This window comes from Aureimonas sp. Leaf427, assembly GCF_001425485.1.
GTDB lineage: Bacteria > Pseudomonadota > Alphaproteobacteria > Rhizobiales > Rhizobiaceae > Plantimonas.
The window spans coordinates 1-46,646 of the sequence record NZ_LMQW01000015.1; the positions used below are offsets into that span (position 1 = coordinate 1).

Sequence of the window (46,646 nt, forward strand, 5' to 3'; positions counted from 1 at the left end):
ATCTCCAACCGCTCGAAGGCACTGTGCTTATGGACGTCCATACGCGCAGTCTCTTACCGCGCCGGTTAGTCCGAAAGGCGGTTTAGACCGTAGGCGTACGTTTAATCCGAGCAGCTTGGCTTCCTACGCCCACGTCTCCGGTCGTACCGTCTGAAAAACGCGCAGTTCCTCGGGTTGAGATCAAGTCGTTCTCCATTGGAGCAGAGAAGGAGGCAACACGCCCGTCAGAACACCTCACGACCGGTGCATGCGCCATACCGCTGTCATCGGTCGTGTATTTGCCAACGCAAGAGGCGCCCCTGTCTGACTTGAGGCGCACCGTTCCACTGAACGGCGGCCCCTTCGTTTGTCCTGCGAAGTACTCGCCTTGGCTAGTGCGCATGGCGACCGGTAGCTCAATCGTCCGAGCGCAGGACGCTAGGGTCACCAAGGCCGAAAAGGAAAGAAGGAGCAGCTTAGGCAGCTTTGTTCTCCAAAGGCGCGGCATTGCCAGAGTTCGCTGCAATCGGATCGAGCTCCTGAACCCGGCGTCCGGCACCATCGTAGATACACGTCACCTTGCGGGCGGCGCGATCGGGACCAGAGCAAATCGGGATGGCTTGGGCAACCGACGGGACCATCAGAAGCGCTGCGACGACCATCCGAACCGGTAAGCGGCATGCTGCCGACGCGCGCAACGAACATTTCATGACGGCACAACCTCTGCTCGCTCGCCGGTCGGTTGATGGCTGACGAACGCCCTTGCGATCCTGTCCTTTAACCTGAACAGGAGAACAGGATGTCGGACGCAAAAGCGCGAATGGCTGCATACGTGGAACAAGAGGCGGCTGCTTTGGTCGAGATCGCGCGGAAGGGTAATGCCCCCATGCTGGCCTATCTCGCGGGAATGGTGGCGGCCGAAGCAGCGGAGATAATGAAGAGGGACAACCGATAGGCTAGGAGCTCCTAGCCGGCCGCCGTCCAGAAGCCGAGGGCGACGAGCGCGAAGCAGGCGACGGCGGCCCAAACAAGGGGTGAAGGAGCGGGGATCATTCGTCGACGAGAAGATCGGGTGGAACCGCGAGCGCGTCCCCGATGCGCGCCTATTCCTCTTCGGTTGGCGTGGCGCCGTGCTCGATCGCCTCGAGGCGATGCGGGGGAATGTCGGTAGCCTCGGCGAGCCCTGAAACGCTGAAGCCGGCATTCTCGCGAAATGCCTTCTCCGCAGGTTTTCCGTCTTACACGATTGCGTCGATCACAGGTTCGGGGATTTGACAGGCATCACTCATTGATCTGGCTCTTTGTCCGTTCTGGATCAGTCAGTCCGTCGGCACCGACAAGCCGTCCTTGTTCCGCCTTATGGTAATACTGGCTGGCTACCAGCCAGCCCTTCAACGGACGAAGAGGTAGGATGCAGCTGAGAAGCAGGATCGGCAGACTGACAAACAGGTGCACCCACAGCGAAACGTTGAAAGCGACTTCCAGCCACACCGCGAAGAGGACTGAGGGCACGCAGGTAAAGCAGATTACGAAGAAGGCAGGTCCGTCAGCTGGATCAGCAAACGAGTAGTCCAGGCCGCACTCCTCACATCTTGGCGCCAGCGTCAGGAAGCCGTTGAAGAGCCGACCGCGCCCGCATCGAGGGCACTTCCCTTTGATCCCGACTTCCATCGGCTTCAGCGGGGGGTAGAAGGTGTCACTCATCCCCGTAACTCCTGCGCACGTTTAGGCTAAGCCAACTGAGCGAGCGTTGATCCGCCAATCAGGATGAACGCAGCCAGGAAAATGTAGAGCTTAAGGCGACCGAACAAATTATCCCCGCCGAACATAAGCTTCCAGACCGTCATCCCGTAGTCGTCAGTCTGTTTGATGCTGTCCACGGTCCGATCCTCCTTTGTTCAGTCGTTGCGGCGTTCGGCTCGACGCATCAGCTTAAACCGACGATCGATCCAGCAGGGAAACGCTCCTTGCCGCCGAACTGATGCTTGGCCTGCGCTACAGCCTCGTCCCGCAGCCCTTCATCGAACACCCACTTCACCTTCTGCCCAGCTGCCTGTGCGGCTTCCACAGCCGCCTTCCAGCGATCGAGGTCGGGGGAAGGACCTTCAATCGTGAAGTCGCCAGTGACATCGTCTATCACCAAGAACCAACCCCGGGATTGATCGCTCATGACCGCATCCCGGCTTCGACATCCCGCGAAGGCTCCGGGAATTCCTTGCGTGCTTCCTTGTCTTCGCCCGGAGAGGTCTCGGTCTCAGCTACGACAGCCGTTACCCCGCTATCGCCGTGCACTTTAGCTGGAGGCACGACCTTCGTTTTCTCGCCCTCACTCATCTTTCTTTTCCTGCGCGGCAAAATCCTTGGCGCCGCGATCATGCCCTTGCTCATCGATGATGGCCTTGGCTTCATCGACAGAGATGTTGTGCTTGGCCGCTAACTCTTCGGCTTCCATATTGGGAACGTTGGCCTCTACGGCGGCGGCTTTGTCAGACATGTCTATCTCCCTAATGAACGGCGTTTTCAGCCTTCGCTGTCGCCCTGGATCGCCGGATTATCGCGCTGGGCTACTTGGCCTTCAGCCCAGCCCTTTAGGGCCTGAGCACTAGCTCATGAGCCGATCAAACTGGGCGATATGAAAACGCTTACTCCGCATCCTCATCTTTACTTGGCGAGTGTTGAACACCTTGCCCGCCCGGCGCCGGCTCAGTCAGATCGCGTGTCGAATACCCGACTGCCTTGCCCTTGGCGTCTTTCGCACCATCGCCGCCAGCCTGCCCCTTAGCGTCATGTGCGCCACGCTCTTCTTTCGGAATATCCATGCTAACCTCCCATTCTTTCTCTAGGTGGAAGAGACCAGAGAGGCTTACGTTCCAAACGCAGAGTGGGGAGGCATCAATGTTCTGAAAGCGCACGCCTTCCCACGGATTTTGAACGTGACTCTGGGATACAGCAGGTGAGCCTGCACATGTTTCATCATTCGGTCAGCGAAGCCATAATCGGAGGGATTTCGAGAAGCAGTTCGCTGGCTAGATAGCCGAGTGGACCAATACGTGCTGCAAGTCTGGTTCCCGCTTCGCTGTGTAGGAAGATCGCCCACTGCATGGCGAGAAGAGGCTCGGCGCCTCGTGCAAGAAGCCCAGCTGCAATGCCGGCAAGAACGTCTCCCGAGCCAGAGGTTGCCAACCCGACATTCCCGTTCGAGCAGCTCCAGAACGTCAAAGCGTTGCCATCAACCGGTTGCGTGACGTAGGTGCAGCCCCCTTTCAAAGCGACGACGCCTTGCGTCAATTCGCAGGCCTTCGTCGCGGCGGCAACGGGATCGGCCTCGACGACATCGCGCTCAATACCGAGCAGCCTGGCCATTTCGCCGGCATGAGGGGTGATGCTCACGCGCCCGGCGTGAACTGACAGGCGTTTGGCATCATCCCCGAGCGCCGTGATGGCCGCGGCGTCGAGAACGAAGCGCGGTGAGGTCGTTGCGTCGAGTAGCTGGTGGACAAGATCGCGCGTTGCCTGGTCGTCCAACATTCCAGGTCCGATCACCACGGCATCCGCCCCCTCGGCGAAGTCCTGGATCAGCTCAGAAGATGCAGGAAAGATCTCACCGTCTGCCGTCTCGTCCAGACCGGTTACCCGCGCCTCAGGAAGGGCCATGGCTAAATGCGGCGCCATGGATCGAATGGTAGCGATGTGAAGCTTACCAGCGCCAGCTCTAAGAGCAGCAATGCCAGTGAGCCAAGCTGCACCAGGCACCTCGCGACTGCCCGCTACGACTAGAACGCGTCCTCGCTCGTCCTTGCCGGCGCCCTCGGTCGGACGAGGCAAGGGATTGCGGCGGAGAAAGTCCGGTGTGATTGTGTGCATCATCTTGCCGCGACATTGACGTCAGGCTCGGCCGTGACAGGTGTGCCTTCCGCATGAAGTGGAGCAACAAAATTGTAGCGTTCCAGGCAAGGCCGCGCTGCTTGGCCAGCCTGTGCGGAAAAAACGTATTCGGTAACCGAGCAGTTGGCGACGTCGGCCTCTCGGTCAATTGCTAGAATGCCCTCCTCGTCTAGTTCCTCCAATACATAGCGCAGGCAAAGGACCACCACCTGATGGCAAACAATTAGGACCCGACGTCCTTCATAATGCAGGGCGATCGTATCCAGCATGGATCGAACCCGTAAGATGACATCGCACCAGCTCTCCCCACCCGGCGGGCGATGGTAGAACTTGCCGAGGAGATTGCGGAATTCGGCCTGCTTGGGAAAGTTCTGGCGCACACCGGCCGTCGTCAGGCGGTCCAGAATGCCGAACTCCTTCTCCCGCAGGCGTTCGTCAACGACGAAATGGGCATCATCGAGCCCGCCCGCGCCGCGCACCGCGGCCGAGGTCTGGCGAGCGCGAAGGTAAGGCGATGAGAGAATAACTTCCGGTCGCTCGCTGGGTGCGAGGTTGGTGAACCATCGACCAAGCGCCTCCGCCTGTTCGTGCCCAAGTGGGCTCAGTGGAACGTCGATATCACGGTCAGAGATATCGATCACATTGTGCCCTGCCGACATGGCGGCATCACGGGCGACGTTGCCCATGCTTTCGCCGTGTCGAACAATCCATATCCGTTCCGGCCACTCGCGCCTCATAGGCTTTGTCCTTTCATTCGGCATGTTGAAAATGACAACCGCAGAAGGATCGGAAGGTTCGCCATGGACCCTAGGTCGATAGCTTCCAGCGCAAGGATCGAGTGTCAGCGTGCAGCCCTCGGCCACGACTGCGCCAAGCCCTCCCTGTCGCTGCGGTCGATCGCCGTGTAGCGGACACTACTGGTCTGTTTGCTGCACCGAGAGCACCGTCACGTCCGCTCTTCGGTGATCTCGACGGGCCGATAGCTTCGCGGAAATTGGTATCACGGAATGTCTCAGATCTTGCTGACATGCACGCGCAACGGTTCTACCTCGATGCCCCCCTAACGACCGATGATGGAACCGCCGAAAGACACTGGCATTTTGCTGTCTTTCATTGAGGAGCTAGACATGGTCACCACGGTCGGAACCGAGACGACGTTCGAAAAGCTTGTTCAGAACCTCCTAATTCTTGAGCACGACGCTCTTGCCGCATATGAGAGCACGATCGCCAAGCTTGACGACGTCGGCCACAAGGCAAAAATCGCAGAGTTCAAAGCTGATCACGAGCGGCACGTTGTCGAGTTGACGCGTATGGCGCAGAGCCTCGGCGTAGAAGCGCCGATCGAGGGCGACCTGAAGGAGTATCTAACCACCGGCAAGGTCGCCTTAGCAGCCATCGTCGGGGACCGGACCATTCTCAAGGCGATGTCGACGAACGAGATCGAGACAAAGATGGCCTACGATCACGCCTCGAAGAACTCAGTTGCAACCCACGAGGCAAAAGCCTTCTTCGCAAAGGCTTACGCTGACGAAACCCGGCACAAGGATTACATGGACGCTGCCGCGGCGTCTTGAACCAAGTACCGACCTACATGTCAGGACGAGGACGACTTCGCGGCCTGCCTAGCCTAAATGCGCTCCCCGAAGCCGCAGTGGGGGCAGGCAGGCCGCGAGCCGAGCACGGTAGACCTCTTCGCTGTCCATCATGCGTCACTGTCTTTCCGCTCGCCTTTGGCAACGATCTTTAGCGCGTCGTCCGGCAGCAGTCGTTGCAGCCCCTTCGCCTCTTCCCACGGCGCGCCCATCCAAACGTCCATCTCCTCGGCCGTCGTCAGGATGACCGGCATCGCCTTGGGGTGGATTTGGGCAACGATGGCGTTCGGCTCAGTTGTCAGGAAGCCGTAGAGGTCCGCGTTGACCTCGCCTTCTTTTACCTTTCGAACGCTCGTCCAGTTCGTCCAGATGCCGGCGAAGACCATGAGCGGGCGATCGTCGCTGGCGGCGAACCAGGCCGGCACCTTCTTGCCGTCGACCGTGTCGTACTCGCTGAAGGAGGTGAGGGGCACGAGGCAGCGATGCTCCAGCCCGAGCCATCGGCGCCAGTGCGGACTCTTCGTATTGCGGATGTTCGTCACCCCGCCGTCGACCTTCTTGCCTTCTAGAGCGAACTGCGGCGATGGCATGCCCCAGCGCATCATCGTCAGCTCGCGCCCGGCCTCGACGTTGCGCACGACCGGCGCAGCTGTGTCTGGGAAGATGCCGGGGAGCGGCGGCAGATTGCCCGTCCGGTCGATCGCGGCGCGGGTGAACTCCAGGATGGCGGCCTGGCCCTTGGTGAGGCTGTAGAGGTTGCACATGCGGGAAAGGGAGCATGCCCGGGGACCCGCGTCCAGACACCCGGCTACCGACCAAGGGGCTGGACGACTCAGGTCGATATGTTCTTCATCCGTTCGCATGGGCCAGAGCAGGTATCGAGCCGGAATCACGCTATCGGAGTCGCATGACAACGGCTCGGTGGTGACGATCGCCTGCTACTATTGCCGCACCAAGCGGCACTATCTGCCGCTCGATCTGCGGACCATCCTCGGTGACATCGACCCCCGCCACGTTGCGAGGAATCGATCCTGTGAGAGCTGTGGCCGCAACGACTATCTTGTCGTGAAGGTCTGGTCGCCGATCCACGAGGAGCGCGTCGGGCTCGTCGTCCGCCGGCTTGAGCGGCTGGTCACGGTTCGCCGGGCGATCTGGCGAAACGAGACGCTGGAGTGACGCAATGCCAAAATCTACTTTACCAAAGTAAGTTGGGATCGTTTTTCTCCGACCTTCGGCAACTCAGATTGCTGCAATTTGTCGGCCTCGTCAGACGCCAGTTCATACAATTCGATAATACCGTAGCAGCCTGCTAATTCAAACGCAGCCAAAGGTTCAAGCTGACCTCGCTCGTAAGCGGCAAGTATCTCACTATAGCTCACTGATTACTCCAGTCCCATGTTCGATCGGGTTGCCCCAAGTCGATGAGTGCTCAGAAGCTAAATGCGAATTTGCAAAAGTGCAATACTTCTAATGTTATCAATTGTTTGTTAGGTACGTATGGCGTCCAAAATCGCTCGGATGCGCGTGTTTAGCTGGTAGCCTAGTTGGCGTTCCGAGTTCGAAACCTAACTAATGAAGATCGCTTCTTTTGCTGAGGTGCTAACATGTCTGAGCGTAAGGTACTCGCTATGTCCCATGCCTCCAAGGCTGGTCCCGAGGCTGATCTCGTTCCGCTACTCCTGTCCATCGCGAAGAGCACTAGAGCCCTTATGGGCGTGAAGCTCGCTGAGCACGACTTTCATAACGGGCAGGATGAGCTTCTCGTGGCTCTTGAGAAAAACACTCTCGTTAGCGTCTCCGACATTGCCGAGCAGCTGTCAGTCCGCCCTTCGACCGTCTCGAAGATGCTGGACCGGGTAATTGCTAAAGGCTTGGCTGAGAGGATTGGCAACACAACAGACGCCCGTAAGACAATGGTTCAGATCACTCCCGCGGGGCTCGAAGCGCGATCTATGCTGCTGAAACTCCGGGAAAGGATAGAAGCTGATCTGAGGGGATCGTTGACGATTGATGATGAGGTCGCTCTGCAATCCTTGGAAAGCCTTGCTGCCCTTCTGAAACAGCGACTTTCTCGGCTCCGTTAACGGCTCGGTCGTAACGACCGCCTGCTTTTAGTACGGGACCAAAAGGCATTATCTGCCATTAGATCTGCGCAGCATCGTCGGCGACATTGATCCACGACATGTCGCTCAAGGTCGGCGGTGCGAGAATTGCAGCCGCAATGATTATCTCGTTGTGAAGGTCTGGTCGCCCATCCGGGAAGAGCGAGTCGGCCTCATCGTTCGCCGCCTTGAACGGCTCGTTACCGTCCGCCGAGCGGTGTGGCGGGACGAGCGGCTCGAGTAGATTGGCCCCTCCAAGCATCAGACTTCGGTTTTATGGGACTTCACCAGTTCACCAAAAACAAAAATAGTAACGAGTGTGTAATCTTACAAAATTTGCAGCGCGGTCGATTAAAGCTTATTCAGCCTGCATGGGTACGATCGTTGTACGAACCGTTGGAGACGGCAATTCTCGCTTCACGGCCCAGATCTTCTTGAAAAAGAAGGGCCGCGCGAACTTCCGCGAGTCAAAAACTTTTGGCTCTCGGAAGGAGGCAGTAGACTGGATCAAAAGCCGGGAGAGGGTGCTTCGAAAGCCTGGCGGTATTGAAGCGGCGTCGCGTACAATACCAACCCTCAGAAACGCGATCGAGCGCTATCTCGTCGAGCTTGTCAGCCCCGTCGGGCGCTCCAAGGCGCAGGCGCTTCGCACGACCCTCGACGATCCGATATCAGACATGAAGTGCCTCGAGATCCGCGCGTCACACATCGTCGCGTTCGCCCGGCGTCGGCTCGAAGCCAAAAATCGGCCGACCACAGTGGCTGGGTATCTCTCCCACCTTAGTACTATTTTCACTATCGCACGCCCCGCCTGGGACTACCCGCTAGACCTCAACGAAATGCGCGATGCCAAGATCGCGCTAAAGCGATTGGGCGGCATCGGCGCCAGCGCCTCCCGCAGCCGTCGACCAACGCTTGATGAGCTCGACAGGCTGCTGAAGCACTTCAGCGATCGGAGTGCGACATCACCCAGCTCGGCGCCTATGGTGCCCATCATCCTCTTTGCGCTTTTCAGTACACGACGGCAGGAAGAGATCGTCCGCATCACATGGGCAGACCTCGATGAGGCTCACAGCCGCGTTCTTGTGCGGGACATGAAGCACCCTGGCCAGAAGGCTGGCAACGATACGTGGTGCGACCTTCCTGAGCCCGCCATGCGGGTGCTGAAGGCGATGCCGCAGACGAGCGAGCCGCATCTTCCCTTACACGACGGACGCCGTCAGCGCGGCGTTTACGCGGGCGTGCAGGGTGTTGGGGGTTGAAGACCTACGCTTTCATGACCTTCGGCATGAGGGCGTATCGAGGCTCTTCGAAATTGGGCTGAACATCCCTCAGGTGTCCGTCGTGTCAGGCCATCGCTCTTGGATCAGTCTCAAGCGCTACAGCCACATTCAAACGGCTGGCGACAAGTACGAAGGCTGGAAATGGGCTGAGTGGGCGGTGGGGTAGGGGACTTCGTCTCCTGCTGCACTCATAGGCAAACGTCGTTGGGAAGGCGATTTATCAGTAGCGGGGGAGGGGCTGGTAAGGCGGCAGTTTAAGCTTACGGATAGTGGTGGAATGCAGCCAAATAGCCGCAAGCTGCCATAATCGTTCCGAGGAGAAAGCCCCATACAGTCGGTGGCGGTGGCGGGATCGCAGGCGGCATCACTGATCGTCCTAGCGAGAGCTATATCAAAGCCCACGATGGCCTAAACAACGGACGATGCTGTTGAACCGGCTGTTCAAACTTTAACGATCAGCCCAGTCCGTCGCACACACAACAGCACAGGGCAGCCATTTATGTTGCGGCGCAAGATCAGCGGAAGTTAAAATCTTAACGACATGTTGAACTCGGCGGACATTACCTAGCTCCTAGAAACTCCCATATGTGTCTTCGGGAGTAGCGCTATGAGTGACATCAAGAGAGTTGCCAAGGCCGAAGTTAGTCCCCTCGCTCCAGCGACTGGTTTGATAAACGGTATCATCCTGGGAGTGGGCGCGTGGTCCGTAATCGGGTGCACGATTCTACTACTTCGCTAGAGATCGCGCGGTGGATCGGGTGAAATTATAAGGGCATCCCTTCAATTAGAAGGAACAGGCCCCATCCTGACGCGCCAATAAACGATCCGATCAGGAAGCCCCAGGCTATGGGCGGCGGCGGCGGAATGCGGATCATGCGCTGATCTCCCCCTGTTGCCAGGGGTGGGTAGCGCAGCATTGAGTCACGCAATAGCTGGCGGGTTCACTTCGGCTCTGGCTGTTGCAGCTAGGCACCGCAACGGTTTCGGGGCGGCGCCGGCTCTGAGGAATCGGGGGTGAAGGGCTGGGGCTTCGGTCCCGGCTGCTTCCGGTGGAGAGCCGACAGGCAGGTTCCGAGCGCATCAGGTCGGAAGCGGACCATTCCTCAAGACTTCGGCCGATGAATGCGGCTAACCCAGTCGGTGTGGTCAGCTTCAGTAGTGCAACGCCTCGACGAAAAGGTCGAAGACCGGCGATCTCGGACAAGAGGAGGGTGCCAACCACATCCTCGTCCGCGGCGACAGTCGCCGAACTCGCCGCCGCTTGGGGTGAAACTGCGCCCGTTTGGACGGCGAGGAACGCTCCGAAGTTACTCAAGCGTACCGCCATTCATAGACCAGACTTATAGCCGTATTCCGATTACCTGGTCTAATCCCCAGTCGGTGCTTCTCCTACGTTTCCAATAGTCCCTCGTGGTCACCGTGACGGCATGTCCAGTAGTCGTTCCTCGAGGGCCGGTTGGCCGGACAACGTCACTCCCTGGCAAAGCCGGAGAACCGACTGCTCTGGAAAGGAACAAGCCCGTGAAACTGCTTTCCGCCACCCTCATGTGCATCGCGCTCAGTGCCCCCGCTATCGCGCAAGGAGCGGCCGACATGCCCGCTCCCTTGCAAGGGGCCTCGGCCCTGTCTCACGCCGACATCCAGTCCGTCTCGCCCGCGCTCGCCAGATTTGGCCAGGAAGACATCGTTGAAGCCCTCTGGCAGCGTCCGCAGCTTTCGCGCCGCGACCGGGCACTCGTCACCGTGGCGATCCTCGTAGCCCGCAACCAGACAATGGATCTCGACCACTACCTGAACGTCGCCCTCGACGGTGGCGTGACACCACGCGAACTGTCCGAGGCTGTCACGCATCTGGCCTTCTACGCCGGCTGGTCGAACGCCACGGCTGCCGTCGCCGTCGCCAAGGACGTCTTCGCCTCGCGCGGGATCGGTGCCGACCAGTTGCCGGCGGCGTCCCCCGAGCTCCGCCCCGTGAACGAGCAGGCGGAGGCAAGCCGACAGGCGAGTGTGGAGGGACTGCTCGGCGCCGCAACGCCTGGCCTCGACCAGTTCACCACCGATCCGCTCTTCCGGGATGTCTGGCTGAGGCCCGACCTGTCTCTGCGTGACCGGAGCCTCGTTACTATCACGTCACTCATGGCGAACGGTCAGGTAGCTCAGCTTTCCGCCCACCTGAACCGGGCCTTGGACAACGGCCTCAAGAAGGAAGAGGCCGGCGAGGTCGTCTCGCAGATCGCGTTCTACGCAGGTTGGCCGAACGCCTTCTCCGCAGGGCCCGTCGTCGCGGAGGTCTTCAAGAGCCGACCCGACTGACGGGCCTTACGCCTACCTGAACTTCGAGATTGACCCTGCTCCCAACACGAAGGACCCATCATGAAGAAGACCCTAATGGCCGCTACGTTTGCTCTCGCGGGCGCCGCCTCTGCCGACGCGCAGGAAATCCAAGTGTTCCCGAGTGGTGCGTCGCCTTCGGTGACCGCCGATCCCAAGAACTTCTCCGGCCAAGTGATCATCGACCTCCCCGTGCCGTCCTCGGTCGAGGCGCCCGCTTCGCTCGGGCTGGTGAACTTCGCCCCCGGCGCCCGCACCGCGTGGCACACCCACCCTGTCGGGCAGACGTTGATCGTTACTGCGGGCAAGGGATGGGTGCAGCGGGATGGCCAGCCGCGCCAGGACATCAAGCCCGGCGACGTCGTGTGGATCCCAGCGGGGATCAAGCATTGGCATGGCGGGACTGACACGAACGCCATGAGCCACATCGCGGTCACGTACGTCCGGGACGGCCAGAACGTCGACTGGATGGAGCTCGTGACCGACGAGCAGTACGCCGACCGCTGAGACAAGTCGCCGGAAGGTTGATGGCCGTTCGGGCATTCACCTCGCGATGACGCTCCGGCGAGCCGGGGCGAAAGATGCAGGCTTCCTCGTCTTCTGCGCCTCGTGCATCCCGCTGATGGCCAGTACCGTGCGGGTCCTGCGCACGGTGATCGGATCAGGTTTCTCCCTCAGGCCGCGGGTCCGCGTCCTGCCTCAACGGGACAACGTTTGGAAAAGCCAAGCGATCACCGGAGACGGCGTCAGCTTCGATGGCGGAGTGCGTCCAGGACAAGCGAGAATGCGGCCGACGGCTGGCGGCGGCTGGGATAGTAGAGGAAGTACCCGGGAAACGGATCGCACCAGTCCTGGAGGACGCTGACCAGATCCCCCGAGCTCACGAAAGGCTCGACGTACTCCTCAGGAAGATAGGCTAGGCCCACCCCCTCCAACGCTCCCAGGCGGGCCAGTGTGTTGGAGTTGACCAGAAGCTGGCCTTCCACGCGCACGTTCAAGGCACGTCCCGCCTTCTCGAACTCCCAGACGGCCCATCCGCTGTCTGCCGTGTAGCGGAGGTTGATGCAGTTGTGTTCGGCCAGGTCGTGCGGGGTGATGGGCGGCTTGCGGGACTGGAAGTAGCCAGGCGATCCAACGATGGCCATCCGGGTGTCAGGGCCGATCCGCGCCGCCACCATGTCCTGCGCGACCGTCTCGCCCAGTCGGACGCCGGCGTCGAAGCGCTCGGCGACGATGTCGACGAACCCCGCGTTGACGCTGATCTCCACCCTAAGATCCGGGTAGTCCGGAAGAAGCTTGGCGACCGCCGGAAGGATGATGCCTTCGGCGGGCGTGTCGCCAACGGTGATACGCACCGTACCCGCGGGCTTGTCTCGGACGTCCGTCAGGGCGGAAAGACCTGTCTCGATCCCGTCGAAATGAGGCGAGATGGCCCGGAGAAGGCGTTCTCCCGCCTCGGTCGTCGAAACGCTGCGCGTGGTCCTGTTCAACAGACGCACGCCGAGCCTCGACTCCAGCTCCCGCATCGTATGGCTCAGGGCCGGCTGCGAGACGCCAAGTTGCTTGGCCGCGCGGGTGAAGCTGCCGGCCCGGGCGACGGCCAGGAAGGCAACGAGATCGCCTACGTTCTCGCGCAAGACTGATAATCCCTGTTTATAGCTCTATGCCAGATCTAGCGGCTAATTCCATAGGCGTACAGACGCTAGGTTTCTGATCGAAGGCCAATTCGCAGGTTGGTCGACATCGTTTTCATCATGAACTCGTCAGGAACCTTTCCATGCACGCCACGATCCTGTCCCTCTCCATGCTTCTCGCATCCGCCTCTGTCGTCATGTTGCCGGATCGGCAGGCCTTCGCGCAGGACATGTCCAACGGTGCGGACAACTTCTACAAGAGCGACGCCGTAGACATGCAGAAGGTCTCCTTCCGCAACAAGCTCGGCATGAACGTCGTGGGCAACCTCTTCGTGCCGAAAGGCCAGGACCGCAGCACCCAAGCCCCGGCGATCATCGTCGGCCATCCGATGGGCGCGGTGAAGGAGCAGAGCTCCAACCTCTACGCGCAGAAGCTAGCCGAGCAGGGCTTCGTGACGCTATCGTTTGACCTGCCGTTCTGGGGCGAGAGCGAAGGTCAGCCACGCAACACTGTGGCGCCCGAGCTCTATGCCGACAGCTTCAGCGCTGCCGTGGACTTCCTTTCGACGCAGGCCTTCGTGAATGCCGGAAACATCGGCGTCCTCGGTATCTGCGGCAGCGGAAGCTTCGCTCTGAGCGCAGCCCAGATCGATCCGCGGATGAAGGCGATCGCCACGGTCAGCATGTACGACATGGGCGCCGCGAACCGCGACGGCCTGCGCAATGGCGTCACGCTCGACCAGCGCAAGGCGGCGCTAGCGGCGGCAGCCGAACAGCGTCTGGCCGAGTTCAAGGGGACGCCCGTCGCCTACAGGGGCGGCACGCTCACGGAACTCACGGCGGATGCCAACCCGATCCAGCGCGAGTTCTATGACTTCTACCGCACCCCGCGTGGCGAGTTCACGCCGCCCGGTCAGCCGGAGGTGCCGACTACGCAGCCGACGCTGTCGAGCAACGCGGCCTTCATGAACTTCTACCCCTTCGCCTCGATCGAGACGATCTCGCCGCGCCCGGTTCTCTTCATTGCCGGGAGCGAGGCGCATTCGATCGAGTTCAGCGAGGACGCCTACAAGCTCGCCGCAGAGCCGAAGGAGCTCGTAATCATCCCGGGGGCTGGCCATGTCGACCTCTACGACCGGACAACCCTCATCCCCTTCGACAAGCTGACCGAGTTCTTCCGCGGCAACCTGAGCTGAGATCCACCCTGCGGACGGACCAATTCCGGATCCGCCGCTTTGCGATGCACCGAAACGGAAGACGGCACATCGCACCAACCCACGATCCCAAAGGATACAACATGTCCAACCGCTTCGCAGGCAAGGTCGCCCTCGTAACGGGCGCGGCCAACGGCATCGGCCGCGCCACCGCCCTAGCGTTCGCAGTCGAGGGGGCGCGGGTCGCCATCCTCGATCGCAGCGAGGATTCGCTTCGCAGCACCGCCGACGCCATCCGGAACGCGGGCGGGGAAGTCCTCGTCCTCGCCTGCGATGTCTCCCATCCGCAAGAGGTCGAGGTGGCGGTCGCACGGGTCGTCGAGAGGTTCGGACGGCTCGACTGTGCCTTCAACAATGCCGGCGTCGAGAACGAGGCCGCCCCGCTCCACGAGATCGAGCTCGAGGAGTGGGACCGCATCCTCGGCATCAACCTGCGTGGTACCTTCGTGTGCATGAAGCACGAGATCGCGCAGATGCTGCGTCAGGGCGGTGGGGTGGTGGTGAACACCTCGTCGGGCGCGGGCGTCCGCGGCGTCGCCGGCGGCGCGTCCTACTCGGCGTCCAAGCACGCCATGATCGGCATGACCAAGTCCGCCGCGCTCGACTACGCCAAGAGGAACATCCGGGTGAACTGCGTCCTGCCCGGCAATATCGACACGGAGATGATGGACCGCTTCACCGACGGCGACATCCAGAAGGCCATCGACCTCGAGCCAGTCGGTCGCCTTGGAAAGCCCGAGGAGATCGCGGAGGCAGTCCTGTGGATGTGCTCGGACCTCGGCGCCTTCGTGACCGGCGCCTCGATCGCCGTCGACGGTGGATGGTCGCTCTGACTGTCGCGGCCTGGAGGTCGCGAGAGGACATCGGGAAAGGTACCCATCATGCGCAGACGTCACATCGCCACCGCCATCCTCACTTTATTCATCACGGAACCCGCCATGGCCCAGCAGAGCATCCAGATCACGTCCCAATGGGGTGACGTGACAGCAGAGCTTGCCGACAACGACGCCGCCCGCACGCTCGCGGAAAGGCTGCCGCTTACGATCCGGATGAGCGATCATCTTCGCCAGGAGAAGACGGGCGACCTGCCGTCGCCGCTGCCGGAAGGCTCCCGCCAGCGCGACTTCTCCCCGGGAACGCTCGGGCTCTGGGGATCGGGCGACTTCGTGATCTACTATCGGGGTGGACGCGTTCCCCTGCCGGGCATCGTGATCCTCGGCAAGGTCACTGGAGACGTCTCGATCTTTGATCGCCCAGGCGAGATCACCATCCAACTGAAGCCGCTGGCACCGTAACGGGCGTCCCGCCACTGAAGACGGTCGGCATACGTGAAATGGCCTCTGGCAGTCGACGGACAGCAGTTCGCAAAATGCCAGCTCCGCCAAGCCGAAGCCGTTCAACTGCTCGTCGCCAAGAGCGAGGATCAAGTTTTGTCTGCGAACAAGCCGGGGCGAAACGACGAGGAAGCCGCAGTGGTCGGTGACCCCAGACGCGACCGTCAGGTCAATACAGTTGCGTTCGCCCTGAGCCGGGCAGAGCGCAACGGTTTCAGGATCGCCGTCATCGGTCGGACGATCGCCATCATGGCGATCGCTCTGGCCTCCCTGTTCGCATTCTACTTTCCGATCAACGTCGCCGTGGCATTGTCTACGGCAATGATCGCGGTCGGTGGGCTCGCCTCGCTCCTGGCAGTCGGCACCCGCTACGAAATGGCGACGAGGTTTGCGCTCTTCGCGTTCGATGCGGGCGCGGTAACGTGTCTCCTGGCGTTCGTCCCGCTGAGCAGCGGAGACGACATCCCCCAGAACCTGGTATTTCTGACCAGTTCCGCCCAGCACTACTATCTGGTCATCGCCGCATCCGCCCTGACGCTGTCACCGACCCTCGTCCTGTGGACGGGAGCCTGGGCCGTCTGCGGTCTCCTCTTCGCGACTGGATGGATCGTGCATGGCATGGAGCAGGTTCTGACCTACAGCGACCTGCCGATCGCACCAACGCGCGACGTCTACTTTCAAATCGTGCTCAGCCCGAACTTCATCGGCATTCCATCGAGGTTGCAGGAAGCCTTGATCATCGCGATGGTGACCGCAACGGCTGCCCTTGCCGTCCATCGCGCCAGGCAGGTCGTGAAAGATCATGCGAATGCCGATGCGAGCCATCGCCATGTTCGCAATCTCTTCCGACGCTACGTGCCCGCGCCCGTACTGCGGGAACTGCTCGACGAAGGCCATCTCGTTCCGCAGACGAGGGAAACGACCCTGCTGTTCGCGGACATAGAGGGCTTCACGCGCCTGTCGGAGACGATGGCTCCCGTCCAGATCGTATCTATCCTGAACGAGCTGTTCACCGCGATCACGGGCATCGTCGATCAACACGACGGCATCGTCATCAACTACGTGGGCGACGCCGTCATCGCGTCCTTCAACGCTCCGCTTCCAACCGAAAACCACCCCGACAAGGCAATCGAGGCGTCGAGGCAGATTCTAGCGATGGTGGAAGAGCATCGGTTCGGTGGCGTGGCGATCCTCCTCAGGATTGGCATCGCCACCGGCAGCGTGGCGGCCGGAACGGTCGGTGCCGATGAACGGCAGGTCTACACACTCTACGGAGATGCGGTGAATTTGTCCCAAAGGCTTCAAGAGTTGAACAAGGTGCAGGGCACCAGATGCCTCATCGCGGGAAGTACCGTCGGCATGACCCTCAAAGACCATCGCTTACAAAGTCTGGGCATGGTCCAGATACGCAATCTCTCCGCGCCGACGGAGATATTTGGGTACGCTGATTGAATGTGGGGCGGCGGGCGCTTGGACCCCTGGTCCGGCGCGCCCGCCTTCGCTCAGGCGACGTCCGGAAGGTCCTCGATCAGCTTGTCCAGCGTGATCGGATAGGAACGGACACGGATGCCCGTCGCGTTGTGGACCGCGTTGGCGACGGCCGAGCTGACGCCGCATAGTCCAAGCTCGCCGATGCCCTTGGCCTTCATCGGCGACGAGCGTGGATCGGTCTCGTCGAGGAAGATCACCTCCTGGTGCGGGATGTCCGCGTGGACGGGCACCTCGTAGCCCGCGAGGTCTTGGTTAAACCTACAATCTTTCGCCTCACTCCTCTGGCAGGCGGCGTGTGCGCCTCACGATCATGGGACCCGGACTCGACAGCGGCTTACCAGTACCGAGCCCCCTCGCGCCGCGAAGTCGCGTGACGCCCACCGAAAGCCCGGAATGTTTCACCTGAACTTCTCAATCCCGTGCCTCTACGTGCTGGCGCGCTTCCTCCTGCCACTGCCGTGGCATCGCCGATCGAAGATCGCGGTGGGTGCCCTGCTTCTTTTTGGGTCGCAATACCACCTCTGGGGCCGCCTCTCGTCGGGTTCGGTCTTCTCGCCAGAGTTTCCACAAGGCGTGGTGCTTGCCTTCAACTGGGCCTTTGGCGCAATCCTCTTCCTCGCAATCTTCCAGATCGCGCTCGATCTCGTCGGGCTCGCCAAGCTGGCGTTCCGGCGGCCGGCGGCGATCGTGTCGACCCATGCGCGTTACGGGGCAGCCATCAGCGCGATGGTCCTCGCCGCCGTCGCTGTCCATCAGGCGACGCGGCTTCCCGAGCCTAAGGACGTGGAGGTCTCTATCCGAGGACTGCCGGCCGAGTTCGATGGATACCAGCTCCTCCAACTCAGCGACCTGCACCTCAGCCGCCTCTTCCAGGAGGATTGGGCGCGCGTCGTCGTGGAGCGCGCGAACGCTCTCGGTGCGGACCTGATGGTGGTGACGGGCGACCTGATCGACGGCTCTGTAGAGGCGCGAAGGGCCGACGTCGAGCCGCTCCGCGACCTTCGCGCCCCGGACGGCATCTGGATGATCCCTGGCAACCACGAATACTATTTCGGATACGACGAGTGGATGCGCCGGTTTGGTGAGCTCGGGCTTCGCGGCCTCACCAACAGCCACACTGTCCTGCGCCGCGGCGATGCGGGGATCGTCCTCGCGGGCTTGGCTGATCTGAGAGCCCCGGCAAATGGGCATGAGGGCCCAGATCTCGACGCGGCGCTGGCGGGCGCTCCGGCTGACGCGCCCGTGATCCTCCTCGAGCATCAGCCGCGCAACGCCCCTGAGCGGGCCGGGCGTGCGGATTTGCAACTGTCCGGCCACACTCACGGCGGCATGATCATCGGGTTGGACCGCCTTTTCGCCCTTGCCAACAACGGCTTCGTGGCGGGCGCCTACAGGATCGGTGAGATGACGATGTACGTGAGCAATGGCACGGGTCTCTGGCCGGGCTTCGGCCTGCGCCTTGGAAAGCCGCCCGAACTTACGCGCATCACCTTACGTCCCGCTGCGTAGCACCCCCGCAGAGAACCCCCGACAGCATGATGTTCGCTAACCAGCGGTGGCGCAGCGCCTCGACCATAAGCGTGAAGGTGGGCGACACGACGGCGTCCTGCGACGTCTGCTCTGTCAACATGCCGCCCGTGAGCGGACTGGTATCGATCCACCCCAAGCGATCGTCCGGACCGACCCGTGCTAAACAAGATCTGAAAGGCCGAGTCCTTCGCCAACGGTCAGCCGTTGTACGGGCTCGCCGACGAACACACTGGATCGACCGGAAGGAATCGAGATGCCGCATGTCATCGTGAAGCTCACAGCGGGACGGTCCGAAGAGATGAAGCAGGCGCTAGCCCAGAAATTGGCGGAAGCACTCACCACGACGATCGGCTGCGGCGCAGAGGTTGTATCGGTCGCCATAGAGGACGTGCCGATAGCTGACTGGACCGAGGCAGTCTACATCCCTGAGATCGAGCCACAGTTCGACCGACTTTACATCAAGCCCGGCTACGGACGGGCCTAACCAGCATTTCAACGCCACGGCGCACGCGGAAGGCCGCGCGCGCCGATTGTTCCTTAGGCCACGTCCGGGAGGTTCTCGATCAGCTTGTCCAGCGTGATTGGATAGGATCGGACGCGGATACCCGTTGCATTGTAGACCGCATTGGCGACGGCCGCGCCGACGCCGCAGAGTCCAAGCTCGCCGATGCCCTTGGCCTTCATCGGCGACGAGCGTGGATCGGTCTCGTCGAGGAAGATCACCTCTTGGTGCGGGATGTCCGCGTGGACGGGCACCTCGTAGCCCGCGAGGTCGTGGTTGACGAAGAAGCCGTATCGCGTGTCGACCGCAAGCTCTTCCATCAGCGCGCCGCCGACACCCATGGTCATCGCGCCGATCACCTGGCTGCGAGCGGTCATCGGGTTGAGGATCCGCCCGGCAGCGCAGACCGAGAGCATGCGGCGCACGCGCACCTCCGCCGTCGCCACGTCGACGCCGACCTCCACGAAATGCGCGCCAAAGGTCGACTGCTGCTCGGCGTCGGAAAAGGTTTGGTCGAACTCGATCTTGTCCTCCGCGACGATCTCGCCATCGGATGCCGCGTCAGCGAGCTGAACCGACCGATTGCCGGCCCGGACCTCGCCGTCGGCGAAAGTGAGGTCGTCGGCCGAGTTGAAGCCGAGTTTAGCGGCGATTGCCTCGCGCAGCTTCACGCAGGCGGCATAGACGCCAGCGGTGGCCGAATTCGCGCCGAACTGCCCGCCGGACCCCGCCGAGACGGGGAAGCTGGAGTCGCCGAGGTTCACTGCGACGCGCGACAGCGGCAGGCCCATCATCTCCGCCGCCGTCTGCGCGATGATCGTGTACGAGCCCGTCCCGATGTCGGTCATGTCGGTCTCGACGGTGACGACGCCATCTTGCCCCAGCCGGACGCGAGCCCCGGAGGGAAGAGTCAGGTTGTTGCGGAACGCGCTGGCGACGCCGATGCCGACCAACCACTGTCCGTCGCGCACTTGGCCTGGTCGAGGATTGCGGGCGTTCCAGCCGAAGCGTTCCGCGCCTTGGCGCAGGCATTCCACCAACTGACGCTGCGAGAAGGGTCGCTCCGGCTTCATCGGATCGACCTGCGTGTCGTTGATGGCCCGGAACTCGATGGGGTCCAGCTCGAGCTTCTCGGCCATCTCGTCCATGGCGATCTCAAGCGCCATCAGGCCGGGGGCTTCGCCCGGGGCGCGCATGGCGTTGCCCTCCGGCAGATCCATCTCGGCCATCCGCAGGGAAGCAAGGCGATGGGCGCCGGCATAGAGGAGCTTCGTCTGCGCCACCGCCGTTTCCGGATCGCCGCCCTTGAGGTTGCCCGACGTGCTTTCATGCGCGATCGCTGCGATGCGACCGTCTCGGCCTGCACCGATGCGGACGCGCTGGATGGTGGCGGGGCGATGGGTCGTGTTGTTGGCAATCAGTGGGCGCGTCAGCGTCACCTTGACCGGGCGTCCCGCAGCCTTCGCGCCGAGCGCGGCGAGCACCGCGTCAGTCCGCAGAAACAGCTTGCCGCCGAAACCGCCTCCGATGAAGGGCGAGATCAGACGCACCTTCTCCTTCGGCACGTTCAGCGTCGCCGCGAGATCGGTCAAACCCCAGTCGATCATCTGGTTCGACGTCCAGACGGTCAGCTCGTCGCCGTCCCAGCGTGCGGTCGACGCATGGGGCTCCATCGCCGAATGGCTCTGGTCCGGCGTCGTGTACTGCTCGTCGAGCTTGACCTCCGCTTCGGTGAAGGCCTGCTCGAAATTGCCAATCCGTTCCTCGCCGGGCGTGGCGCTTCCCTCGTCGCTATTGCCCGGGACAAGCGGCGCATCCTTGGCGAGCGCCTCCAGAGCGAAGCGCCCGTCTTCGCTGATGTAGTCGATGCGCATGAGGCTGGCGGCATCCCGCGCTTCCTCGAAGCTCCGCGCAACGACCAGCGCGATGGCCTGGTGGTAGTGGTCGACGGCCGGGCCGCCGAGGAGCTTAGCGACGTTGAACTTGCCCTTGCCGAGTTCACCGGCGCTCTCGGCCGTGACGATCGCGATTACACCCGGCGCACGTTTCGCGTCATCGAGATGAAGAGCAGCGATGCGGCCTTTGGCGATGGCGCTCCCCACGACATATCCATAGGCGGCGTCGGGCACGACATCGTGGCGCTCATAGGCATAAGGCGCGGTGCCCGTCACCTTGTGGCGCCCGTCGATGCGCTCGTGCGGCTTGCCGACGACCTTCATCTGGTCGATCGGATTGGTTGTGGCGGCTGTATCGAACTTCATGAGATCAAATCCTCGCCTGCGCCATCACCGCGCCGAGCGTGCGCTCGACCAGCGGGATCTTGAACGCGTTGTGCTCGGTGGGTCTGGCGTCGGCGAGAAGCCGCCCGGCGGCGGCCTTCGCGCCGTTGGAGAACGCGGCGTCCGCTTCCTCCAAACGCCATGGCTTGTGCGCGATGCCACCGACAGCGAAGCGGCCTGTGCCGTCCGGCTGCACGACGGCTGCGACGGAGACGACCGCAAAGGCGTAGGACGCGCGGTCGCGGACCTTGCGGTAGATCTGCGTGCCGCCGAGGGGCTTGGGCAGCGTCACCGCCGTGATCAGTTCCCCGGGCTCCAGTGCCGTCTCAATGTGCGGCGTGTCGCCGGGCAGGCGGTGGAAGTCGGCCATCGCGATCGCACGCGTCTGCCCATCCGGCTTCACGGTCTCGACGGTTGCGTCGAGCACCCGGAGCGCCACGTTCATGTCCGAGGGGTTCGTCGCGATGCAGGCCTCGCTGACGCCGACAACGGCGAGCTGGCGCGAATAGCCTTCGAGCGCCGAGCAGCCGGAGCCGGGCCGGCGTTTGTTGCAGGGCATGTTGGTGTCGTAGAAATACGGGCAGCGCGTGCGCTGAAGGAGGTTGCCTGCGGTCGTCGCGCGGTTGCGAAGCTGGCCCGACGCGCCGGCAACGATCGCCCGCGTCAACACGCCATAGTCGCGCTTCACGCGCTCGTCGTTGGCAAGGTCCGTGTTGCGCACAAGGGCGCCGACGCGTAGGCCGCCGTCCTCGGTCGCGTTGATCGTGTCGAGCTTCAGGCCGTTCACGTCGATGAGGTGCTGCGGGGTCTCGATCTGGAGCTTCATCAGGTCGAGAAGGTTCGTGCCGCCCGCGATGAACTTCGCGCCGGGCTTGGCACTTGCGGCCTGCGCGGCTTCCGCAGGGGATGTCGCGCGCTCGTAAGTGAAGGACTTCATGCGGGCCTCCCGGCGACTTCGGTCATCGCTTCGGCAATGTTGGAATAGGCCCCGCATCGGCAGATGTTGCCGCTCATGCGCTCGCGCAGCTCGGCGTTCGACGCTTCCGGCGCCGCCGCCAGATCAGCCGTGACGTGGCTCGGAATGCCCGCCTTCACCTCGGCGAGGACAGCGACGGCCGAGACGATCTGGCCCGGCGTGCAGTAGCCGCACTGGTAGCCATCGTGCTTCACGAAGGCATCCTGCATCGGGTGGAGCTTGTCGGGCGTGCCAAGTCCCTCGATCGTCGTCACCTCATCGCCCTCGTGCATCACGGCAAGCGACAGGCAGGAGACCATGCGGCGGCCGTTCACCATCACCGTGCAGGCCCCGCACTGGCCGTGGTCGCAGCCCTTCTTCGAGCCTGTCAGGTGCAGGTGCTCGCGCAGCGCGTCGAGGAGCGTCGTCCGCAGGTCAAGGTCCAGCTCGCGCCGCTCGCCGTTGACCGTGAAGGACACATTCGAGAGGACCGCGGTCCCGGTGTCCGAAGCTTCCTGTGCCATGGCGGTTCCCGTCAGCGCCGTGGAGGCCACGCAAGCGGACGCGCTCACCATCAGCTCCCGGCGATTGAGTTCAAGGTCGGTGGACTTCATCGCTGTCTCCGTCGTTGAGCGCTCTCGGCGCCGTTCAGTTCCGAGTGGCCGCACGCCGGATGCGTGGCGGGCGCGGGGACCATCGGGGTCAGAGATTCCCAAGATCAGTCTGTAACTGGTCTAAACTGGGTGCTCGATTACCCCTCAAACGCTGATTGCTGTCATAGACGTGGGTTATGAATGGGGTTTGGAACGAGCGACGCCTCGGCGCGCCCACGCGGGTCATGAGACATCCGTCATGCGACCGCCCGGTCTCGGATACGAGAAATGTCGCGCTGCCCTCAGGACGCCGTAACGGCGTATCGCAGGTGCAGAAGCTCGTGATCGAGCTGCTCGAAGCCAATGAGCGAAAGCTAGACTCTACCCTTCAGGCCTTCGTCCCCGTAGGCGACGAACCCCTGCTCGTTGATGCGGCCGACTAGCGTGGGAGCGACGATCAAGCTCAGCTCGTCCACGAGGCCAGCCGCGAAGAACGAGCCGTTGATCCCGCCGCCGCCCTCGAGCAGCAGGCGCTCGATCCCGAACTCCGCGCGAAGCGTTTTCAAGGACTCGAACAGATCGATCTGCCGATCGCCGGCGACGACGTATGAGATCCCGTCCGAGGCCAGTTCCGCCAGATGCGCATCGAGGACCTCGCTACCCAGGAGCACGATCACCGCGTCGCCATTGATGTCCGCCTTCCTGAAGTGGAGCTTGGCGGACGGGTCGACGGCGATCGCGTAGCGTTCGGCTCCGCGGTTCGCGATGTGGATCGGCCGCTCGATGCTGGCGTGGTCCGACGGCGGGTGCGGCTCGCCCTTGGCCATCTCCGCCATGGTCACGCGACCGACGAGCCAGGCATCGCCGCCCAAAGTCTCGTGAACCGCCTCATAGGCGGCGTCCCACTCCTTCTTCGCTCCGACGGGGCTTTCAGTGTAGTGGCTAGGATGCAGCCCCCCGTCGAGGGACGACATCATGTGGCAGATCACTCGGGGACGTTCGCTCATGGCATGCTCCTTCTCGCGTCGATGGCGAGACAGCAGCGGCAGCTCGCCCGTTCATCTGTCTCGCTAACTGTCAGGCAGCCTTCGCGGCTCCAGCCTTCCGGGCCATGACCGCCATTCCCGCGGAACCGCTGAGGAGAACGGCGGCAAGGAGGAAGGTGCTCCTGTAGCCGCTGTAATCGAAGAGCATGCCGCCTGCCGTGGCACCGAGGGTGATGGCGAGCTGTATGACAGCGACCATGAGGCCGCCTCCCGCATCCGCGTCCTCCGGTACCGTCCGGGAGAGCCAGGTGCCCCAGCCTACGGGGGCCGGCACGCTGATGAGCCCCCACAGGCCGAGAAGGATTGCCGTCGCAATGGTCGAGGCGCCGAGGAGGACCAGCGCGACGGCGATCGCCGCCATTCCCAACGGGATGAGGATAAGGACGGAGAAAAGGCGCGAGTTCAGGATTCCCCCGATCACCGAGGTACCCGCGAGACCCGCGACACCGATGACGAGAAGCAGGAGCGACAGGACCGAGATGTCGACCCGGGTAACGGTTTCGAGGAAGGGCCGCAGGTAGGTGAAGAGGGCGAACTGGCCCATGAAGAGCAGGAAGATGGCGGCCATGCCATACGCAACCGCGGGATTCCGGAGCAGACGGAAGACCTTGCCCGCTGGCTTTGCCTCCGGCTCCGGCGGAATGGAGGGCATCGAGAGGAGCTGCCAGACCAACGCGATAACGGCGAGCGGGACCACCGCGAAGAAGGCTCCACGCCAACCGATGATGCTGCCGAGGAAGCTTCCCAGCGGCGCGGCGACCGTAGCCGCAAGCGCGTTTCCCCCGTTCAGCATCGCCAGCGCCTTCGGCACCGCGTCGCTCGGCACCAGGCGCATGACGGTCGCGGTGCTCATGGACCAGAAGCCGCCTATGGCGACGCCGAGCAGCGCACGCCCGGCCATCATCACCATATAGGTCGGCGCGAGCGCCACGATCGCCCCGGACACGATCAGGAGCGACGTGAAGAAGAGGGTTACGGTCCGTCGGTCGAAGCGAGTGACGAGGGACGAGCTGAAAAGGCTGGTCAAAACGGCGAAGACGCCCGAGATCGAGATCGCCTGCCCAGCCTGTCCTTCTGTGATCCTCAGCGTCTCGGCGATGGGGGTCAGCAGGCTGACGGGCAGGAACTCGGATGCGATGAGGACGACGACGCCGAGTGACATCGACAGGACAGCGCCCCAGGCGGCGGGCCCGGCAGCAGATGCCGGCACCTCGGTTTGGATGGCTATGGACATGATGGTCTTTCAATTTGACGGCGGTCGCATGCGCGGGAGGCACGCAGCCGCCTCTCGTTCGTCACGCGCTTCTCCGGCTTTACCGCCGAAGTGTCTGTGTTGGAGATAAGCCCCGAGGGGGAGCGGCACTATCCTAGAAGATCGACATGCTGTCATAAATGCAGGTTATCAATCGTCGCGTACGCTTGACCGCAGTCGCGTCATAGCTGGGCGACCGTACCCATAGGTCGGAGGACGTTACGTCCCTATCGCGAACTGCCTGAGCCAGTTCGCTTCTGACGCTCCGTGAGGGAGGTCACGTAGAACGCAGCGATCGCCGGCAAGGCGAGGACGCCGACCCAATGCCCGAAGAAGGGAGCAACCGCGGCCGTGAAGTCCCAGAAGTCGAGGCTGTACGTGAACGTGAGCTTGCTCCACACACCCAGTACGAACCAACTCCAAAGGCCGAAGGCGCCCAGCATCGCAGCGAGAAGCCGAAGCGTCCAGGTGCGTGTGGCGTTCCCAGGAGCCAGTCCGAGCGTCTTGCGGACCAGCGCCATCACGCGCGTCCAGTGCAGGCCGACGTGGATCCCGACGACGATCATTACCCAGTAAGCCGAGAACCAGTGGACCTCTCGCAGGTAGATGCTGTCCGGTATCGGCAGAGGGGCGAACACCGACTTCGAGATCACCACGCTCGTCACGAGGAGCACCGCCATGTTGATCACCAACAGCAGGTGCAGCACCAGCTTCGCGACACGTCGACCGTCGTAGCGTCCGTGCGCCAGGTTCGCAAACCAACGGCGGTTCGTCACCACGTGCCAGACAAGCAGGGCGAAGAGGGCTGTGCCGAACAGTTCGTGGGCGATGTTCCCGAGCCACCAGTAAGCCAGCGAAAGCAAGAGCATGGCCGTCATGGCTACCGGGAGCCCCAGGCGCTTGGCAAGTACGGCGGAGACCTGCTCACGTCCGAGGTGGTTACCGAAGGCCCTCACTCGAACTCCACGGCGTCGGAGTAGGTGAACATGAACTGGCGGTCCTGCCGGCTGCGCTGGTGACAGGAGTAGCACCGCTCCACGTTCTCGTCGGCCTTGATCGACCCGTCGGGGCGGAACCATTGGTACTGCCAGTCGTCGATGCCGTCCCCCGTCTTCTGGGCAACGAGGTATCGCTCGAGGACATCGCTCTGATAGTCTACGAGAACAACGTGCGTCCCAATCGGCACCGACTGCCCGGCCTTGATTGAGTCGAGTGCCGTACGGTTGGTGAGCATGTGCTCGCGAGTCACGCCCCGGCGAACCGTTGTGTAATGCTCAAGCTGCTCCAGCGGCGGAAACGTCACGGCGTTTTCCTCCGCATGTGCCGGGGGCGCGCTTGCTCCACCCGGCAGCATGAACGATGCCACGGCAATCGTGGCGAGAGCGATGCCCACCGTCCATGCCGCTCGCGGGCCCTTGCTTCTCATGTGCTCGTCCGTCCGTTGGTTGATCGAGACCATCTCGGTGCCAACGTACGCGGGCGCGTCAGTTCGAATTAGAGGGCCAAAGCGGCATAGACCGATAACCAGAGCTTATTAGTGAGAGGCCTGTCGAACCCTCGTTTTGGAAGGTGCCGAAAGCTGAGAACGGCTCACGCTAATGTCTGCTTCCGGCGTGGCAAAAGAGATTTCCAAACGACTGAGAAGGGTCGAAAGCGGTCTGATCTGTTCCGCGAGCGCTTTCCTCTGGATCAGAAAAGTTTTCGGTCCCCTCGCGGGCAGCCGTCGCGACAGCGACTGCGGCAGGACATATCCTGTATCCCGCCTGGGCCTGTTGCTGGGCAACAAGCATGAGCGGAGGCTGCGATACGATTTCTCGACCGTTTCTTCCGCCCCCCGCAGGCAGCATTGGTGCCGCTGATTTCCACGTCCGAAGGCCCCGCGCCGACGGAGGTTCCGCTCCTTCCCGATGGCATGAATCCGATCCTGCGCCATGCGGACGATTGGCGCCTACCCCGTAAGGAAACGCGCATCGATGTCGTGGCGCGCTGCGGCGTTCAGCCAGATCCAATCTACGAATGGCCGGCGCTCGTCCTTGCCGACGCCGAACCCCTACCACGTGCACTGGCGCCCTGGACGGCTAGCGCCTTCGAGCGCATCCCACCCCAGTTCCCGATCACCCGCTTCACCGCCCTTGCGTGGTTCGAGGACGACGCGCACGCCAACCTTAAGCGCGTCGCCGACAGTCTGACGGCATCGCTAGGGCCCACGTCGATCGGTCGGCGGTGGAACACCGTCGTCGCCGCGTGGCGGTCGGGGCTGGCTGAGGTCTCGCTGACGGCTTGGCCGCCAAGCTGGCAGTCGCACGGTCTGCAAAATCCGTCGGAAGATCGCGAGCCGCGCTTGAAAACGGCTTGCCACGTGACACTGACAACGGGCTTCCGCCTTGCTCTCGGCGAGAAAGAACGAGATTGGGTGCGAGGGTTCCAGCCTCTTGCGATCGACGGGGATGTCGGGACGGCGCGCATGGCCAGGGCCGGCCGCCTTGCTCCGGGTGAGACGGAACTCGAATACGTGCGCGACCCGGAAGATCTCGTCGAGGACAGGCAACGGATGCTCGGGCTGTCTGCGGGCGGCGAGGCACTGATCGTGGTGTCCGATCAGCTCTTCGTCATCCCCCGCACCGAGATCCTGCATCTTCGAGTGGTTCGCATGACGCCGGCCAAGAGCGGCGGCGGTTCATCGCTTCACGCTCATTGCCGCACCCGTGCGCCCGGCGCTGACGATCAGTCGGTCTTCCTGGCGCAGCATGGCGATCCCGATGGAATGACGTCGCTTGGGCAATATCTCGGGGAGCTGCTCGGTTGTCCGGCCGAGGTCAGCCCTTACTATTCGGACTGCTGACATCGTGCGGACGACAGTTCGGCCCAGCGGCGATATGCTCGCGGCAGTTCATCAATCGAGATGAGTTTGGTCCCAGCAGGAGGCAAGATGGGTAACTGGCGCATCGCAGCCGGAACCATGCGCGAACAGGCAGTGCTCGCTCGGTTGCGACAAGTGGGAACGTCCGCAGCTCTCGTGCTCCTGCTCAACGTCTTGGTTGCAGCGGCACCGAACGCGCCTGGCTATGCGAGCGAAAAGATCGACTCCCCGGCACGGATAAGTCGGGCAAGCGTGCATCTTGCTCTTCCACCCGACGAGCTGCCGCGTCGCGGGATGCTGGTCGCGACCGGCAACCTCCTGTCGCCGTTGGCTCGGTGGATCGTCATCGATCTCGACCTCATGACCATCCGACAAGCAACGACCCGTCTGGCCGATGGGGGAGGGGCGGTCGAGATCGAAAGCGAGCGCAACAACGCCATCTCGGATGATGAGCGGCGCAACGTGATCGCGTCCGGGAACGAGATCTGGAGCATGCTGGATCCCGGTTCGCCAGCGTTCGATCAGCCATCAGACCGCCTGTGCAGCGTCGCGCTTTTCGATGGCGACGAAGTCCTGCACGAGGTCGGCTCCGATTGCCCGAGACCAGGCTTCGTTGCGGTGCTGGAAGCGTTGGCGGCGTCCGGCGAGGCGCGTGCCGGATCGCGGGGGCAGGTGCTGGCTCCTCCTTCCGCGGAGGCGCCGATCGGCTCGGCGCATCTCGAGCCCGACGGCACGCTGCTCCTGCGGCTCAGAGCCGAAAACGAAGACGGGTCCACTGTCGGACATGGCGAGTTGCGATACCCGCCGAGCAACCCGGACTACGACCGTGTCATGCGCCATTTGGGACCGATCCCGCCAGGCGGTGAGGTTCTCGTGCCGCCATTCCCGCAACGCTGGCCGGACGAACCTACGCCGCCTCAGCGACCGAGGTCGTAGGTCGCCGTCCCAATCACCTGAGCGCGATCGCGTCGTGCACCCGGTGCGTCGGCACGGCTGAGGACCAGCGCCAGCTTCGGTTCCTTGCGCAGTCGGAAGGAGGTCGAGACCATGCCCTTGCGGCGCTCCTCTCCGATGGGCTCCCAACGCTCGACGAAGTCTGGTGAGGCGACTACGGCTTCGGCCGCCGGCCGGAAGTCGACCCCGCCGCCGCCCGTGATGTGGCACATCGGAATGTCGCGTGAGACCACCAGTGCGTAACCCTCGCTGGGTCCGGCATTGATCCGCCAGTAGCGGTTGCCACGCCGGAAGGGCTCGGGCGGGAGGAGCGGTTCGGGCAGGCTCTCGGTCTCGAACACCGCGCCGCCAAGATCGATCGCCGCAAGGAAGCGCGCCGGATCGTCCAGCCAGCTTGACGGGTCGAGGACCCAGATCTCGCATCCGCGCAGCGCGCCTTCCAGGCCAACGCGCAGCGGGTCGGCGACAGGCCTATCCTGTGCCGATGCGGATCCGGTGACGGCGAGCAGCATCGTCGATGCGAGCAGCAGGTGGGAAAGGCGCTCCATGTCGATGCAGAACCGGGAACGCAGTCTCATCGGTTCTCCAGCCCCCGTGAGGCGCGCTCTGCCTGGATCGTCTCCGCCTCGCGACCGATCTGGTCGCGAAGGCTCGTGAGTCCTGTCCGCATCCGCTGGTGTATGGCCGGGGCGAGTGAGGAGTCGGGAAAGCGCTCGTCCCAGAGGAGCACGGTGTCGATCGTCCGTTGGAGTTTGGGTATGTCGCCGAAGGCCCAACCATTGATGGAAGGCCCAAGCGTCTCGAACAGAGAGGAGAACAGAGCGGATTCGCCGGTCGGGTCCTGATCCGGGTTGGCGTTCAGGCGTGAGCGCCAGCGAAGTTGTCCGGCATAGAACCAGAACGTCGCTTCGTCTTCCTTGCCTTCCTGCATCAGGGGTGCCGCACGCAGCATGAGTTCGCTGGGCAGAGCGTTCCCCGCCGTCTCGGCACTTGGCGGAAACGCCTGCTCCTCTGCGATGGCAGGGGGCTGAGCAAGGAGGAAAAGGGCCGCCGCTACAGGGCATAGGAAGGGGCTGCGATAGAACATGTGGCGCGGCGGCTCCCTGCTGCGGCAGGGACCGCAATCGCTCGAAAGTCATGTTGTCTCGAGACCAGATCGGTCAAGGCGTCATGCGTCGCACACTCAGATCCCGTCGAGTGTCACCTGCCCAGCACGGTGAGCAGAAGCGGTTGGTATTGCTTCTGCCGATACACATGGCGCAGGCAACGGATGTACGAAGTGAACGGCAGCTTTGCGGGAGTGGACCAGCACTATCGGAACGGTGTGGAAGGGTCGCAGGAAGACTAGCTGGTGCTGGACAGCGAGGCGCCTTCCTCGATCACGCGGGCCAGCTCTTCACGAGCGGCATCCAACGCGATCACGCGTGTGCGGGCATGGTGGATGCTGTCCACGTTGGCAGGTTGACGGTTGGAAGCTTCATGCTTGCGTTCCTCGTCCGTGGCGAGCGCCAGAACGGCATTTCGGTATTCAGCCCGTGCGGTGTCGAGCGCTGTGTCCATCGCGTTCATCAGGTTCTTTGCCGTAGTCATCTTCTGCCCTCCAATAAGCGTCCACGGCCATGACACGACCCGACGCCGCAGCTTGAACACATCAGCGACGCCGCGGTTGCCAACCATCCAAGGCGACTCCTCCGAGGCGATGACGCCTTCGGAGAGCCCTGGGCCTTGCGAGGTCGTCGACGTCAGCCGCGGGTAGGTCCGTACAGCCGACTGGGCCGTCGCCGTAGAACGTGTCCTTGTCGGGCGTGTTGAACGGCAGGCCCCGTCGCAGGCGCTCCGCAAGATCCGGGGTGGCGATGAGTCAGGCAGCAGCGGAACGATGACGTGCGCAGGCCCTTCTCCCTCGAATCCTTGGAGGAAGCACAATGTCCGACCCAACCGGCAGCCACACGACGCCAGACATGCAGAAGATCGGCGACGATCACGGCACGCCCGGCCATCAGGAACGTCCGATGACAGAGGACGAGAAGCTAGAGAAGTCTCTGGAGGACAGTTTCCCGACGTCGGATCCGATCCAGCCAAGCCGGATCGACGGTCCCAACAACTGAGGAGAGCCATGGGGATGGATCGGGTGTCGCGCCAGCAGCAGCAAAATGCGCTGACTCATGGAGCGAAACGTAATGAGGCTTCGCTCCGGGTGAACGTGGGCCACCTGCATATCGAAGGCCAAGTGTCGGTTTCGACACCCGGCCTCCTCGCCATCGGGGGCCTGGTGTCGAGCATCCTGTTGTCGGTTGCCGTCATCGTGCTGGCGTCGACGCGCAAGCTTCCGGACGGACGCTACCGAAGGATATGCATCGGACCTGACCCGCACGATGGTGCCGACTTGAACCAAAACGGATCGGCAGGCTCGACCCCTGGTTAACGGATCCAAACTCTCAGAGTTCAACGAGATTTGCGGGTCGGCGCGTGGAAGTCGGGAGCTTTGTTGGCGATCCAACGCAGGAAGCAGGCGACCTCCGGGTTGGTGTCCAAAGGGATCGACGCTTCCGCATGCCGTTCCAAATCCAGGTTCGCGAAGCACGCATGGATCGTCCGGTGGCAAATCGGGTGAACTGGAACCGTGTTTCGTCCGCCCCGGCTCTTCGGAAGCGGATGATGCCATTCGGTTCGCTGGCCGAGAGTCCGGGCGCAAAGCCAGCAGGGCGTGCGTCCGTCGACGGGCGCTGGCGGCTCCACCCATTGTCCTGGTTTTCGATGTTTGCGCGCCATGGTCTCGATCTCGCCTAGTCGATCGTGACGAGATGAACGTCGGTCAAAGCGACTTCAACCCGACCCCCAGATGTAGTGTGAGGTCCACGACGCACGACGCCAAAATTCAGAGTCTGCCTCAAAGGGAAGTCGTAAACGTCCCAAGGGAGCAAACCCGTCCTTGGGAGGTTTCCCAAACTCTACTTCAGGAACAGGACGCCCCATGACCGAAGACCCACGCACCAGCCAGCCCACCGCCTTCCCCGGCGAAACCCAGCAGGCAAGCCCCGGCTTTGAGACGGAGATGCGCACCAAGCCCGATCACGGCGAGGAGTCGTATGTCGGCAAGGGCCTGCTCGAAGGCCGCGTCGCGCTGATCACCGGCGGCGACTCCGGTATCGGCAAGGCGGTCGCGATCGCCTACGCCCGCGAGGGAGCCGACGTCGCGATCTCCTATCTGCCGGAAGAGCAGGCCGATGCCGACGAGACGAAGGCTTGGGTTGAGAAGGCCGGCCGGCAATGCCTCCAGTTGCCGGGCGACATCCGCGACCGCGACCACTGCGTCTCGCTGGTCGAGCGGACCGTCGCCGAGCTCGGCGGCATCGACGTGCTCGTCAACAACGCCGCCGCGCAGACGACCAACGAGGACCTCGGCGACATCGATGACGACGAGATGCAGGGCGCCTTCGAGGCCAACATCTACGCCATGATCCGTCTGGCGAAAGCTGCCGTGCCGCACATGAAGCCCGGCTCCTCCATCGTGAACTCGACGAGCGTCCAGGCGAAGGTCGCGACCGAGAACATGATCGTCTACGCGACGACCAAGGGCGCGATCTCGAGCCTGACGATCGGGTTGTCGAACCTGCTCGCGCCGAAGGGCATCCGAGTCAATGCCGTCGCCCCCGGCCCGGTCTGGACGCCGATCCAGCCGATCGCCAAGTCTTCGGATGAGTTGGAGAAGCTCGGCCACAACACGCCGCTCGGCCGGGCAGGGCAGCCAGCGGAACTCGCGCCCGCCTACGTGCTGCTGGCGTCCCGCGAGGGCAGCTACATGTCGGGCGCGGTCATCCCGGTGACGGGCGGGATGCCGATGTACTGAGGCAACGCCATGCCCGAAGCACCGTCGCATCGACTCGATCGAGCGATGGTGCTTCGGTGGCGAAACCCGGAAAGATCCACGAGGAGACAGAGCGTTGGCAGACAACAAGAAGAAGACCGACGGGCGCGACAGGGCGAAGGTATCAGCCAGCGAGCCCTACGAGGTGACCTACTTCGCCAAGAAGCATGGCTTGGCGGCCGAGCAGGCCCGCGAAATCATAGAGAAGCACGGGCCGAGCCGCGAAGCCTGCGACGCGGCCGCCGAGCGCAAGCGGTAGCCGAAGTTCTCGAACCAGCGAGGCGGCGATGACGACAAGACATGGAGGATGCAACTGCGGATCGGTCCGCCTTGAGATCAACGGCGAGCCGACCCGGGTCGGCCTCTGCCACTGCATCGTCTGCCGGAAGGAGACGGGCGGACCCTACCTCGCGTTCGCCGTCTTTCCTGAAGCGGCCGTCACGGTCACGGGCGAGACCCAGAGTTGGGCGGACGACTTCGTCCTCCGCCATTTCTGCCCGACCTGCGGCTCGAGGCTTTTCAGCGTCGAGGGCAACGGGGAGGTCGAGATCCGCCTCGGGTGCCTCGACGCCGCGCCGACGGATCTGGCGCCGACATACGAGAACTGGATCGTCCATCGGGAGAGATGGCTTCCGGAAGTGCCTGGTGCCGGTCAGAACGAGCGGGTACGAGACTAGCGGCGCGCGTCGACCATATCGCCGGCGTATGCAGCCCTTGGAGAGAGGACGCTCATCAGTCTGTTCTCGCCAGACAACCTTGTTTGAGGCAAACGGCTACTCTCACGCGGTTCGCTGCGCGAAGTAACTCCGGTGCGGTGACATCGATCAGGAAGATTGGGCGGACCGACTAACTGTTGAGAAGCTGGGACAGCCGCACAATGAACTCGCGACCGGGATTGGTGCCCAGTTCGTACCGCTCCTGGTAGACCTCGAAGGCCAGATCCTGTCGCCTGCGCGAACGCGCGAGATCGGCCGACGCCAACGCGTCGGGCAGTTCCGCGAGGGTCACCTCGGTGCAGTAGCAGGGGGCGCCGCACTGTTGCCGCCATGAGTCCGCGATCGAGCCCGCATCATGGGCGTCGAACCCCGACGCCTCGACCAGTGCCATCGCCACCTCGCGGTCCCGGTCACGATCGGCCGCGACGGGCGCGGCGATGCGCTCCGGGTGAGGCGAGAATGCAGGCTGAGGCATCCGACACCGACATGAACAGGTATCGCGATCTTTCGCGGACAGACCCGCTGACGCAGCTTCCGAACCGTCGCCACTTCAACGAGCGGCTGGGGCAATGGCTCGCTGCTTCCGAACCCTTAGCGCTGCTGATGGTCGATGTCGACCACTTCAAGGGTTACAACGACACACTCGGACATCCGGCCGGCGATCGATGTCTGCGTCACGTCGCCCTGGCATTGGCCGCGTTCGAGCGGGATGACGGCGTCTTCTGCGCACGGTACGGTGGCGAGGAGTTCGCCCTTTTGCTCCTAGGGTGTGCCGAGCCGGACATTGCCGGACTTGCCGACGCGGTCGTGCACGCCGTGAGGGGCTTGGGCATCCCGCATCCCGGTCGTCCCGACGATCTGGATGTCGTGACCGTCAGTGTCGGAGCCTTCTTTTATGCCGAAGGCGCTCTCCATTCAGAACGTCTGATCGATGGAGCCGACAGCGCGCTCTACCTCGCGAAGCGGCGAGGGCGGGATCGCGCCGTAATCCATTGCGGCGCATCGAGATCCGCTGCCGCGTGATCGAATTGCCACGGGTTTCAGTCGCGGTCGAACCGGTGGGCCTCCAGATCCGGCAGAATGCTGTCGAAGGCCTCGATTGTCGCCCTGTCTCCCGCCATTTCTCCGTTTCGCCGCCCGACCCTTGCCTCAGGCACGGCGTTTCAGCCGTGCTGTTCCCTCAGGTACTTCGCCGCCGCGGCGACCCTACCGTCGTTCAGGGCACCACGCATTGTCATCCATGCTCACTGGAAGGTCGCCCTTGTCCGCGGGGTTCGGCCGACATCACCTGATCGAGGAACCTGGCAGATGACGCAGGGGCCGGTTTTTGTCATCGTGGATCTGTAATGCTTTAGCATGATTCGCCGCAGCGTTCGGAGGGGACGGATGCGGAACAGACTCGGCCTCTTCTACCTCGTCATGGAACACGATCCGAACCTCGTGTTCGTCAAGGACCCCGACGGCCTCATCATCTACGCGAACCGGGCGTTTCTAGAACTCTATCCGCCGAGCACGCGGAACTCGATCGTCGGCACGACGACGGTCAACGCGTTCACTCCGGAAGAAGCGGCCGTTTGGATGGCCGAAGACCACCGGGCGATGACCGCAGGTGTCTCCGAAATCGTCGAGGAAATCTTCGACTACACGGGCAGGCGTCGCTTTCTCCTGACCCGCAAGATCGCTTTCTCCAGCGCGGAAGGCGAGCCGAGGTTGCTCGGCATCAGTACGGATATCTCCGAGCTGGCGGAGCGCGAACGTTCCCTAGTCGATGCCAACGACCGCCTCGCGAAGTTCGCGGCCTTCGCCGCGCACGATCTGCGTTCACCTCTCGCCAGCATCGCCAGCGCGGTCAATGTGGTGCGGCAGGATCGAGAGACAGTGCTCGGCCCGAGGGCGGAGCATGTGATGGAGCTCGTGTCGGAGTGCGCAAGGGGCCTCGCTCAGCAGGTGACGACATTGCTGGTGTCGACTCACGCCGAGCACCGGAACGAGTTGAACAGGCGACTGACAGACCTGAACCTCCTCGTGGAAGAGGTGCGCTTCAACCTCTCCTGCATGATCGAGAGACACGGTGCAAGCTTCCACGCCATGCGGCTGCCGAGCCTGGTCGTCGAGCCGGATCTTTTCCGGCAACTGCTTCAGAACCTCGTCGAGAACGCGATCCGCCACCGCTCGGACGATCGGCCACCCGTCATCGTGTTTCGCCACGAGGTCGGGGGCAACCAAGACGTCATCTCCGTCGAGGACAACGGCGTCGGCATATCGCCCGCCGAGGCGGACCGGGTGTTCGGCGCTTTCGAGCAGGGTGCGAACGCGCTCGGGGGGACGGGCATCGGGCTTGCGTTGTGCCGTCGGGTGATCGGACTGCATGGGGGGTCCATGAGCATCGACACCAGTTACACCGAGGGATGCTGGGTCGTTCTCAACGTGCCCCGGGGAGCGGATGGCGTCGGGCGTGACGGGATCCGAGCGGCTTGAGCCGCTCACCTGACCTTTGGAGGTTGGCGCTCGCCGACGCGGCGTCCCGCAACGGTCCTGCGTTTTCTTGCCCTGTTCAGGCCGCGATCGTCTCCATGGAGCCTTGCCGGTCGGCTCGTTGCCATGCCGCAAAGTCGACCGCCTCCATCGGCTTGGCGAAGTGATATCCCTGCGCTTCCTCGCAGCCCATCTCTTCCAGCAGGTCGGCGGCAGTCGACGTTTCGACGCCCTCGCCGACGACGCGGTAGCCCATCCCCTGCGACATCGTAATCATCGAGCGGACGAGCGCCTGCTCGCGCTCGCCCTTCTCGATGTCGAACACAAAGCTCCGGTCGATCTTGACGACGTGTGCGGGAAGCCTCTGGAGATAGGCGAGGCTGCTGTAGCCCATGCCGAAGTCGTCGATCGCCAGCCGGAGGCCCGCCGCGGACAGCGCGCTGAGCCTCTCCAAGGCGGTCGTCGCGTCCTTCATCACAGCGCTTTCGGTAACCTCCAGTTCCAGGCTCTCAGTAATCAGTATAAAACGACGCATTTCGGACTGATCATTCGCGAATATTTCCGATGTCGAAAAATAGTGTCTCGCCCGAAGAGTCGTCAACACCGTCATTATCTGTGACGACATGGCCGATGCTGTCGGCGCCAATCGCGAAGCCCTCGACCTTGTCGACGACATAGCCGCCCGTACGCTTGAGATTGGGAATGAGATCCCGAACGGTTTCCTTCGCCACCACCGGCAGGGGACCGCCGAGGGGCGCGGGATTCAGTTCGGACAGCGCGACGCGGGTGATCGCCTTCAGCCTTGCCGCTTGTCCGATGCGGTTGTCGCGCTCGATCAGGTAGACGTGGTCGCCATATGCGGTGATCTCGGAAAGGCCTACCCAGCCATCCTCGCCCTCGGCCGTCTCCAGCGGGTAGAGCACGGCGCTCCAGGCCTTGGTAGCGGGATCGTAGGAAACAAGCTTGGTCTCGTTCTTCGGATCGGTCTTCCAGGGGCGCTGGATCGCGATCCAAAGCTTGCCGTCGACCATCGTGATGCCCTCCGAACCCGAGCGCGTCTCACCCTTCAGCAGTTCGGCATCGAACGGCACTTCTTCCAGGATTGCGCCCTTGGCGTCGACATGGACCAGCTGGTGCGGAACGTCCTTCTTGGTGTCGCCCTCACTCGCCAGCCAGAACCCGCCCGCGCCGTCATGGGCGATGCCTTCGAGATCGAGCTTCTCGGCTGGCTTGCCGTTGCGGGTGACAATTGTCGAGCTGGTGATGCGGGCGGGCGTCTTAGAGGCGTCGATCGCGTAGATCGTCGGCGCCGCGGCATAGGCGCTGTCGCTAACAGCGCGCAAGCTCGTCGCGACCTTCGGATCGGCGACGATGCCGGAGAGCGCGCCCCAGGCGATCGGGCGACCGTCCTTTTCGTCCGAGACGAGCTCGGGATAGGCGGCGGTGCCCTCGGCGCGCTCGTAGATCATGACATGCGAGCGCGCGGCGCCGTCTTCCCCTAAATCGGCTTCGTTCGCGGTGACGAGGAGATTGCGGCCGGGAAGGGCGACGGCGCCCTCGGGCGAGATGCCGGAAGGAAGAAGTTGAAGGAAGGCAGGCTCTGCGCCCGTGTCGCGATAGACGCCGACGACCGAGCCACGCTCGGCCAGGATGAAGATCAGCGTCTCGTCGCCGAACCGCGCGACCTCAAGGCCCTCCGGCTCGACGCCCTTGGCATCCGAGCGTTTGTCGGGATAGTGGCCGGCCTTCGCCGCTTCCATTTCGAGCGCAAGGCCGGACTCGTAGGCCACGGTGCCGTCGCGCTTGAAAATTGTGAAGCCGCGCGTGCCGCCCTTCCAATCGCCCTCGTTGGCGACGACGAGACGGTCCGTTCCCAGCCACTTCACGGCATCGGGCTCGCGCGGGCGCGCCTCGATCGTGTCAGTGAAGGCGATCTTCTTGTCGTCCTTGGCGTCGACGCCTTCGAGAGCGACGGTGCCCGCCGAGAAATTCGCCGTGACCTTGCCGGTCTTGGCATCGACGATGGCGATGTGGTTGTTTTCCTGAAGCGTGACGGCGATCTCGCCGGCGCCGTTGAAGGCGACGAACTCCGGCTCCGGATCCTCCGGCGCGACCTCTGCAAGGCCGGTGAGGTCGACGCGCTTCAGGCTCGCGCAGTCCGGCGCGCCGTCCTTGACGGAGAGGATGACGAGATCGCCCGCTGGCAACTGCGGCAGCGCGCCCTCGGCAACGTCCTCGTCGCGCTCGTTCTCGATGGCGACCGCTATCAGCGTCTTGTCCGGCGAGACAGCGACGGAATCGGGCTGCCCGCCGAGATCGCAGGAAGCGCCTTCCGCCTTGGAGGCGAGGTCGACCGTGGCGAGGCGACCGGAGGGATTGGCGCGGTTCTCCGACGTGTTGACGGCGACAATCGCCGTGCCGCCGATGACGGCGACCGAGGTCGGCTCGCCCTTCATGTCGACGAAGCCGACGGCCTTTGGCGATCTGGCGTCGGAGATGTCGATGAGGCCGATGCCGCCGAGTGGGCTGTCGGAATAGATGAGCGTCAGCCCGTCCTCGCTCGCCGCCACGATCTCGGCGGAACTCGTTGAGGTCGGCTTTTTGTCCGCGGGCAGATTATCCGTCACCGCGAAGGATGCGATGCGGTTGAACACCGGTTCGGCCGTTGCACCGAGCGCGGAGCCCGTGAGAAAGAGGGCAGCGAGCGGCAGCGTGGAACGGGCGATCACAGGCGATTTTCCTTCGGGAAGTTGAATAGGTTGCTTTCAATCAGGCGTATGTAACAACTCGATGACATCCCCAACGCTCCGCCCCGCTGCCCTCTACTGGCCTCGGCACTGTTGCTTGTGCTGCGTCAACCCTCGACGCTCTTCTCTCCGTAGGCAGCGCCCGTCGCAGCACAGCCCGCCAGTTCCATGACTCGCTCGGCGGCAAAACCTATCATTACGCGAAGAAGGTCGGTGTGTCCGGAGGGCTTTGCCAGTCGTCATGAAGGCCGTCTATGAACGCGTCGGGCGCCGCCAAGAGATCGATAACTGAAAAGTCGTCCAACGAGGCCAAGTGAACGGAAACGAAGGCTCGCCGCCCATCTGCTCGATCCGGCCATGGTCACGAGCCGGACGTACTCGGCTCGACCTAGCGAGCCAACTTGCCGTGCCACCGGTAGCGATCAGACAGGCGAGAAACACGCTGGCAAAAGGGCAGGGCAACCGCTCGTCGACTTTCCGGCCTGACAACGGCCTCGCTGTTGATATGGGCTAGAGCCAATACAGACTGGGGATTACGCTCTCGGAAGCGCATGACCACGGCTCCGGCAATACCGTCGGATGTCACTACTGCTGCACTAAACGCCACTATCTGCCGCAGGATCTGAAGGCGATCTTAGGCCATATAGACCCTCGGCATGTCGCAAGGGGCAGGGCTTGCGAGAAGTGGAAGCATCGCGACTATCTCGTCGTCTGCGTCCGACATGCGCTGCGAGCAGAACGCATTGGGGTCGTGATCCGCCGGCTCGATCGCCTCTTCATGGTGCGTCGGGTCGTTTGGCGGGAGGAGACATGGGGCTAATGTTGCAGCTCTTCTTGTCCCGCCGCAATTTTGAACACAGCTGCTAAAAGTATCTACAGTTCAACGGCTTGAAGCATCACGCGCCGTATGTTTCAATTTCGCGACAGACGTTCTCCCGCGACTGTCTCAGAGAGCCTCGGCGTTGCCCATCCCGCCGAGGCTCTCGCCTGTTGCCGTCCTCTGCCTTCAGGCCACGCTGACTGTCTCTCGACAGAAACAGGTCATCTGTCACAATTCGTCATAATTCAGAGTGCGGTTGTTTGTGACCGCTCCCTCCGACAAAGGCACTTCTGAAGGTCCGTGTGGACCAACAGGGGCAGATGCAAAGCATGTGCCCTTCATCACGGGGGTGCATCATGTCTCTCAGATCCGTTATCCTCTCGGCAACAGCTTTGCTGGCTGTCATCACCAGCGCCCGCGCCGCCGACACGTCCGTTGTCATGGTAGAGCCCGAGCCGGCGGAATACGTCCGGGTTTGCGATGTTTATGGTAAGGGCTACTTCTATGAACTCCAGCGGGATTGGGCACGGGAAGCGACCATTCCGGGTTTCATGGATGTCTTCAAGAGCTTCGACGGCTTTAACCCCGAGAAGGCTGCGGCATCGCACGCGGCTTGACCACGATCGGGGCCAAGCAAGTGTGACGGGGCGGCCAACGCGACGGCCGCCCGGCAAGGCTTGGCTCGGTGGGGTTCGCAATTGCCTGCGTTCCTCGCGGGGCGACACGGCAGCGCGTTCGCCGACGCTAGTGCGCGCCGGGTTCCTGGGTTAGCTCGCAACATCATCGATCGAAGCCCCGGGGTCGTCCGTGCTCCGATGGCTCCCCTTCAGCAGAATCGCGCGCCGACCGCGTCGGAACACCGCCCGCAGAGCGTCGGCGTCTCCCACAACAACCACCGCGGCCTCAGCTCCCCTGGTCCTCCAACGGTCTGCTTTCCCCCCGTCGCGGGTGACCACGAGGATCTGTTCTTCTGCTGCAAGGAGGCTGCCGACGACAGCCGATCCGACATGTCCAGTGGACCCGAGAACGATGATCATGGTCGGAGCTCCTCGTCAGCCAAAAGCGGCCCTACGGACAGCCAAGCAGGATAGGACCGGAAGTCTGACTTGCTGAGAACGGCCAGGGTGTCTCTGTCCTGTTGTTCGACGACTGCAAGGGCCGTCGTGGACAAGATGGCATAGGCGTCGTCGAGATAGTCGCCAATGGCCTCGAAGCCGAACGTCCAGCCCACTTGTGGTTCCTCGGCATCACGGCGCAGAGTCACGTGCGTGAGTTCGACAGAGCAGATCCGTATCGGCGCCGACGACGGATCGGCATTCGACACTGGCGACGCACCACTTGGGACTTGGCCTTCCCAGTTCGGCACGTAGCGGCGCAGCTGACGCACCTTTCTGACGAAGGCAGTTGGACCGCTGCGAAGGAACTCCGCCGTGAAGTGGTTCTTGCGATCACCGAGATCGGGCTTCATCGACCACTTCGACCAACCCCTCGCCAGGACGGAACCGATACTCGGAAGGTGAATGCTTCGGCCCATGTCGACCGGGCCCTTCGCCTCGAGCATCTCGTCCCGAATCTTGATGCCGACCTCATGCCAGGCCGGGTCAGGTGTGAGGTAACCATCATCGCGTGGTTCCTCGATACGGACCAACGCTTGGTCGACGTCGAAGAATGCGTCCAATCCCGTTGGCGGCTGGTCCCTCCCGAACCACCGGATCTCGGCGCTGACCGTGATCACGTCGGTGCTTCCAGGTGCGCTTGCTTGTCGGCAGCCCGCCACGTTTGTGAGGTGTGCTTCGCTTTCCGGCTCCCGGCGGCATCGAGATAGCTCTCCATCCGTCGCCGGAACGCGGCAGGCTTCTCGGCGAACAGGCGCGCGCAGGCCTCCAAGGCGGATCGCCGAAGCTCGTCCTGGTAGGTGTCGATCAGCGCGGTGACGGCTTCTCGATCCTCATGGGATGCATGGGCGGCTGGGTCCGCGGCGATCTCGGCGCGCATCACGGCGTAGTCATGATCTCGGCCGAGGTCGTCAGCGACGCCATCCGCCACCTTGCGTGCAGGCTCCAGCACCTCCGGCCAAGCTGGCGAGAGGAGCCGCAAGTGCATGGCGTGGTACTTCACCCGCTTGCGTAGCTCGTGGAACGCCTCGGCGTCGCCATGCCGCTTCAAACCCTCCAGCCCCGCGCGGGCACGACGGTAGTTCTCCTTAAGGCCATCCAGCAGGGCGGCACGCGCCGAAGCCTTTTCGTGCGACGAACCCCATCCCTTCCACTCCTTCTGTGCCTTCTTCAACGTGTCTACGACGTCTGCCACCTTCTTCGACAGCGATCCCTGTTCATCGACGGCAGCCTGCCGCCTGCGGTCCAGCGCTTCCCTGAGGTTGGACATCGGCCCCACCGCGGCATCCTCGCCGAAACGCTCCTTCAAGGCATCGAGGGACTCGATCAGCGCCGTCCGGTCGCGGACGGCCGACAGGCTCTTGGCCGTGTCCCGGAAGCGGACGTTCTCTGAACGGTAGAGGTCGGGATCGCTCCTCCGAATGAGGCGCAAGAGACCGCGCAACCTCTTCAACCGCTTGCGCACGTCGTGGATTGCTTCCCCGCGATCTCCCGAGGCATTGTCGAGGTCCTCGACGGCTGCTCCGAGCTCCTCGAGCGCGACGCGTCCTATCTCCTTCGAGAGGGATCGCTCGGGATGCAGTTTGTAGGCCATGAGCAGTATCTCTGTTTTGCGGAAATGTTTTCCGATCCAGCATCAAGAGTCTTGCTTGATCAAAGGTGATGGACAGAAGACGCTTAAACAGCCCGCGCGGTTGCCCTTCAGTTGCGTTCATCGCCGTGTCACGCAGGCGGCGCCTTATCCGCGAAAGTGGTCGGGAGCGTTGTCGATGGACTGGATGTCACTGGCGATGGGCGCGATCGGCGGCCTCGTCCTCTTCCTCTACGGCGTGCACGAGCTCAGCCAGGCGCTGAAGGCAGTCGCGGGCGAGCGGATGAAGCGGTTGATCGGTCAGGCGACGGGCGATCGCTTTCGCGGTCTCGGCGCCGGGACGGTCGCGACCGTTCTCCTCGACTCCTCCTCACTGACGATCATCCTCCTCATCACCTTCGTCGACGCGGGCCTCGCAACGTTCGTGCAGGCGCTGCCCGTCGTTCTCGGCGCCAACATCGGCACGACGTTCTCGAGCCAGGTCTTCGCGGTCGGCATCGACGCGTACGCCCCCGTCCTGATGCTCGCCGGGTTCCTCCTCCGGATGACGATGAAGAAGCACCATGCCAAGGATTGGGGCTCCGCCATCTTCGGCATCGGCCTCGTCCTCTTCGGCCTCCACACGATCGGCGAGGCAGCCGAGCCCTTAAAGGACCAGCCGGCGGTGACGGACTGGCTTAAGACCATGGCGACGCCCGTCTACGGCATCATCGCCGGCGCGGCCATCACGGTCGCCATCCAGTCCTCGTCCGCCATGCTCGGGATCATCATCACGCTGGCGGGGCAAGGGATCATTCCGCTGGAGGCAGGCATCGCGATGATGCTGGGCGCCGAGATCGGCACCTGCGCCGACACGCTCGTCGCCACGATCGGGCGCTCGCGCGACGCGCTGCGGGTCGGGCTGTTCCACCTCTTCTTCAACATCATCACCGTCCTCATCGGTGCGGTGCTGGTGGAGCAGATCGTCGCCTTCGCGACCTGGACCAGCGACGACGTCGCCCAGCAGATCGCCAATGCCCATGTCGCGTTCAACGTCGGCGGCGCGCTGCTCTTCCTTGGCTTCGTGCGCATCGTCGGGCGGCTGATCGAGCGTGCGGTGCCGGAGCGGATGGAAGCCGTCCCCGCCGAGTGAGGCTGAGGGGTGAACATCATCACCCGCGAAAGGGAGCTGCCTCATGATGAGGACCACGAAGCTGGGCACGGCAGGCGAGCGCTTTCGGCGCATAGCCGAGGAGCAAGGGCGTGAAGCTGCTTCCACGGTGCTGCCGAAGGTTCGCGAGCGATGCCTGGAGGCTGAGCGTTCCTTCCTTGTCATGGCCGAGAGGGCGGAGGCGGTAGAAGTCGACCGTCAAAGACGAGCGGCTGCGGTTGTACCGAAGCCTGCTGCCCGACGCCCCCGGCGTTTCGGCTACGCTTGAAGCACTTCAGATTTTACCCTGCGCTTCGCCTTCGGCTTTTTCGCCCGTGATGTATCCCCGGCATCCTTCTCGTCCGAGGTGCGTTCGGCGATCGCCAAGTCCTGTATGCGCTTTGCCTTCTCGGGATCGGCGTCGAGGCCACCCGTCAGAGCGTAAAACGCGGCCTGAACCACGTCCTTCTTGGACACGCCGGGATGACGTTCGCGCACCGCCGCAATGATCTCCTTGGCCTTGGTGCCAGGGGTGGCAAGCTCTTGAACGGTCGCGGCGAGATCGTCGAGCTTCGACATGGGCAGATTCTTTGTCAACGAAATGTCATGAGCCCTTCCGCGAGGTCGCTGTCACAGTCAACGGGTGCGCCTGTCGGCATCGTCGCGGGAACGTCATCGTGTGGGCTTAGGCTAGCGGACAACCTATGGAGGACACGCCATGCCGTACCGCCTCGTGAAGGGTCGCTACCGGGTCGTCGCCTACTCGCCGGACGGCGACACGATCCGCTTCGAGCCCGACGACCGCGAGGCCTTCGGCGACCTGCTCGACGACGCCCAGTTCAACGTCCGGGGTCACGTGCCGTTGCGCTTGGAGGGCATCGACGCGCTGGAAAGCCATTATTCACCACCGTCGGGCGGCGGGGCGCTCAGCCAGCCGATGCCGCTCGCCCGGGCTGCCACCGACTTCCTTCTCGACTTTGTCGGGATCCGGGACGTCGTCTGGACGGCCGAGCGGCGCTCTATCGCTTCGGCGGTCGATGGGGTGCCCGGCCACATCCTGACCCGTTCGGTCGACAAGTACGGCCGCGTCATCGCGTTCGCCTTTACCGGAAATGCGGACGAGGAGGACGGTGACGACGTCTACCTCGACGCCGATGGGCTGGCGGCGAGCTACAACCTTGTGGCCCTCTCGGCCGGACTCGTCTACCCGACCTTCTACTGGGGTCTCTTTGCCGATCTCCGGACCGCCATGGCCGACGCCACGCGGGCGGCACGCGCGGAGCGCAGGGGCGTCTTCGCTAAGGACGCGACACAGACGGGCGTGACAGTGACGTCGCTCGCCTCGATCACCGATGACGCGGTCATCCTGCCGAAGCTTTTCCGTCGCCTCTCGGACTTCCTTGTGGCGACCGGATCGGTCGAGGACTTCGACGCCGCGGTGGAGGCCAACCGCGAACCCGTTCTGGACCTCACCACCAGCAACTTCACCCACTTCGACACCTTCATCGAGCAGGACGGCGATACGGTCCGCCTGACGCGCCTGCCCGAGGACATCGTCTTCGACCCGATGCCCAACCGCGAGACGGCGAGCCTCGGCGCCATGCTCGAGATGGCGATGGTCGATGGCGACATCACCGCCGAAACCGTCACGACCAACGGAGATCCCGCATGAGCAATGTCCCAGGCATCAGCCCGATCACGACCGACATCGAGGACGTCCGGCACTCGGACGAGGACGGCTTCTTCGGCGACGAAGGTGACGGCAACGTCCCTGACGATGAGACGGACGAGGACGACGACGAGGCACGCAAAGTGATCGAGGAAGGGAAGGGCCGCACCATCAATCCTTGAAGGGTTGGTCGGATCCGCCGCGACGCGTTTTGACATCGCCACGTCATCGGCGGCCGCTATCGGAGAGGCTCAGAACCACGACGGTCGATGCCATGCACACGTCTCATCCGGTCTTCGGGGACCTCGTCACGTCGAACAGGCTGGTGCGCGGCGGACGTTGGACGTTCCGGGGCACCCTCGTCCTCTTGGACGACGTCTTCGCCGAGCTCGCGCGGGGAATGACCCTGCAAGCCGTCTGGGAAAAGCATGGCGCGCTCGATCGCCGGGACCTCGAGGCGGTGGTGAGCCAAGCGCTGGGCGAGCATGCCCACGCGCTCCGCGAGCCGACGGGCGACCTCGCATTCGGCGACGCTCGCCGCGGGGCGGAAACCCGATCGACACGCCGCGCCGCAGCCTGATGGGGCCGATCGTACCCACCATCCGCCGGGGGCGAATGGGATGGATGGAAACCAGGCGGCCGGTCGCGGCAGATCTCGACGAGCGCATGGGCGCAAGGACGGAGTCTTCGATGTCCCCAAAGCGGCCGCCATCCGACGCCATGACGCTCCGGGAACTTGGCGTCGCCGATCTGGACTGCGCTTTCGACGCTGAGGGGTTCCTGGACGGTCCGCCCGCCGACGGGGCCGATCGGGCAAGTGCGCCGACCAGCGCGGACGGCAAGGACCCGGTCGAGGTCGACGACCTGCCGCGGCAACTGTCCACCTCGTAGCCGACGAGTCGGCGCGCGGCCCCGCTCTCGCGTCCGGTTTTGATGACGATCCCATGAAATTCCCCATGCCGGGGAACGGCGACCGTCGCGCCGACGCTACCAAAAGCGACCAACCGGGCCGATGCCCACCTCAATGACGGACGGAGTTCCCCATGTCGAAGGTCAGCATGCCCATCCTCCTCGCTGCCTTTCTCCTCTCCGGGGCTGCGGACCAGGCGCAATCGACCGCCGGCGACGAGGTGCAGGACTCGGGCGTCGGCAAGGTCGACACCGGAGCCTGGGTCGGCAAGCCCGTCGTCAGCGCCGACGGCAAGGCGATCGGCAAGGTTCGCGACGTCAGCATGGCCACGGCAAATAGCGACGGCGGGGTCGTCGTCGTCGAGAGCGAGGGCGGCGAGGAGCTGAAAGTCCCGATGCAGGGCGCCAGCTTCGACGGCACGTCGGTGACGGTCTCGATGCCGGAGGAGAACGCGGACAAGCCCGCGGCGGCGAACTGACGGCATGTCGGCAGCGTCACCGCGACCCGGAAGATGAAGGGCAAGTCCGTCCATGTCGTCCTGAACGCCGGGGCGGGAGCGGCGTCGAAGCTCGGCGTTACGAGGCAGTCCCTGATGGATGCCCTGGGCCGGGCCGGAGCGCGTTCCGTCGACATCGATGCGGATGCGTCGACGCCGCTTGCGGACCGTGTCCGGGACTGTCAGGAGTTCTGTGCGGGAGGTCATGATGATGGAAAGGAAAGGACCATCGCATGGCTATCGACAAAGAGCTTTTGGACCAGCTTCTGGCGGGACGCGACCCTCAGGACGTTT

Annotated in this window: 56 protein-coding genes and 3 pseudogenes; 30 read left to right on the forward strand and 29 right to left on the reverse strand. The window is 63.2% G+C overall.

Annotated elements, in window-relative coordinates:
- Positions 1 to 1,260 precede the first annotated feature (1,260 nt).
- The 7 genes from ASG62_RS11920 to ASG62_RS11935 form a co-directional block, all read right to left on the reverse strand.
- On the reverse strand, positions 1,261 to 1,683 hold the full coding sequence (locus tag ASG62_RS11920; protein WP_056695897.1) for a DUF983 domain-containing protein: 423 nt from the start codon (positions 1,681 to 1,683) through the stop codon (positions 1,261 to 1,263).
- 26 nt (positions 1,684 to 1,709) lie between these two features.
- Positions 1,710 to 1,859 (reverse strand): hypothetical protein, encoded by a 150-nt coding sequence (locus tag ASG62_RS26410; RefSeq protein WP_156382089.1) that lies wholly within the window; start codon positions 1,857 to 1,859, stop codon positions 1,710 to 1,712.
- 47 nt (positions 1,860 to 1,906) lie between these two features.
- Positions 1,907 to 2,149 carry a hypothetical protein gene (locus ASG62_RS11925; RefSeq protein ID WP_056695896.1) on the reverse strand — a complete coding sequence of 81 codons (243 nt, stop codon included), beginning with the start codon at positions 2,147 to 2,149 and terminating at the stop codon, positions 1,907 to 1,909.
- A gap of 156 nt (positions 2,150 to 2,305) precedes the next feature.
- Positions 2,306 to 2,473, reverse strand: a complete 168-nt coding sequence (locus ASG62_RS26415; protein ID WP_156382090.1) for a hypothetical protein — start codon at positions 2,471 to 2,473, stop codon at positions 2,306 to 2,308.
- Positions 2,474 to 2,621: 148 nt separating this feature from the next.
- Positions 2,622 to 2,798: a hypothetical protein gene (locus ASG62_RS26420; RefSeq protein WP_156382091.1), complete on the reverse strand. Its 177-nt coding sequence runs from the start codon at positions 2,796 to 2,798 to the stop codon at positions 2,622 to 2,624.
- 154 nt (positions 2,799 to 2,952) lie between these two features.
- On the reverse strand, positions 2,953 to 3,846 hold the full coding sequence (locus ASG62_RS11930; protein WP_056695893.1) for an NAD(P)H-hydrate dehydratase: 894 nt from the start codon (positions 3,844 to 3,846) through the stop codon (positions 2,953 to 2,955).
- Positions 3,843 to 4,601 carry a histidine phosphatase family protein gene (locus ASG62_RS11935; protein ID WP_056695890.1) on the reverse strand — a complete coding sequence of 253 codons (759 nt, stop codon included), beginning with the start codon at positions 4,599 to 4,601 and terminating at the stop codon, positions 3,843 to 3,845. Before ASG62_RS11935 ends, ASG62_RS11930 begins: the two co-directional genes overlap by 4 nt.
- A gap of 390 nt (positions 4,602 to 4,991) precedes the next feature.
- On the opposite strand from ASG62_RS11935, the gene ASG62_RS11940 reads away from it, so the two are divergent.
- Positions 4,992 to 5,438, forward strand: coding sequence for a DUF2383 domain-containing protein (locus ASG62_RS11940; RefSeq protein ID WP_056695917.1), 447 nt, complete (start codon positions 4,992 to 4,994; stop codon positions 5,436 to 5,438).
- Positions 5,439 to 5,566: 128 nt separating this feature from the next.
- Here ASG62_RS11940 and ASG62_RS11945 read toward each other — a convergent pair whose 3' ends face one another.
- Positions 5,567 to 6,220, reverse strand: a complete 654-nt coding sequence (locus tag ASG62_RS11945) for an SOS response-associated peptidase (protein WP_056695888.1) — start codon at positions 6,218 to 6,220, stop codon at positions 5,567 to 5,569.
- A 160-nt stretch (positions 6,221 to 6,380) separates the two neighbouring features.
- Here ASG62_RS11945 and ASG62_RS11950 point away from each other — a divergent pair, with 160 nt between their 5' ends.
- Together ASG62_RS11950 and ASG62_RS11955 are read left to right on the forward strand one after the other, a co-directional pair.
- Positions 6,381 to 6,632, forward strand: coding sequence for a hypothetical protein (locus ASG62_RS11950; protein WP_156382092.1), 252 nt, complete (start codon positions 6,381 to 6,383; stop codon positions 6,630 to 6,632).
- Between the two features lie 428 nt (positions 6,633 to 7,060).
- The gene (locus tag ASG62_RS11955) at positions 7,061 to 7,540 is read left to right on the forward strand and encodes a MarR family winged helix-turn-helix transcriptional regulator (protein ID WP_244487612.1); all 480 of its coding nucleotides are present in this window, start codon (positions 7,061 to 7,063) and stop codon (positions 7,538 to 7,540) included.
- Positions 7,541 to 7,598: 58 nt separating this feature from the next.
- Here the strand turns inward: ASG62_RS11955 and ASG62_RS11960 are convergent, their stop codons facing one another.
- A complete protein-coding gene (locus ASG62_RS11960; RefSeq protein WP_056695882.1) occupies positions 7,599 to 7,820 on the reverse strand; it encodes a hypothetical protein in 222 nt (73 codons plus the stop codon).
- Between the two features lie 109 nt (positions 7,821 to 7,929).
- Here ASG62_RS11960 and ASG62_RS11965 point away from each other — a divergent pair, with 109 nt between their 5' ends.
- The 4 genes from ASG62_RS11965 to ASG62_RS11975 all read left to right on the forward strand — a co-directional run bounded on the left by ASG62_RS11965 (position 7,930) and on the right by ASG62_RS11975 (position 11,679).
- Complete coding sequence (locus tag ASG62_RS11965) at positions 7,930 to 8,820, forward strand: site-specific integrase (RefSeq protein ID WP_320409373.1); 891 nt, start codon at positions 7,930 to 7,932, stop codon at positions 8,818 to 8,820.
- Positions 8,807 to 9,007 (forward strand): tyrosine-type recombinase/integrase, encoded by a 201-nt coding sequence (locus ASG62_RS27925; RefSeq protein WP_320409374.1) that lies wholly within the window; start codon positions 8,807 to 8,809, stop codon positions 9,005 to 9,007. Before ASG62_RS11965 ends, ASG62_RS27925 begins: the two co-directional genes overlap by 14 nt.
- 1,379 nt (positions 9,008 to 10,386) lie before the next feature.
- Positions 10,387 to 11,154 (forward strand): carboxymuconolactone decarboxylase family protein, encoded by a 768-nt coding sequence (locus ASG62_RS11970; protein ID WP_056695912.1) that lies wholly within the window; start codon positions 10,387 to 10,389, stop codon positions 11,152 to 11,154.
- 60 nt (positions 11,155 to 11,214) lie between these two features.
- Entirely contained in the window at positions 11,215 to 11,679 is a 465-nt protein-coding gene (locus ASG62_RS11975; RefSeq protein ID WP_056695879.1) for a cupin domain-containing protein, read from the forward strand.
- Positions 11,680 to 11,918: 239 nt separating this feature from the next.
- Here the strand turns inward: ASG62_RS11975 and ASG62_RS11980 are convergent, their stop codons facing one another.
- On the reverse strand, positions 11,919 to 12,809 hold the full coding sequence (locus ASG62_RS11980; RefSeq protein ID WP_056695876.1) for a LysR family transcriptional regulator: 891 nt from the start codon (positions 12,807 to 12,809) through the stop codon (positions 11,919 to 11,921).
- A gap of 140 nt (positions 12,810 to 12,949) precedes the next feature.
- Here ASG62_RS11980 and ASG62_RS11985 point away from each other — a divergent pair, with 140 nt between their 5' ends.
- The 4 genes from ASG62_RS11985 (at position 12,950) to ASG62_RS12000 (ending at position 16,806) form a co-directional block, all read left to right on the forward strand.
- Positions 12,950 to 14,002, forward strand: a complete 1,053-nt coding sequence (locus tag ASG62_RS11985) for an alpha/beta hydrolase (protein ID WP_056695873.1) — start codon at positions 12,950 to 12,952, stop codon at positions 14,000 to 14,002.
- A 101-nt stretch (positions 14,003 to 14,103) separates the two neighbouring features.
- Entirely contained in the window at positions 14,104 to 14,853 is a 750-nt protein-coding gene (locus ASG62_RS11990; protein WP_056695870.1) for a glucose 1-dehydrogenase, read from the forward strand.
- A 48-nt stretch (positions 14,854 to 14,901) separates the two neighbouring features.
- Positions 14,902 to 15,315: a cyclophilin-like fold protein gene (locus ASG62_RS11995; protein WP_056695867.1), complete on the forward strand. Its 414-nt coding sequence runs from the start codon at positions 14,902 to 14,904 to the stop codon at positions 15,313 to 15,315.
- Positions 15,316 to 15,348: 33 nt separating this feature from the next.
- Positions 15,349 to 16,806 (forward strand): adenylate/guanylate cyclase domain-containing protein, encoded by a 1,458-nt coding sequence (locus tag ASG62_RS12000; protein ID WP_244487610.1) that lies wholly within the window; start codon positions 15,349 to 15,351, stop codon positions 16,804 to 16,806.
- A gap of 50 nt (positions 16,807 to 16,856) precedes the next feature.
- On the opposite strand, the pseudogene ASG62_RS12005 reads toward ASG62_RS12000, so the two are convergent.
- Positions 16,857 to 17,099: pseudogene (locus tag ASG62_RS12005) on the reverse strand (xanthine dehydrogenase family protein molybdopterin-binding subunit); the annotation flags it as partial.
- A 139-nt stretch (positions 17,100 to 17,238) separates the two neighbouring features.
- On the opposite strand from ASG62_RS12005, the gene ASG62_RS12010 reads away from it, so the two are divergent.
- Together ASG62_RS12010 and ASG62_RS12020 are read left to right on the forward strand one after the other, a co-directional pair.
- On the forward strand, positions 17,239 to 18,354 hold the full coding sequence (locus ASG62_RS12010) for a metallophosphoesterase (protein ID WP_056695865.1): 1,116 nt from the start codon (positions 17,239 to 17,241) through the stop codon (positions 18,352 to 18,354).
- A gap of 274 nt (positions 18,355 to 18,628) precedes the next feature.
- The gene (locus ASG62_RS12020; RefSeq protein ID WP_056695856.1) at positions 18,629 to 18,859 is read left to right on the forward strand and encodes a tautomerase family protein; all 231 of its coding nucleotides are present in this window, start codon (positions 18,629 to 18,631) and stop codon (positions 18,857 to 18,859) included.
- A 53-nt stretch (positions 18,860 to 18,912) separates the two neighbouring features.
- Here the strand turns inward: ASG62_RS12020 and paoC are convergent, their stop codons facing one another.
- From paoC to ASG62_RS12055, 7 genes are all read right to left on the reverse strand, one after another.
- A complete protein-coding gene (paoC, locus tag ASG62_RS12025; RefSeq protein ID WP_057180406.1) occupies positions 18,913 to 21,138 on the reverse strand; it encodes an aldehyde oxidoreductase molybdenum-binding subunit PaoC in 2,226 nt (741 codons plus the stop codon).
- Positions 21,139 to 21,142: 4 nt separating this feature from the next.
- A complete protein-coding gene (locus tag ASG62_RS12030; protein ID WP_056695854.1) occupies positions 21,143 to 22,093 on the reverse strand; it encodes an FAD binding domain-containing protein in 951 nt (316 codons plus the stop codon).
- On the reverse strand, positions 22,090 to 22,725 hold the full coding sequence (paoA, locus tag ASG62_RS12035) for an aldehyde dehydrogenase iron-sulfur subunit PaoA (protein WP_056695851.1): 636 nt from the start codon (positions 22,723 to 22,725) through the stop codon (positions 22,090 to 22,092). Before paoA ends, ASG62_RS12030 begins: the two co-directional genes overlap by 4 nt.
- Positions 22,726 to 23,078: 353 nt before the next feature.
- Positions 23,079 to 23,693 (reverse strand): RibD family protein, encoded by a 615-nt coding sequence (locus ASG62_RS12040; RefSeq protein ID WP_320409375.1) that lies wholly within the window; start codon positions 23,691 to 23,693, stop codon positions 23,079 to 23,081.
- Positions 23,694 to 23,781: 88 nt separating this feature from the next.
- Complete coding sequence (locus ASG62_RS12045; RefSeq protein ID WP_056695848.1) at positions 23,782 to 24,984, reverse strand: MFS transporter; 1,203 nt, start codon at positions 24,982 to 24,984, stop codon at positions 23,782 to 23,784.
- Positions 24,985 to 25,229: 245 nt separating this feature from the next.
- Positions 25,230 to 25,880, reverse strand: a complete 651-nt coding sequence (locus ASG62_RS12050) for a DUF4405 domain-containing protein (RefSeq protein WP_082537294.1) — start codon at positions 25,878 to 25,880, stop codon at positions 25,230 to 25,232.
- Positions 25,881 to 25,954: 74 nt separating this feature from the next.
- Positions 25,955 to 26,428, reverse strand: coding sequence for a cytochrome P460 family protein (locus tag ASG62_RS12055; protein WP_056695907.1), 474 nt, complete (start codon positions 26,426 to 26,428; stop codon positions 25,955 to 25,957).
- A gap of 423 nt (positions 26,429 to 26,851) precedes the next feature.
- Here ASG62_RS12055 and ASG62_RS12060 point away from each other — a divergent pair, with 423 nt between their 5' ends.
- Positions 26,852 to 27,844: a hypothetical protein gene (locus ASG62_RS12060; RefSeq protein ID WP_156382093.1), complete on the forward strand. Its 993-nt coding sequence runs from the start codon at positions 26,852 to 26,854 to the stop codon at positions 27,842 to 27,844.
- 87 nt (positions 27,845 to 27,931) lie between these two features.
- The gene (locus ASG62_RS27200) at positions 27,932 to 28,798 is read left to right on the forward strand and encodes a hypothetical protein (protein ID WP_200944720.1); all 867 of its coding nucleotides are present in this window, start codon (positions 27,932 to 27,934) and stop codon (positions 28,796 to 28,798) included.
- Here the strand turns inward: ASG62_RS27200 and ASG62_RS12070 are convergent.
- The 3 genes from ASG62_RS12070 to ASG62_RS12080 form a co-directional block, all read right to left on the reverse strand.
- A complete protein-coding gene (locus ASG62_RS12070) occupies positions 28,780 to 29,394 on the reverse strand; it encodes a hypothetical protein (protein WP_056695836.1) in 615 nt (204 codons plus the stop codon). The genes ASG62_RS27200 and ASG62_RS12070 overlap by 19 nt on opposite strands.
- A complete protein-coding gene (locus ASG62_RS12075) occupies positions 29,391 to 29,903 on the reverse strand; it encodes a hypothetical protein (protein ID WP_056695834.1) in 513 nt (170 codons plus the stop codon). The genes ASG62_RS12070 and ASG62_RS12075 overlap by 4 nt, the downstream gene beginning before the upstream one ends.
- A 257-nt stretch (positions 29,904 to 30,160) precedes the next feature.
- Positions 30,161 to 30,493: a hypothetical protein gene (locus tag ASG62_RS12080; RefSeq protein ID WP_200944719.1), complete on the reverse strand. Its 333-nt coding sequence runs from the start codon at positions 30,491 to 30,493 to the stop codon at positions 30,161 to 30,163.
- A 248-nt stretch (positions 30,494 to 30,741) separates the two neighbouring features.
- On the opposite strand from ASG62_RS12080, the gene ASG62_RS26425 reads away from it, so the two are divergent.
- The 5 genes from ASG62_RS26425 (at position 30,742) to ASG62_RS12100 (ending at position 33,361) form a co-directional block, all read left to right on the forward strand.
- Complete coding sequence (locus ASG62_RS26425; protein ID WP_156382094.1) at positions 30,742 to 30,924, forward strand: hypothetical protein; 183 nt, start codon at positions 30,742 to 30,744, stop codon at positions 30,922 to 30,924.
- 14 nt (positions 30,925 to 30,938) lie between these two features.
- The gene (locus tag ASG62_RS12085; protein ID WP_162247008.1) at positions 30,939 to 31,241 is read left to right on the forward strand and encodes a hypothetical protein; all 303 of its coding nucleotides are present in this window, start codon (positions 30,939 to 30,941) and stop codon (positions 31,239 to 31,241) included.
- A 549-nt stretch (positions 31,242 to 31,790) separates the two neighbouring features.
- Positions 31,791 to 32,666: an SDR family oxidoreductase gene (locus ASG62_RS12090; protein WP_056695826.1), complete on the forward strand. Its 876-nt coding sequence runs from the start codon at positions 31,791 to 31,793 to the stop codon at positions 32,664 to 32,666.
- Positions 32,667 to 32,760: 94 nt separating this feature from the next.
- On the forward strand, positions 32,761 to 32,943 hold the full coding sequence (locus ASG62_RS12095; protein ID WP_056695823.1) for a DUF3606 domain-containing protein: 183 nt from the start codon (positions 32,761 to 32,763) through the stop codon (positions 32,941 to 32,943).
- A gap of 28 nt (positions 32,944 to 32,971) precedes the next feature.
- The gene (locus ASG62_RS12100; protein ID WP_056695821.1) at positions 32,972 to 33,361 is read left to right on the forward strand and encodes a GFA family protein; all 390 of its coding nucleotides are present in this window, start codon (positions 32,972 to 32,974) and stop codon (positions 33,359 to 33,361) included.
- A 169-nt stretch (positions 33,362 to 33,530) separates the two neighbouring features.
- Here ASG62_RS12100 and ASG62_RS12105 read toward each other — a convergent pair whose 3' ends face one another.
- Positions 33,531 to 33,791, reverse strand: coding sequence for an NADP oxidoreductase (locus ASG62_RS12105; RefSeq protein WP_244487608.1), 261 nt, complete (start codon positions 33,789 to 33,791; stop codon positions 33,531 to 33,533).
- 68 nt (positions 33,792 to 33,859) lie between these two features.
- On the opposite strand from ASG62_RS12105, the gene ASG62_RS12110 reads away from it, so the two are divergent.
- Both ASG62_RS12110 and ASG62_RS12115 read left to right on the forward strand, forming a co-directional pair.
- Positions 33,860 to 34,423: a GGDEF domain-containing protein gene (locus tag ASG62_RS12110; RefSeq protein WP_082537291.1), complete on the forward strand. Its 564-nt coding sequence runs from the start codon at positions 33,860 to 33,862 to the stop codon at positions 34,421 to 34,423.
- A gap of 363 nt (positions 34,424 to 34,786) precedes the next feature.
- Entirely contained in the window at positions 34,787 to 35,878 is a 1,092-nt protein-coding gene (locus ASG62_RS12115; RefSeq protein ID WP_056695815.1) for an ATP-binding protein, read from the forward strand.
- Between the two features lie 76 nt (positions 35,879 to 35,954).
- On the opposite strand, the gene ASG62_RS12120 is transcribed toward ASG62_RS12115, so the two are convergent.
- The 3 genes and pseudogenes from ASG62_RS12120 to ASG62_RS26430 all read right to left on the reverse strand — a co-directional run.
- The gene (locus ASG62_RS12120) at positions 35,955 to 36,479 is read right to left on the reverse strand and encodes an EAL domain-containing protein (protein ID WP_244487607.1); all 525 of its coding nucleotides are present in this window, start codon (positions 36,477 to 36,479) and stop codon (positions 35,955 to 35,957) included.
- The gene (locus ASG62_RS12125; RefSeq protein ID WP_162246025.1) at positions 36,421 to 38,604 is read right to left on the reverse strand and encodes an esterase-like activity of phytase family protein; all 2,184 of its coding nucleotides are present in this window, start codon (positions 38,602 to 38,604) and stop codon (positions 36,421 to 36,423) included. The genes ASG62_RS12120 and ASG62_RS12125 overlap by 59 nt, the downstream gene beginning before the upstream one ends.
- Before the next feature lie 131 nt (positions 38,605 to 38,735).
- A pseudogene (locus ASG62_RS26430) lies at positions 38,736 to 38,858 on the reverse strand (IS256 family transposase); the annotation flags it as partial.
- A 940-nt stretch (positions 38,859 to 39,798) separates the two neighbouring features.
- On the opposite strand from ASG62_RS26430, the pseudogene ASG62_RS28025 reads away from it, so the two are divergent.
- A pseudogene (locus ASG62_RS28025) lies at positions 39,799 to 39,948 on the forward strand (porin); the annotation flags it as partial.
- Between the two features lie 261 nt (positions 39,949 to 40,209).
- Here the strand turns inward: ASG62_RS28025 and ASG62_RS12135 are convergent.
- Genes ASG62_RS12135 through ASG62_RS12145 form a run of 3 tightly spaced genes read right to left on the reverse strand, consistent with a single transcriptional unit; the run spans position 40,210 to position 42,151 of the window.
- Positions 40,210 to 40,479: an NAD-dependent epimerase/dehydratase family protein gene (locus ASG62_RS12135; RefSeq protein WP_056695804.1), complete on the reverse strand. Its 270-nt coding sequence runs from the start codon at positions 40,477 to 40,479 to the stop codon at positions 40,210 to 40,212.
- A complete protein-coding gene (locus ASG62_RS12140) occupies positions 40,476 to 41,177 on the reverse strand; it encodes a hypothetical protein (protein WP_056695801.1) in 702 nt (233 codons plus the stop codon). The genes ASG62_RS12135 and ASG62_RS12140 overlap by 4 nt, the downstream gene beginning before the upstream one ends.
- A complete protein-coding gene (locus tag ASG62_RS12145) occupies positions 41,174 to 42,151 on the reverse strand; it encodes a CHAD domain-containing protein (RefSeq protein ID WP_056695799.1) in 978 nt (325 codons plus the stop codon). Before ASG62_RS12145 ends, ASG62_RS12140 begins: the two co-directional genes overlap by 4 nt.
- 184 nt (positions 42,152 to 42,335) lie before the next feature.
- Here ASG62_RS12145 and ASG62_RS12150 point away from each other — a divergent pair, with 184 nt between their 5' ends.
- Positions 42,336 to 43,280, forward strand: a complete 945-nt coding sequence (locus tag ASG62_RS12150; protein WP_162246024.1) for a Na/Pi cotransporter family protein — start codon at positions 42,336 to 42,338, stop codon at positions 43,278 to 43,280.
- Between the two features lie 276 nt (positions 43,281 to 43,556).
- On the opposite strand, the gene ASG62_RS12155 is transcribed toward ASG62_RS12150, so the two are convergent.
- A complete protein-coding gene (locus ASG62_RS12155; RefSeq protein ID WP_056695793.1) occupies positions 43,557 to 43,856 on the reverse strand; it encodes a hypothetical protein in 300 nt (99 codons plus the stop codon).
- 139 nt (positions 43,857 to 43,995) lie between these two features.
- Here ASG62_RS12155 and ASG62_RS12160 point away from each other — a divergent pair, with 139 nt between their 5' ends.
- The 6 genes from ASG62_RS12160 to ASG62_RS27380 form a co-directional block, all read left to right on the forward strand.
- On the forward strand, positions 43,996 to 44,949 hold the full coding sequence (locus ASG62_RS12160) for a hypothetical protein (RefSeq protein ID WP_056695790.1): 954 nt from the start codon (positions 43,996 to 43,998) through the stop codon (positions 44,947 to 44,949).
- On the forward strand, positions 44,946 to 45,128 hold the full coding sequence (locus tag ASG62_RS12165; protein WP_056695787.1) for a hypothetical protein: 183 nt from the start codon (positions 44,946 to 44,948) through the stop codon (positions 45,126 to 45,128). Before ASG62_RS12160 ends, ASG62_RS12165 begins: the two co-directional genes overlap by 4 nt.
- Positions 45,129 to 45,220: 92 nt before the next feature.
- Positions 45,221 to 45,526: a DUF433 domain-containing protein gene (locus tag ASG62_RS12170; RefSeq protein ID WP_056695783.1), complete on the forward strand. Its 306-nt coding sequence runs from the start codon at positions 45,221 to 45,223 to the stop codon at positions 45,524 to 45,526.
- Between the two features lie 110 nt (positions 45,527 to 45,636).
- Positions 45,637 to 45,837: a hypothetical protein gene (locus ASG62_RS26435; RefSeq protein WP_156382097.1), complete on the forward strand. Its 201-nt coding sequence runs from the start codon at positions 45,637 to 45,639 to the stop codon at positions 45,835 to 45,837.
- Between the two features lie 152 nt (positions 45,838 to 45,989).
- The gene (locus ASG62_RS12180) at positions 45,990 to 46,334 is read left to right on the forward strand and encodes a PRC-barrel domain-containing protein (RefSeq protein WP_056695776.1); all 345 of its coding nucleotides are present in this window, start codon (positions 45,990 to 45,992) and stop codon (positions 46,332 to 46,334) included.
- A gap of 33 nt (positions 46,335 to 46,367) precedes the next feature.
- Positions 46,368 to 46,646 (forward strand): hypothetical protein (locus ASG62_RS27380; RefSeq protein ID WP_210168393.1); only part of this gene is annotated, 279 nt, incomplete at its 3' end.

What these genes read in the sequence shown, in the direction of transcription:
- ASG62_RS11960 (WP_056695882.1), bottom strand. Translation starts at nt 7,820, where the DNA reads ATGCTTGGAGGGGCCAATCTACTCGAGCCGCTCGTCCCGCCACACCGC.
- ASG62_RS12055 (WP_056695907.1), bottom strand. Translation starts at nt 26,428, where the DNA reads ATGAGAAGCAAGGGCCCGCGAGCGGCATGGACGGTGGGCATCGCTCTC.
- ASG62_RS26425 (WP_156382094.1), top strand. Translation starts at nt 30,742, where the DNA reads ATGTCCGACCCAACCGGCAGCCACACGACGCCAGACATGCAGAAGATC.
- ASG62_RS11955 (WP_244487612.1), top strand. Translation starts at nt 7,061, where the DNA reads ATGTCTGAGCGTAAGGTACTCGCTATGTCCCATGCCTCCAAGGCTGGT.
- ASG62_RS11940 (WP_056695917.1), top strand. Translation starts at nt 4,992, where the DNA reads ATGGTCACCACGGTCGGAACCGAGACGACGTTCGAAAAGCTTGTTCAG.
- ASG62_RS12105 (WP_244487608.1), bottom strand. Translation starts at nt 33,791, where the DNA reads ATGGCACTGGTCGAGGCGTCGGGGTTCGACGCCCATGATGCGGGCTCG.
- ASG62_RS11920 (WP_056695897.1), bottom strand. Translation starts at nt 1,683, where the DNA reads ATGAGTGACACCTTCTACCCCCCGCTGAAGCCGATGGAAGTCGGGATC.
- ASG62_RS12070 (WP_056695836.1), bottom strand. Translation starts at nt 29,394, where the DNA reads ATGAGACTGCGTTCCCGGTTCTGCATCGACATGGAGCGCCTTTCCCAC.
- ASG62_RS11990 (WP_056695870.1), top strand. Translation starts at nt 14,104, where the DNA reads ATGTCCAACCGCTTCGCAGGCAAGGTCGCCCTCGTAACGGGCGCGGCC.
- ASG62_RS12020 (WP_056695856.1), top strand. Translation starts at nt 18,629, where the DNA reads ATGCCGCATGTCATCGTGAAGCTCACAGCGGGACGGTCCGAAGAGATG.
- ASG62_RS12010 (WP_056695865.1), top strand. Translation starts at nt 17,239, where the DNA reads ATGTTTCACCTGAACTTCTCAATCCCGTGCCTCTACGTGCTGGCGCGC.
- ASG62_RS12145 (WP_056695799.1), bottom strand. Translation starts at nt 42,151, where the DNA reads ATGGCCTACAAACTGCATCCCGAGCGATCCCTCTCGAAGGAGATAGGA.
- ASG62_RS12050 (WP_082537294.1), bottom strand. Translation starts at nt 25,880, where the DNA reads ATGACGGCCATGCTCTTGCTTTCGCTGGCTTACTGGTGGCTCGGGAAC.
- ASG62_RS26435 (WP_156382097.1), top strand. Translation starts at nt 45,637, where the DNA reads ATGTCCCCAAAGCGGCCGCCATCCGACGCCATGACGCTCCGGGAACTT.
- ASG62_RS12110 (WP_082537291.1), top strand. Translation starts at nt 33,860, where the DNA reads ATGCAGGCTGAGGCATCCGACACCGACATGAACAGGTATCGCGATCTT.
- ASG62_RS11975 (WP_056695879.1), top strand. Translation starts at nt 11,215, where the DNA reads ATGAAGAAGACCCTAATGGCCGCTACGTTTGCTCTCGCGGGCGCCGCC.
- paoC (WP_057180406.1), bottom strand. Translation starts at nt 21,138, where the DNA reads ATGAAGTTCGATACAGCCGCCACAACCAATCCGATCGACCAGATGAAG.
- ASG62_RS11985 (WP_056695873.1), top strand. Translation starts at nt 12,950, where the DNA reads ATGCACGCCACGATCCTGTCCCTCTCCATGCTTCTCGCATCCGCCTCT.
- ASG62_RS11945 (WP_056695888.1), bottom strand. Translation starts at nt 6,220, where the DNA reads ATGTGCAACCTCTACAGCCTCACCAAGGGCCAGGCCGCCATCCTGGAG.
- ASG62_RS27200 (WP_200944720.1), top strand. Translation starts at nt 27,932, where the DNA reads ATGGGTAACTGGCGCATCGCAGCCGGAACCATGCGCGAACAGGCAGTG.
- ASG62_RS12030 (WP_056695854.1), bottom strand. Translation starts at nt 22,093, where the DNA reads ATGAAGTCCTTCACTTACGAGCGCGCGACATCCCCTGCGGAAGCCGCG.
- ASG62_RS12170 (WP_056695783.1), top strand. Translation starts at nt 45,221, where the DNA reads ATGCACACGTCTCATCCGGTCTTCGGGGACCTCGTCACGTCGAACAGG.
- ASG62_RS12115 (WP_056695815.1), top strand. Translation starts at nt 34,787, where the DNA reads ATGCGGAACAGACTCGGCCTCTTCTACCTCGTCATGGAACACGATCCG.
- ASG62_RS11925 (WP_056695896.1), bottom strand. Translation starts at nt 2,149, where the DNA reads ATGAGCGATCAATCCCGGGGTTGGTTCTTGGTGATAGACGATGTCACT.
- ASG62_RS12075 (WP_056695834.1), bottom strand. Translation starts at nt 29,903, where the DNA reads ATGTTCTATCGCAGCCCCTTCCTATGCCCTGTAGCGGCGGCCCTTTTC.
- ASG62_RS12150 (WP_162246024.1), top strand. Translation starts at nt 42,336, where the DNA reads ATGTCACTGGCGATGGGCGCGATCGGCGGCCTCGTCCTCTTCCTCTAC.
- ASG62_RS11930 (WP_056695893.1), bottom strand. Translation starts at nt 3,846, where the DNA reads ATGATGCACACAATCACACCGGACTTTCTCCGCCGCAATCCCTTGCCT.
- ASG62_RS12180 (WP_056695776.1), top strand. Translation starts at nt 45,990, where the DNA reads ATGTCGAAGGTCAGCATGCCCATCCTCCTCGCTGCCTTTCTCCTCTCC.
- ASG62_RS12090 (WP_056695826.1), top strand. Translation starts at nt 31,791, where the DNA reads ATGACCGAAGACCCACGCACCAGCCAGCCCACCGCCTTCCCCGGCGAA.
- ASG62_RS12085 (WP_162247008.1), top strand. Translation starts at nt 30,939, where the DNA reads ATGGATCGGGTGTCGCGCCAGCAGCAGCAAAATGCGCTGACTCATGGA.
- ASG62_RS11970 (WP_056695912.1), top strand. Translation starts at nt 10,387, where the DNA reads ATGTGCATCGCGCTCAGTGCCCCCGCTATCGCGCAAGGAGCGGCCGAC.
- ASG62_RS12135 (WP_056695804.1), bottom strand. Translation starts at nt 40,479, where the DNA reads ATGATCATCGTTCTCGGGTCCACTGGACATGTCGGATCGGCTGTCGTC.
- ASG62_RS11995 (WP_056695867.1), top strand. Translation starts at nt 14,902, where the DNA reads ATGCGCAGACGTCACATCGCCACCGCCATCCTCACTTTATTCATCACG.
- ASG62_RS12165 (WP_056695787.1), top strand. Translation starts at nt 44,946, where the DNA reads ATGAGCAATGTCCCAGGCATCAGCCCGATCACGACCGACATCGAGGAC.
- ASG62_RS26420 (WP_156382091.1), bottom strand. Translation starts at nt 2,798, where the DNA reads ATGGATATTCCGAAAGAAGAGCGTGGCGCACATGACGCTAAGGGGCAG.
- ASG62_RS11965 (WP_320409373.1), top strand. Translation starts at nt 7,930, where the DNA reads ATGGGTACGATCGTTGTACGAACCGTTGGAGACGGCAATTCTCGCTTC.
- ASG62_RS12080 (WP_200944719.1), bottom strand. Translation starts at nt 30,493, where the DNA reads ATGGTTGGCAACCGCGGCGTCGCTGATGTGTTCAAGCTGCGGCGTCGG.
- ASG62_RS11935 (WP_056695890.1), bottom strand. Translation starts at nt 4,601, where the DNA reads ATGAGGCGCGAGTGGCCGGAACGGATATGGATTGTTCGACACGGCGAA.
- ASG62_RS26415 (WP_156382090.1), bottom strand. Translation starts at nt 2,473, where the DNA reads ATGTCTGACAAAGCCGCCGCCGTAGAGGCCAACGTTCCCAATATGGAA.
- paoA (WP_056695851.1), bottom strand. Translation starts at nt 22,725, where the DNA reads ATGAAGTCCACCGACCTTGAACTCAATCGCCGGGAGCTGATGGTGAGC.
- ASG62_RS12100 (WP_056695821.1), top strand. Translation starts at nt 32,972, where the DNA reads ATGACGACAAGACATGGAGGATGCAACTGCGGATCGGTCCGCCTTGAG.
- ASG62_RS12155 (WP_056695793.1), bottom strand. Translation starts at nt 43,856, where the DNA reads ATGTCGAAGCTCGACGATCTCGCCGCGACCGTTCAAGAGCTTGCCACC.
- ASG62_RS12045 (WP_056695848.1), bottom strand. Translation starts at nt 24,984, where the DNA reads ATGTCCATAGCCATCCAAACCGAGGTGCCGGCATCTGCTGCCGGGCCC.
- ASG62_RS12160 (WP_056695790.1), top strand. Translation starts at nt 43,996, where the DNA reads ATGCCGTACCGCCTCGTGAAGGGTCGCTACCGGGTCGTCGCCTACTCG.